The organism is Pseudonocardia aurantiaca (genome assembly GCF_039526725.1).
Lineage (GTDB): Bacteria > Actinomycetota > Actinomycetes > Mycobacteriales > Pseudonocardiaceae > Pseudonocardia > Pseudonocardia aurantiaca.
Map to the genome: position 1 here is coordinate 1 of NZ_BAAAJG010000029.1, position 56,436 is coordinate 56,436.

Annotated in this window: 54 protein-coding genes and 1 pseudogene (1 of these 55 only partly in view); 36 read left to right on the forward strand and 19 right to left on the reverse strand. The window is 72.3% G+C overall.

The features are described from left to right. On the forward strand, window positions 1-608 hold a 608-nt coding region (locus tag ABD143_RS35755), incomplete at its 5' end, for an HNH endonuclease signature motif containing protein (protein WP_343987463.1). A gap of 70 nt (window positions 609-678) precedes the next feature. Here the strand turns inward: ABD143_RS35755 and ABD143_RS35760 are convergent. Continuing rightward, a complete protein-coding gene (locus ABD143_RS35760) occupies window positions 679-1,296 on the reverse strand; it encodes a GDSL-type esterase/lipase family protein (RefSeq protein WP_343987466.1) in 618 nt (205 codons plus the stop codon). Window positions 1,297-1,421: 125 nt separating this feature from the next. Here ABD143_RS35760 and ABD143_RS35765 point away from each other — a divergent pair, with 125 nt between their 5' ends. Next, window positions 1,422-1,649, forward strand: coding sequence for a hypothetical protein (locus tag ABD143_RS35765; RefSeq protein WP_343987470.1), 228 nt, complete (start codon window positions 1,422-1,424; stop codon window positions 1,647-1,649). Between the two features lie 16 nt (window positions 1,650-1,665). Here the strand turns inward: ABD143_RS35765 and ABD143_RS35770 are convergent, their stop codons facing one another. Then, window positions 1,666-2,862 carry an MFS transporter gene (locus ABD143_RS35770; RefSeq protein ID WP_343987473.1) on the reverse strand — a complete coding sequence of 399 codons (1,197 nt, stop codon included), beginning with the start codon at window positions 2,860-2,862 and terminating at the stop codon, window positions 1,666-1,668. Window positions 2,863-3,067: 205 nt separating this feature from the next. On the opposite strand from ABD143_RS35770, the gene ABD143_RS35775 reads away from it, so the two are divergent. Beyond that, on the forward strand, window positions 3,068-3,877 hold the full coding sequence (locus ABD143_RS35775) for an NAD(P)H-binding protein (protein ID WP_343987476.1): 810 nt from the start codon (window positions 3,068-3,070) through the stop codon (window positions 3,875-3,877). Here ABD143_RS35775 and ABD143_RS35780 read toward each other — a convergent pair. Further along, entirely contained in the window at window positions 3,804-4,547 is a 744-nt protein-coding gene (locus ABD143_RS35780; protein WP_343987479.1) for a flavin-containing monooxygenase, read from the reverse strand. The genes ABD143_RS35775 and ABD143_RS35780 overlap by 74 nt on opposite strands. Window positions 4,548-4,593: 46 nt before the next feature. Next, a complete protein-coding gene (locus ABD143_RS35785) occupies window positions 4,594-5,436 on the reverse strand; it encodes a serine protease (protein WP_343987482.1) in 843 nt (280 codons plus the stop codon). Window positions 5,437-5,704: 268 nt separating this feature from the next. On the opposite strand from ABD143_RS35785, the gene ABD143_RS35790 reads away from it, so the two are divergent. The 3 genes from ABD143_RS35790 to ABD143_RS35800 all read left to right on the forward strand — a co-directional run bounded on the left by ABD143_RS35790 (window position 5,705) and on the right by ABD143_RS35800 (window position 7,167). Beyond that, on the forward strand, window positions 5,705-6,340 hold the full coding sequence (locus ABD143_RS35790; RefSeq protein ID WP_343987484.1) for a DedA family protein: 636 nt from the start codon (window positions 5,705-5,707) through the stop codon (window positions 6,338-6,340). 18 nt (window positions 6,341-6,358) lie between these two features. Further along, window positions 6,359-6,613: a hypothetical protein gene (locus ABD143_RS35795; RefSeq protein WP_343987487.1), complete on the forward strand. Its 255-nt coding sequence runs from the start codon at window positions 6,359-6,361 to the stop codon at window positions 6,611-6,613. 107 nt (window positions 6,614-6,720) lie between these two features. Then, window positions 6,721-7,167: a nitroreductase family deazaflavin-dependent oxidoreductase gene (locus ABD143_RS35800; RefSeq protein WP_343987489.1), complete on the forward strand. Its 447-nt coding sequence runs from the start codon at window positions 6,721-6,723 to the stop codon at window positions 7,165-7,167. Between the two features lie 172 nt (window positions 7,168-7,339). On the opposite strand, the gene ABD143_RS35805 is transcribed toward ABD143_RS35800, so the two are convergent. Next, window positions 7,340-8,308: an alpha/beta fold hydrolase gene (locus ABD143_RS35805; RefSeq protein ID WP_343987492.1), complete on the reverse strand. Its 969-nt coding sequence runs from the start codon at window positions 8,306-8,308 to the stop codon at window positions 7,340-7,342. Window positions 8,309-8,427: 119 nt separating this feature from the next. On the opposite strand from ABD143_RS35805, the gene ABD143_RS35810 reads away from it, so the two are divergent. From ABD143_RS35810 to ABD143_RS35840, 7 genes are all read left to right on the forward strand, one after another. Further along, a complete protein-coding gene (locus ABD143_RS35810; protein ID WP_343987495.1) occupies window positions 8,428-9,642 on the forward strand; it encodes a substrate-binding domain-containing protein in 1,215 nt (404 codons plus the stop codon). After that, entirely contained in the window at window positions 9,639-10,406 is a 768-nt protein-coding gene (locus tag ABD143_RS35815; RefSeq protein ID WP_343987497.1) for an ABC transporter ATP-binding protein, read from the forward strand. Before ABD143_RS35810 ends, ABD143_RS35815 begins: the two co-directional genes overlap by 4 nt. Beyond that, on the forward strand, window positions 10,403-11,110 hold the full coding sequence (locus ABD143_RS35820) for an ABC transporter ATP-binding protein (protein ID WP_343987500.1): 708 nt from the start codon (window positions 10,403-10,405) through the stop codon (window positions 11,108-11,110). Before ABD143_RS35815 ends, ABD143_RS35820 begins: the two co-directional genes overlap by 4 nt. Beyond that, window positions 11,107-11,994: a branched-chain amino acid ABC transporter permease gene (locus tag ABD143_RS35825; protein WP_343987502.1), complete on the forward strand. Its 888-nt coding sequence runs from the start codon at window positions 11,107-11,109 to the stop codon at window positions 11,992-11,994. The genes ABD143_RS35820 and ABD143_RS35825 overlap by 4 nt, the downstream gene beginning before the upstream one ends. Then, window positions 11,991-13,058, forward strand: a complete 1,068-nt coding sequence (locus tag ABD143_RS35830) for a branched-chain amino acid ABC transporter permease (RefSeq protein WP_343987504.1) — start codon at window positions 11,991-11,993, stop codon at window positions 13,056-13,058. Before ABD143_RS35825 ends, ABD143_RS35830 begins: the two co-directional genes overlap by 4 nt. Window positions 13,059-13,174: 116 nt before the next feature. Then, entirely contained in the window at window positions 13,175-14,371 is a 1,197-nt protein-coding gene (locus tag ABD143_RS35835; protein ID WP_343987507.1) for an MFS transporter, read from the forward strand. Between the two features lie 11 nt (window positions 14,372-14,382). After that, on the forward strand, window positions 14,383-15,150 hold the full coding sequence (locus ABD143_RS35840) for a PIG-L deacetylase family protein (RefSeq protein ID WP_343987510.1): 768 nt from the start codon (window positions 14,383-14,385) through the stop codon (window positions 15,148-15,150). Between the two features lie 18 nt (window positions 15,151-15,168). Here ABD143_RS35840 and ABD143_RS35845 read toward each other — a convergent pair whose 3' ends face one another. The 4 genes from ABD143_RS35845 to ABD143_RS35860 form a co-directional block, all read right to left on the reverse strand. Then, a complete protein-coding gene (locus tag ABD143_RS35845; protein ID WP_343987513.1) occupies window positions 15,169-17,004 on the reverse strand; it encodes a helix-turn-helix domain-containing protein in 1,836 nt (611 codons plus the stop codon). Window positions 17,005-17,066: 62 nt separating this feature from the next. Continuing rightward, entirely contained in the window at window positions 17,067-18,404 is a 1,338-nt protein-coding gene (locus ABD143_RS35850) for an MFS transporter (RefSeq protein WP_343987515.1), read from the reverse strand. Between the two features lie 18 nt (window positions 18,405-18,422). Further along, window positions 18,423-19,187: a 3-hydroxybutyrate dehydrogenase gene (locus tag ABD143_RS35855; protein ID WP_343987519.1), complete on the reverse strand. Its 765-nt coding sequence runs from the start codon at window positions 19,185-19,187 to the stop codon at window positions 18,423-18,425. Between the two features lie 93 nt (window positions 19,188-19,280). Beyond that, window positions 19,281-19,760, reverse strand: a complete 480-nt coding sequence (locus tag ABD143_RS35860) for a MarR family winged helix-turn-helix transcriptional regulator (RefSeq protein WP_343987522.1) — start codon at window positions 19,758-19,760, stop codon at window positions 19,281-19,283. 83 nt (window positions 19,761-19,843) lie between these two features. Between ABD143_RS35860 and ABD143_RS35865 the strand changes: the two genes are divergently transcribed. Both ABD143_RS35865 and ABD143_RS35870 read left to right on the forward strand, forming a co-directional pair. After that, window positions 19,844-20,668, forward strand: a complete 825-nt coding sequence (locus ABD143_RS35865; protein ID WP_343987524.1) for an LLM class flavin-dependent oxidoreductase — start codon at window positions 19,844-19,846, stop codon at window positions 20,666-20,668. A 35-nt stretch (window positions 20,669-20,703) separates the two neighbouring features. After that, window positions 20,704-21,717 (forward strand): cation diffusion facilitator family transporter, encoded by a 1,014-nt coding sequence (locus ABD143_RS35870; protein WP_343987527.1) that lies wholly within the window; start codon window positions 20,704-20,706, stop codon window positions 21,715-21,717. 11 nt (window positions 21,718-21,728) lie between these two features. Here ABD143_RS35870 and ABD143_RS35875 read toward each other — a convergent pair whose 3' ends face one another. Then, window positions 21,729-23,891: an AAA family ATPase gene (locus ABD143_RS35875; protein ID WP_343987529.1), complete on the reverse strand. Its 2,163-nt coding sequence runs from the start codon at window positions 23,889-23,891 to the stop codon at window positions 21,729-21,731. 208 nt (window positions 23,892-24,099) lie between these two features. Here ABD143_RS35875 and ABD143_RS35880 point away from each other — a divergent pair, with 208 nt between their 5' ends. Both ABD143_RS35880 and ABD143_RS35885 read left to right on the forward strand, forming a co-directional pair. Further along, window positions 24,100-24,546 (forward strand): hypothetical protein, encoded by a 447-nt coding sequence (locus ABD143_RS35880; RefSeq protein ID WP_343987531.1) that lies wholly within the window; start codon window positions 24,100-24,102, stop codon window positions 24,544-24,546. A 111-nt stretch (window positions 24,547-24,657) separates the two neighbouring features. Next, entirely contained in the window at window positions 24,658-25,272 is a 615-nt protein-coding gene (locus tag ABD143_RS35885) for a DedA family protein (RefSeq protein ID WP_343987534.1), read from the forward strand. Window positions 25,273-25,305: 33 nt separating this feature from the next. On the opposite strand, the gene ABD143_RS35890 is transcribed toward ABD143_RS35885, so the two are convergent. Genes ABD143_RS35890 through gltB form a run of 3 tightly spaced genes read right to left on the reverse strand, consistent with a single transcriptional unit; the run spans window position 25,306 to window position 31,446 of the window. Further along, window positions 25,306-26,760: a glutamate synthase subunit beta gene (locus ABD143_RS35890; RefSeq protein ID WP_343987537.1), complete on the reverse strand. Its 1,455-nt coding sequence runs from the start codon at window positions 26,758-26,760 to the stop codon at window positions 25,306-25,308. Continuing rightward, window positions 26,753-26,896: a hypothetical protein gene (locus ABD143_RS35895; protein WP_343987541.1), complete on the reverse strand. Its 144-nt coding sequence runs from the start codon at window positions 26,894-26,896 to the stop codon at window positions 26,753-26,755. The genes ABD143_RS35890 and ABD143_RS35895 overlap by 8 nt, the downstream gene beginning before the upstream one ends. Then, entirely contained in the window at window positions 26,893-31,446 is a 4,554-nt protein-coding gene (gene gltB / locus ABD143_RS35900) for a glutamate synthase large subunit (protein ID WP_379659773.1), read from the reverse strand. Before gltB ends, ABD143_RS35895 begins: the two co-directional genes overlap by 4 nt. A gap of 496 nt (window positions 31,447-31,942) precedes the next feature. On the opposite strand from gltB, the gene ABD143_RS35905 reads away from it, so the two are divergent. Continuing rightward, window positions 31,943-32,662 (forward strand): (2Fe-2S)-binding protein, encoded by a 720-nt coding sequence (locus ABD143_RS35905; protein WP_343987545.1) that lies wholly within the window; start codon window positions 31,943-31,945, stop codon window positions 32,660-32,662. 142 nt (window positions 32,663-32,804) lie between these two features. On the opposite strand, the gene ABD143_RS35910 is transcribed toward ABD143_RS35905, so the two are convergent. Further along, window positions 32,805-33,356, reverse strand: coding sequence for an RNA polymerase sigma factor (locus ABD143_RS35910; RefSeq protein ID WP_343987547.1), 552 nt, complete (start codon window positions 33,354-33,356; stop codon window positions 32,805-32,807). A gap of 337 nt (window positions 33,357-33,693) precedes the next feature. On the opposite strand from ABD143_RS35910, the gene tig reads away from it, so the two are divergent. The 7 genes from tig to ABD143_RS35945 all read left to right on the forward strand — a co-directional run bounded on the left by tig (window position 33,694) and on the right by ABD143_RS35945 (window position 40,078). Next, the gene (tig, locus tag ABD143_RS35915; protein ID WP_343987550.1) at window positions 33,694-35,166 is read left to right on the forward strand and encodes a trigger factor; all 1,473 of its coding nucleotides are present in this window, start codon (window positions 33,694-33,696) and stop codon (window positions 35,164-35,166) included. 176 nt (window positions 35,167-35,342) lie between these two features. Then, a complete protein-coding gene (locus tag ABD143_RS35920; protein ID WP_379659775.1) occupies window positions 35,343-35,960 on the forward strand; it encodes an ATP-dependent Clp protease proteolytic subunit in 618 nt (205 codons plus the stop codon). Beyond that, on the forward strand, window positions 35,957-36,583 hold the full coding sequence (locus tag ABD143_RS35925) for an ATP-dependent Clp protease proteolytic subunit (protein WP_343987556.1): 627 nt from the start codon (window positions 35,957-35,959) through the stop codon (window positions 36,581-36,583). The genes ABD143_RS35920 and ABD143_RS35925 overlap by 4 nt, the downstream gene beginning before the upstream one ends. Window positions 36,584-36,756: 173 nt before the next feature. Next, window positions 36,757-38,043: an ATP-dependent Clp protease ATP-binding subunit ClpX gene (gene clpX / locus ABD143_RS35930; protein ID WP_343987559.1), complete on the forward strand. Its 1,287-nt coding sequence runs from the start codon at window positions 36,757-36,759 to the stop codon at window positions 38,041-38,043. 199 nt (window positions 38,044-38,242) lie between these two features. Next, entirely contained in the window at window positions 38,243-39,625 is a 1,383-nt protein-coding gene (locus ABD143_RS35935) for an L-lactate MFS transporter (protein WP_343987562.1), read from the forward strand. Next, the gene (locus tag ABD143_RS35940; protein WP_343987565.1) at window positions 39,622-39,768 is read left to right on the forward strand and encodes an MFS transporter small subunit; all 147 of its coding nucleotides are present in this window, start codon (window positions 39,622-39,624) and stop codon (window positions 39,766-39,768) included. The genes ABD143_RS35935 and ABD143_RS35940 overlap by 4 nt, the downstream gene beginning before the upstream one ends. A 37-nt stretch (window positions 39,769-39,805) precedes the next feature. Continuing rightward, entirely contained in the window at window positions 39,806-40,078 is a 273-nt protein-coding gene (locus ABD143_RS35945) for a DUF6457 domain-containing protein (RefSeq protein ID WP_343987568.1), read from the forward strand. 10 nt (window positions 40,079-40,088) lie between these two features. On the opposite strand, the gene ABD143_RS35950 is transcribed toward ABD143_RS35945, so the two are convergent. Beyond that, window positions 40,089-40,517: a PPOX class F420-dependent oxidoreductase gene (locus tag ABD143_RS35950; protein ID WP_343987571.1), complete on the reverse strand. Its 429-nt coding sequence runs from the start codon at window positions 40,515-40,517 to the stop codon at window positions 40,089-40,091. Window positions 40,518-40,611: 94 nt separating this feature from the next. Between ABD143_RS35950 and ABD143_RS35955 the strand changes: the two genes are divergently transcribed. The 4 genes and pseudogenes from ABD143_RS35955 (at window position 40,612) to ABD143_RS35970 (ending at window position 46,071) form a co-directional block, all read left to right on the forward strand. Next, the gene (locus ABD143_RS35955; protein ID WP_343987574.1) at window positions 40,612-41,811 is read left to right on the forward strand and encodes a Cmx/CmrA family chloramphenicol efflux MFS transporter; all 1,200 of its coding nucleotides are present in this window, start codon (window positions 40,612-40,614) and stop codon (window positions 41,809-41,811) included. A gap of 235 nt (window positions 41,812-42,046) precedes the next feature. Further along, a pseudogene (locus tag ABD143_RS35960) lies at window positions 42,047-42,367 on the forward strand (alkaline phosphatase D family protein); the annotation flags it as partial. A gap of 166 nt (window positions 42,368-42,533) precedes the next feature. Then, window positions 42,534-43,298, forward strand: a complete 765-nt coding sequence (locus tag ABD143_RS35965) for a hypothetical protein (RefSeq protein WP_343987577.1) — start codon at window positions 42,534-42,536, stop codon at window positions 43,296-43,298. A 127-nt stretch (window positions 43,299-43,425) separates the two neighbouring features. Continuing rightward, entirely contained in the window at window positions 43,426-46,071 is a 2,646-nt protein-coding gene (locus ABD143_RS35970) for a valine--tRNA ligase (RefSeq protein WP_343987580.1), read from the forward strand. 173 nt (window positions 46,072-46,244) lie between these two features. Here ABD143_RS35970 and valS read toward each other — a convergent pair whose 3' ends face one another. After that, window positions 46,245-48,788, reverse strand: coding sequence for a valine--tRNA ligase (gene valS / locus ABD143_RS35975; RefSeq protein WP_343987583.1), 2,544 nt, complete (start codon window positions 48,786-48,788; stop codon window positions 46,245-46,247). Between valS and folC the strand changes: the two genes are divergently transcribed. The 3 genes from folC to ndk all read left to right on the forward strand — a co-directional run bounded on the left by folC (window position 48,787) and on the right by ndk (window position 51,252). Next, on the forward strand, window positions 48,787-50,322 hold the full coding sequence (gene folC / locus ABD143_RS35980; RefSeq protein WP_379659757.1) for a bifunctional tetrahydrofolate synthase/dihydrofolate synthase: 1,536 nt from the start codon (window positions 48,787-48,789) through the stop codon (window positions 50,320-50,322). The two genes, valS and folC, sit on opposite strands and share 2 nt — an antisense overlap. Then, window positions 50,319-50,696 (forward strand): DUF4233 domain-containing protein, encoded by a 378-nt coding sequence (locus tag ABD143_RS35985; RefSeq protein WP_343987586.1) that lies wholly within the window; start codon window positions 50,319-50,321, stop codon window positions 50,694-50,696. The genes folC and ABD143_RS35985 overlap by 4 nt, the downstream gene beginning before the upstream one ends. 142 nt (window positions 50,697-50,838) lie before the next feature. After that, window positions 50,839-51,252: a nucleoside-diphosphate kinase gene (gene ndk, locus ABD143_RS35990; RefSeq protein WP_343987589.1), complete on the forward strand. Its 414-nt coding sequence runs from the start codon at window positions 50,839-50,841 to the stop codon at window positions 51,250-51,252. Here ndk and ABD143_RS35995 read toward each other — a convergent pair. Both ABD143_RS35995 and ABD143_RS36000 read right to left on the reverse strand, forming a co-directional pair. Beyond that, window positions 51,224-52,096, reverse strand: coding sequence for an MBL fold metallo-hydrolase (locus tag ABD143_RS35995; protein ID WP_343987592.1), 873 nt, complete (start codon window positions 52,094-52,096; stop codon window positions 51,224-51,226). The two genes, ndk and ABD143_RS35995, sit on opposite strands and share 29 nt — an antisense overlap. Then, complete coding sequence (locus ABD143_RS36000) at window positions 52,093-52,671, reverse strand: TetR/AcrR family transcriptional regulator (protein ID WP_343987594.1); 579 nt, start codon at window positions 52,669-52,671, stop codon at window positions 52,093-52,095. The genes ABD143_RS35995 and ABD143_RS36000 overlap by 4 nt, the downstream gene beginning before the upstream one ends. 97 nt (window positions 52,672-52,768) lie before the next feature. Here ABD143_RS36000 and ABD143_RS36005 point away from each other — a divergent pair, with 97 nt between their 5' ends. From ABD143_RS36005 to ABD143_RS36020, 4 genes are read left to right on the forward strand one after another with little or no spacing between them, the layout of a single operon-like run. Next, window positions 52,769-53,710, forward strand: a complete 942-nt coding sequence (locus ABD143_RS36005) for an ABC transporter ATP-binding protein (protein ID WP_343987596.1) — start codon at window positions 52,769-52,771, stop codon at window positions 53,708-53,710. Continuing rightward, window positions 53,710-54,540 (forward strand): ABC transporter permease, encoded by an 831-nt coding sequence (locus ABD143_RS36010; protein WP_343987600.1) that lies wholly within the window; start codon window positions 53,710-53,712, stop codon window positions 54,538-54,540. Before ABD143_RS36005 ends, ABD143_RS36010 begins: the two co-directional genes overlap by 1 nt. Further along, on the forward strand, window positions 54,537-55,373 hold the full coding sequence (locus ABD143_RS36015; RefSeq protein WP_343987603.1) for an ABC transporter permease: 837 nt from the start codon (window positions 54,537-54,539) through the stop codon (window positions 55,371-55,373). Before ABD143_RS36010 ends, ABD143_RS36015 begins: the two co-directional genes overlap by 4 nt. A 57-nt stretch (window positions 55,374-55,430) precedes the next feature. Beyond that, window positions 55,431-56,225, forward strand: coding sequence for a hypothetical protein (locus tag ABD143_RS36020; RefSeq protein ID WP_343987606.1), 795 nt, complete (start codon window positions 55,431-55,433; stop codon window positions 56,223-56,225). 65 nt (window positions 56,226-56,290) lie between these two features. On the opposite strand, the gene ABD143_RS36025 is transcribed toward ABD143_RS36020, so the two are convergent. Beyond that, window positions 56,291-56,436, reverse strand: the end of a protein-coding gene (locus ABD143_RS36025; RefSeq protein ID WP_343987609.1) for a hypothetical protein. It continues 2,032 nt past the right edge of the window; 146 of the gene's 2,178 nt are visible here — the last part of the coding sequence; its start codon lies off the right edge, out of view; the stop codon is at window positions 56,291-56,293.

Consider the following 56,436-nt stretch of genomic DNA (forward strand, 5'->3'; position numbering starts at 1 on the left):
TCGACGCGAAGGCCAAGCCACTCACCGGTGAGGACGAGCGGAGTGCGGCGGAGCGGCAGGCCGAAGCGCTGGCCGAGGTTTGTGGGCACATGCTCGACCACGGCGACCTGCCCCACACCGGCGGCGGTCGCCCGCACCTGAATGTGTTGGTGCGGTTGGAGGATCTGGAGAACCGGTGCCGGGCCGCGGTGCTCGACTTTGGCGGCACCGTCACCCCGGAGTCTCTGCGGATGCTCGCTTGCGATGCCGCGGTGGTGCCGGTGGTGATGGGCGGGAAGGGTCAGCCGCTGGATGTCGGTCGGTTGACTCGCACGATCCCGGATGGGCTCCGGCGGGCGGTGGTCGCGCGCGGGGGTGGGTGTGAGTTCCCGGGTTGTGGGCGGCCGCCGTCGTGGTCGGAGGTGCACCACATTGTCGGGTGGCAGGAGGGCGGGCCGACGGCGCTGCACAACTTGGCGATGTTGTGCCGCCTGCATCATCGGTTGCTGCATCACTCGGAGTGGATCGTGCGGATCCGGGACGGGCTACCGGAGTTCATCCCACCTGCGTGGATCGACCCGGAGCGAAGACCCCGGCGAAAACCCCTCCCACACCTCGTCGTGGCTTGACCTCGAGTCGGGTTGAGTTCCTAGTGTCCCGAACAACTCGGCCCCTACGGTGGAGAGTGCCCGCGCGTGATCAGCCGCGCTCCACGGCGGCGATCCACGCCGTGAACCCCGAGCGCACCAGATCGGCCAGCCTGCGGTAACCCTCCCCGCCGGGGTGGCTGCCGTCGCCCGCCGCTACCTCGGCGCGCCAGCGCTCGTCCTCTGCGAGGGCGTGCGCGACATCGACGAAGGGGACGCCGTGGTCCTCGCAGACGGGGCGCATCGCATCGGTCAGACGCAGGACGCGCGCCACGTGCTCGTCGTCGGCGGGGACAGGCGGTCCGACCACGAGGGCGTGCCAGCCCGCCGCATGGGTTGTATCCAGGAGCGCCGCGAGCACGGCGACCGTGCGCTCCTGCGGCACTCGCAGGCGCCCGAGGTGGAGGTTCGTGTCGTTCACGCCGAACGAGAAGAGCACGCCGTACCCGTCGCCGTCCTGGAGCCGCGCCTGCGCCTCGGCCCACCAGCGCCGTTCCACGTCGAGGGAGGTGTTGCGGCGGATCCCGAGGTTGTAGACGGTGGGGCGGTGCGGTGACGCCTCCGCGAGCAGTCGCACCCAGCCTCCAAAGGCGGGGTCGCCGACGCCTTGGACGTACGAGTCGCCGAAGGCGCACACCCGCACGTCACCACCATGCGTTTCCGATGCCATGGCATCACGGTCCACGAACCCGGCACGCCGTCGTTCACCGCATCAGGTCTCGGCGGGACGCGCGTTAGGCGGCGACGCCTGGCAGGCTCGTCGGGGCACCTGTCGTCGAACCAACGGAGGTTGTGATGGCTGTCGAGGTCAACCTGGATGCCCTGCTCGTCAAGGAGTGGGAGAACAAGACGCTGACCGAGATCTTGGATGCCCCTGTCGCGGCGCTCGCCGGCGTGAGCGATGGCGACGCCGACCTGCTCAAACAGGCGTTCAACATCAAGACCGTCGGTGACCTGGGGCGCAACAAGTACTTCCGCGCCGCGGCGCTGCTCAGCCAGCTCAGGGAGGCCGGGGCGAAGTAGCGTGGCGCGCAGATCATCAGCGCGGGACGCTCCCGATGGCTAGCACCGCGGCCAGCGCCGCCACCCCGGCCAGCAGGACGAACACGGCGGGGTAGCCGCCGAGCAGCGCGGCGAGGGCGGCGCCGGCCCACGGTGCAAGCGCAGTGGCCAGCACGACCGGGGCGGAGAGGATGCCACCGAGTCGCCCGTAGTGCGCCGCGCCCCAGCGGTCGGTGACGGCGGTGGCCTGCAGCAGCGTCGCGACGCCGCGGGCCGCGCCAGCGAGCATCGCCGCCGCGATGAGCATCGCCGCAGGGCCGGGCACCGCGGCGAGCAGGGCGGTGGTCGCTGCCGTGCCCGAGATGATCAGCACGGTTCGTGTGCGGACGCTCGTGGCCGTGGCGAGGCGGGTGTAGCCGAGCCGGCCGAGCACCTGGCCGACGCCACCGAGCCCGAGCGCCCACGCCGCCGCGCTCGTGGAGAGGCCGCGTTCGATGAGCAGCGGCACCTGGTTGACGACAACCGCGAACGCAGTGAACGAGGTGAGCCCGATCGCGACCACGAGCAGCACGAACGGGCGGCTGCGCGCGATCGCGGCGGGGGAGTGGTCGGCGCGGTCGGCCGGATGTGGTTCGGGTGCGGGCCAGCGGCCGCGCAGCCCGATGAGGTGAGCCGGGATCGTGACGGCGGCAAGCACCGTGGCGAGCACGAGGTAGGTCTGCCGCCAGCCGACGTGTTCGAGCAGCGTGGCGGTCAGCGGGGCGAAGATGGTGCTCGACAGGCCCGCGAGCAGGGTCAGCGCCGTGAGCGCAGTGACGCGCCGTGGCCCCCACCAGCGCGTCAGCGCGGCGAATGCCGGCGGGTAGAGGACGCCGGACATCGCGACGCCCGCCAGCAGCCAGCCCGCCACGAACATTGGGAACGACTGTGCGAGCGCGATGGTCAGCACTGCGGGCACCGCGAGCACCGAGCCCGCCGTCATGACGGGACGCGGGCCGATCCGGTCGAGCCAGCGGCCGACCGGGATGCCGACGAGCGCGGAGACGACGAGCCCGGCGGAGAACGCAGCCGTCACTGCCGGGACCGACCAGCCCGTGTCGGCGGCGATGCTCGGCGCGAGGACGGGGAAGGCGTAGTAGAGGACACCCCAGCTGGTGATCTGGGTGACGCACAGGACGACCAGCACCCGGCGCAGCCCGGAGGCGCCGAGCGCTCCTGGCTCCGTCGCGATCATCTCGGCAGCGTGCATGAGAAAGCCGGACCGCGCATGTCGGTGGAGCCGCGTCGCCACGTCACCGTGTCGGACGAGGGAGGCCACCGCCCTGCTTGCCTCTCCGTGAGCTACGCAGGGTGACCGAATGACCTGCTCACGGCGGCGGACGTTGGATACGGACAGTTATCCCACCAGTAGAATCGGAATTATTGGGTACGCTGTACGCATGATTCTGGTGACGGGGGCGACGGGGAACATCGGCCGGCTGGTCGTCGACCACCTGCTGCGGGCGGGCGCGACGGACGTGCGGGCGCTGACCACCAATCCGGAGAAGGCGAAGCTGCCGCCGGAGGTGGAGGTGGTGGAGGGCTACCTCGGGCGGGTCGAGACGCTGCCCGCGGCGCTCGAGGGGGTCGAGCGGATGTATCTCGCTCCGCTGGAGAGCACGGTGCGCGAGGTCGTGGCGCTGGCGGCGAAGGCCGGCGTGCGGCACATCGTCGACGTGGCGGGGTCGAAGGACTCCTGGTGGGGCAGCGTCGAGGTCGCCGTCGAGGAGTCGGGCGTCCCGTGGACGCACCTGGAGCCCGGTGAGTTCATGGACAACTACCTCATGTGGGCCGAGCAGGTCAGGACCTCGGGAACGGTCCGCGACGGCTACCCGGACGCCGCCGTCGCGGCCATCGACCTGGACGACATCGCGGCTGTGGCAGCGGTGGCGCTGCTGGAAGACGGGCACCAGGGCAAGGCCTACCCGCTCACCGGTCCCGAGTCGCTCACGCGGGCGGAGATGGTGCGGCTGATCGGGGAGGCGCTGGGGCGCGAGGTGCCCTACGTGGAGCTGGCCCACGCCGACGCGGTCGAGGCGCTCCGGCCGTCGATGGGCGAGTTCGCTGAGACGTACGTCGACGGGATGGCGCAGCTGACGAAGCACCCGCAGCAGGCGGTGCCTGCGATCGCGGAGCTCACCGGCAAGCCGGGCACCACGTTCGCGCAGTGGGCGGCGCGCAACGTCGCCGCGTTCCGGCCGACGTCCTGAGCCCTAACGCTGGGACGTCGTGCGGCGGCTCCGTCGGATGCTCGCCAGCTTCCGCGCGACGTGCCGGGCGTCCCGGCCGACGCCGTGCATGGTGGCCGAGAGCATCGTGCGCTGGTACTCCAGGCCGGGCCAGCTCCACGGCGATCTGGACGGCGGAGTTGCCGGCCCCGACCACGACGACCCGCCGCCCGGCGAAGGGGGCCGGGCTGCGGTACTCCGCGGCGTGCAGCACCCGGCCGGTGTAGGCGGCCAGTCCGGGCAGGTCGGGGCAGTGCGGCCGGGCGAAGCTGCCGGTGGCGGCCACGACCATCGGCGCGGTGAGCTCGCTGCCGCCCTCCGTCAGCACCCGGTACTCCCCGCCCTCCTGGTTGACGGAGGTGACGCGGTGGCCGGTGCGGAACTCGCAGTCCAGCCGAGCCGCGCTCGTGCGGAGGTAGTCGGCGGCCTCGTCGCGGGTGGGGTAGCGGTGCGGTTCGCCGGGGAAGGGCAGGCCGGGCAGCGCGTTGAAGTGTGCGGGGGTGAACAGGACCAGGCTGTCGTAGTACCGCGGCCACGAGCCCGTCGGGTGCGGGTCCGCCTCGAGCACCACCGGCCGGAGCCCTTCGCGGAGCAGCGCTGCGGCCGCCGCGACGCCGGGCTGGCCCGCTCCGATCACGATCACCGGTTCCATACCGGGCATGATGGGCATATCGGACACATTCGCACAAGCGCATATGTCAGTCGCGCGGCGCGAAGGGTCGCTCGCCGAGTACCAGCGACACGGTGCCGATGCCGCCGTAGCGACTGGCGTAGGCGAGCGCGTGCGCCAGGTCGGTGACGCCGTTGGTGCGGCTCCCGTCCAGGAACAGCGTGCTGAGCACGCCGAACGCCCGCCCCTTGCCGTCGAGATAGCCGCTGCCGGAGTCGCCAGGGCGGCCGGGTGGCGAGGTCTGGACGCGGTGGGTCAACCCGGCCGTGCCGACGCCGAGGCTCTGCCCCGACTTCACGGCCCGCCCGGCGTTCTGCGGCTGGTAGCTGTACACGGGTTCGCCCGCGACCGTGCCGTCGCTGTCGAGGTCGGTGGGGCCGCCGAGTGCGGGAACGGTGGGGTCCACTCGTCCCACGTCCCCGGGACTCAGCGCCACCAACGCGAAGTCGTTGAGGGTGCAGAGCGCCGCGTCGGTCTCGCCCACGTCCTGCATCGTGCCCCACGACGTGTACGCGAGCCGCCCGGACGTGCGGAAACCGGCGGCACCCTCGATCTCGACGGTGGTGCCGACCGGGAGCGTGCGCTCGGCGCAGCCGCTGAGGCTCGTGGCCTCGCCGCGCGCCGCGCAATGCGCCGCGTACCCGAGGTAGGTGGTGTCCCGCCCGGTGAAGACGAACGCGGCGGTGCAGGCGCTGGTGGCGCCTGGCGCCACAGGGGTGAGCATGAGCACCCCCGGCGTGATTTCCGCGTTGCCGGATCGCAGGGTCGGGTGCGCGGCGGCGGCCGCGACCGGTGCGACCGGCGCGATCAGGCCCAGCGCCGCAGCCGTCAAGACGGCAACTGCCAGCAGCGCCGTACGGCGACGATCCACGGAATCCCCCGACGAGTGGTTACACAGAGGGTAAGCAGAGCGGGCCCGTTCCGGGTCCGAATCTAACCCGACGGAGTGACGACGAGTGGCCGATGCAGCGGCGAATGGACCGCTCGGCTGAGATGCGGTGCCGCCAATCGCACGTGGGCAGCCGACCGGAGGGCGGTGTGGGTACCGCGCCCAGGACGGCGCATCGCGTCTGCGAGGCTGGGGCGGCTCCCCCCGTGCCGGCCCCGACGTGCGGGCGACCGCAACCGAGAGGACCTGCGTGGACGTCTTCGCCGTGTGTGACGCGCTGCTGCACGGCCCATGGCTGCTTCCGCTGCTCGTCGTGCTGATCGCGGTCGATGGTCCCTTCCCGATGTTCCCCAGCGAGACCCTGCTGATGTCCGCGGCGGCGATGGCGTTCGGGAGCGGGGACGCCACGCTGGTGGTCGCGCTCTTCGTGGTGGCCGTCGCCGGATCGGTGCTGGGCGACCTACTCGTGTTCTGGCTCGGCCGATGCTCGCACCGCCTGCTGGGCCGGGCCGTCGACGCCGAGGTCGGGCTCTCGGCGTGGGTGCGCAGGCACCTGCTGCTACGCCCGGGGATCGCGTTGGTCGGCGCGCGGTTCGTCCCCGGCGGGCGGCTCGTCAGCACGGCGGCGGCCGGGCGCTACGGGCTTGCGCTGCACCGCTTCCTGCCGTGGACGGTCGCCAGCTCGGCGGCGTGGTCGGTCTACATGCTGCTGATCGGGCTCGCGCTGGGCCCGATCACAGGCGGTAGCCCGCTGCTCAGCCTGCTGGCCGGTGCGGTGATGGCCGTGCTCACCGGGCTCGGGTTCGCCGTGGTGGGGTGGGTGCGGAAGGCGCGGGCGGCCCGTGCCGCCGAGCAACCCGTCCGCGTTCTGGTCAGCACCAGGTGACCTACCCATACTCGCTTCGTGCGCAACCAAAGGTGGATAGCCGACGTCGGCGCCGACAATGCCAGGTGGCTCGCCGCGGAGAGCCGCACCGCGCGGCTCGCCGCGGAGTACCGGCCCCGCGACCTCGGTGAAGGGCGGGTCGAGTACAGCGCCCTCGCCCTTTCCGCGGCACGCGAGCTGGGCGAGGAGGAGGACGGTTACATCACCGACGACGGTGACGGGCTGCGCGTCTGGATCGAGGACGACGCCTACGAGATGCTCGCCGACGACTGAGACCGGGCATACAAAACGAGAGCACCGCTCTTGATTCTGCCTGGCTCTGGTGGTTCACTGCTCGTGAACGAGAGCACTGCTCTCGAATCTGTTCCGAGGAGACCGCCATGAGCAGCACCGATCGTTACGTCCACGCCGGCCGGGCCACCGGCGTCTTCAACGAGGTCGTCGCGTGGCTGACGCGCCGCGGCCTCAGCGTCTGGGGTTCGCGGGTCCTCGCGGTGCGCGGCCGCAAGAGCGGGCAGTGGCGCACCACGCCCGTCAACCTGCTGACGCACGACGGCGAGCGCTACCTCGTGGCGCCGCGCGGGCACACGCAGTGGGTGCGCAACCTGCGGGCCGCCGGCGGCACGGGTGAGCTGCGGGTCGGCCGTCGCGTCGAGGCGTTCGCCGCCGACGAGATCGCCGACGACGCCAAGCCCGCCGTCCTGCGGGCGTATCTGAAGCGCTGGAAGTTCGAGGTCGGGGTGTTCTTCGACGGGGTCGACGCGTCGGCGTCCGACGCCACGCTGCTGGCCATCGCCCCTGGCTACCCGGTCTTCCGGCTGCGCTGACGCGTCCCGCGCGCCGGGTGGTGGATCAACCGGTGCCGGCGGAGGCTCCCCGCTTCCGCCGGCCCCGGTCACCTCGCTCAACGGCCGACAGCCCTGCGGGTTTCGCTCGGTCCGCACACTCCGTCGAGCGGGTGAGTACGGACGGTGGTCGGTTGCGGATCGTGTGCGCGGCTCACGGAAGTGTCCGCGCGAACTCCACGATCGCTGCGCTCACTTCGTCCGGGCGTTCCTGCTGCGTCCAGTGCCCGCAGCCGGGGAGGGCGGTTGCGCCGCGCAGGTCCCGCACCGAGCTGCGAAGCGACTGGGTGACGGCGTCGAACGGCGCCCCCGCGATCACGAGGTCCTGCTCACCGGCCAGGTACAGCACGGGCGGCGTGATCTGCGCCCCGCGCCACGCCGCGGTGAGCTCCCAGTTGCGGTCGAGGTTCCGGTACCAGTTCAGCCCGCCGGTGAAGCCGCGTTCGCGGTACTCGGCGACGTAGACGTCCAGGTCGGCGTCGGTGAGCCAGTCCGGAAGGGCGGCGGGCTCGGGTAGCGCGTCGAGGAACCCCCCGCCCGGCGCGACGGTCAGCCGCGGCGGGGGCGCGCCGCCGCCGGTGCGGCTCAGAAGCCGCCGGAACGTGGTCCGCGGGTCGGCGGCGAGCTCCGCGTCGGCGACACCGGGTTCCTGGAAATGGAGCATGTAGTAGCCGGAGCCGAAGCGGCGCGCGAGCGCGTCGGTCGGCCGGGTTCCGGTGCGCGGCCGGAACGGTACCGACAGCCCGACGACCCCGCGCACGCGGTCGGGCCGCAGCAGCGCCGCGTGCCACGCGACGGGCGCTCCCCAGTCGTGTCCCACGACCACCGCGCGCTCAGCGCCGACGACGTCCAGCACGCCGAGCGCGTCACCGACGAGGTGCAGGAGCGTGTAGGCCTCGACGGCGGCGGGCGCGTCGCTGCGGGCGTAACCGCGCTGGTCGGGGGCCACCGCGCGGAACCCGGCCGCGGCGAGCGCGCCGAGCTGGTGCCGCCACGAGTACCAGCACTCGGGGAAGCCGTGCAGCAGCAGGACGACAGGCCCGTCGGGTGGGCCGGCCTCGGCCAGGTGCAGACGCAGGCCGTCGAGTTCGACGGTCCGGTGCGTGATCGCGGAGGTGTCCACGGCCGAACAACGGTGTGCTGCGCACACCTGTTCCGCACGCGCTGTGGCGCCCGGCCACATGGTCGCTCCGCTCCACGATTCGTAGCGTCGTCGCAGCCCTGAGTGCTCGAGGAGGAGCCATGCCCCGACGATCCGGCCATCCGCCGGCCATCGTGCTGACCGCCGTACTCGCCCTGGTCGGGTTGCTCGCCGCCTGCGGAGCACCCGGCTCGAGCGGCGCCCCGGCAGGCGGGGAGGGGCCGGGAGCCCCGTTCCGCGTCGGGCTCGTGCACTCCACGACGGGGCCGCTCGCGAGCTACGGCGCCCAGTACGCGGCGGGCTTCCGGGCCGGGCTCGACTACGCCACGCAGGGCACGGGGCAGGTGGACGGGCGGCGAGTCGAAGTGACCGAGGCCGACGACGCGGGCGACCCGGCCAAGGCGGTCGCCGCGGCGACCGACCTCATCGGGCAGGGCTACCGGGTGCTTGCGGGTGCGACGGCGTCGGGGGTGGCGCTGCAGGTGGCGCCGCTGGCCGAGCAGAACCGCGTCCTGTTCATCTCCGGCCCGGCCGCGACCGACGCGGTGACGGGCGCGAACCACTACACGTTCCGCTCCGGCCGCCAGACCTACCAGGACGTGCTCACCGCGGGCTCGATCATCGGCGACCCCGCAGGCCGCCGGGTGCTGGTGTTCGCGCAGGACAGCGCGTTCGGCCAGGCGAACGTAGCGGCGGTGACGGCCGTGCTGGGCGGGAAGGGCGCGCAGGTGACGCCGGTGCTCGTGCCCGCGGGCGCCACCGACCTCACCCCGTTCGCCCGCCAGGCTGTGGACGCCGCTCCCGACCTGCTGTTCGTCGCGTGGGCGGGCCAGAACGCCACGCAGATGTGGCAGTCGCTGCAGCAGCAGGGGGCGTTCGAGTCGACCACGGTGGTGACCGGGCTGGACATCAAGCCGACCTATCCGGTCTTCGGCGCGGCGGCGGGGCAGATCCATTTCCTGTCGCACTTCTTCCCCGGCGCCACGGACAACGAGGCGTACAAGGCGCTGGAGTCGGGTCTCGCGAAGCAGGGTGTCGAGGTCGACCTGTTCACCAATGACGGGTTCGTCGCCGCGCAGATGGTCGTGCACGCGCTGCAGGAGGGCGGGGACGACCCGGACGCGATGGCGAAGGCGCTGGAGGGCTGGACCTTCACCGGCCCGAAGGGGCAGTCGACGATCCGGCCCGAGGACCACGCCCTTCTGCAGCCGATGTTCACCGCGCGGCTCGTGCCGGCGGGTGAGGGCTTCACTCCGCAGCTCGTGGACACGTTGTCGCCGGACACGGTTGCGCCGCCCGTCGCTACGGCCAAGTGAGCGCGCCGACCGCGACCGCGGCGCCTGCGCTCGCCGCCCGCGGCCTCGGCTGGACCGTGGGCGGCGCGGTGATCCTCAGCGACGTCGACCTGGACGTCCGTGCAGGTGAGCTGCTCGCCGTGATCGGGCCGAACGGGGCAGGCAAGTCCACGCTGCTGCACCTCCTGTCCGGGGTGCGGCGGCCCACCAGCGGCACGGTCGAGCTGGGCGGCCGGGACGTCACGCGCGCATCCGCGGCCGTCCGTGCCCGGCACGGGTTGGGCCGGACGTTCCAGACCTCCAGCCTGTTCGGCGGGCTCCCGGCCCGGGAGAACGTCCGGCTGGCGGTGCAGAGCCGCCGCCCGGGACCGCTGTCGGTGCTGCGCGGCGCGCAGGGCCGGGCCGAGCTGGCCGAGGCCGACGCGCTGCTGGAGCAGGTGCGCATGGCGCACCGCGCAGGCGTCGCGGCGGGGGAGCTCTCGCACGGGGACAAACGCAAGCTGGAGATCGCCATCGCGCTGGCGCGGGAGCCGACCGTGCTCCTGCTCGACGAGCCGATGGCCGGGGTGTCGGTCGAGGACGTGCCGCCGCTCGTCGAGCTGGTCGGTGGGCTGCGCGAGGCCGGGGTGAGCGTGGTGATGGTGGAGCACCACATGGACGTCGTGCTGGGGCTCGCCGACCGGGTGGCCGTGCTGCACCACGGGCGGCTCTTGGCCGTCGGCTCGCCTGCCGACGTCACGTCGGACGAGACCGTGCAGCAGGCGTACCTGGGGGAGGAGCTGTGACCGCGCCGGTGCTCGAACTGGACGACGTGCACGTCCGGATCGGCGGTTCGCACGTGCTTCAGGGTGTCTCGCTCGCCGTCGCGCCGAGCGGAGTGACGGCGTTGCTGGGCCGCAACGGCGTCGGTAAGACGAGCACCCTGCGAGCGGTGATGGGGCTGGTGCCGCGCACCGGCTCGATCCGGCTGGCCGAGGCGGAGATCAGCCGTGGCCGCACGCCATGGGTGGTGCGCCAGGGCGTCGGGTACGTGCCGGAGGACCGTGAGGTGTTCGCGACGCTGACGGTGGAGGAGAACCTCCGGCTCGCCTGCCCCGACCCGGAGCCGGAGCGGGCGGCGCTGGTGCACGAGCTGTTCCCGGAGCTGGCCGAGCGCCGCCGCCAGCGCGCGGGCACGCTCTCGGGCGGGCAGCAGCAGATGGTGGCGCTCGCCCGCGCGCTGCTGCCGCCGCGGCGACTGCTGCTGGTCGACGAGCCGACGAAGGGCCTCGCGCCGCGGCTGGTGGGCGAGGTGGCGGCCGTGCTGGAGCGGGTGGCGCAGGTGACGCCGGTGCTGCTCGTGGAACAGAACCTGCCGGTGGTGCGGCGGGTCGCAGGGGACGTGGTGGTGCTGGACGCCGGGCGGGTGGTGCACACGGGCCGCGCCGACGACCTGCTCGCCGATGCGGGCCGGACCCGGGAGCTGCTCGGGGTGGGGAGCCGGTCATGAGTTCGTTGTTGCTCCTGCTGGCGACGGGCCTGGGGCTCGGCGCGCTGTACTTCCTCGTCGCGTCCGGGCTGAGCCTGATCTACGGGCTCATGGGCGTGCTGAACTTCGCCCACGGCGCGTTCCTCGCGGCCGGGGCGTACGCGGCCTGGTGGGCGGCGTCCGGCGGGCTCCCCGGCGCGGGCGGCGACGGGTGGGGGTTCGCGCTCGCCACCGCGTTCGGCGTGCTCGTCGGCGCCGGGCTCGGGGCTGCGGTGGAACTGGTGCTGATCCGGCCGCTCTACCGGCGCCACATCCAGCAGGTGCTGGTGACCGTCGGGCTCGGGCTCGTCGGTGTGGCTCTGCTGCGTGGGATATGGGGCGCCGACCCGCTGCCGTTCCCGCGCCCCGCGCTCGCCGCGGGCGTCACGACGCTCGGCGGCGCTGCGATCCCGAACGACCGGTTCCTGCTGCTGGTGGCCGCTGTCGCGGTGCTGCTCGGGCTGCTCGCGATGCTCCGGTTCACCCGCATCGGGCTCGTGATCAGGGCTGGGGTGGAGAACCGGGCCATGGTGGAGGCGCTGGGGATCGACGTGCGCCGCACGTTCACGCTGGTCTTCGCGGTGGGTGGCGCGGTCGCCGCGCTCGGGGGCGTGCTCGGGTCGGTGTACCTGGGGAGCGTCGCGCCGGGGCAGGGGACGTCGCTGCTGATCTTCGCGTTCATCGTCGTGGTGATCGGCGGGCTCGGCTCCCTGACCGGGTCGGCGGTCGCCGCCGTCGCGGTGGGGTTGGTGCAGCAGCTCGCCAACTACTACGCGGCCGCCGGAGTCGGCGACCTCTCGGTGGTGCTGCTGCTCGCGTTCGTGCTGCTCGTCCGGCCGGGCGGGCTCTCGGGGAGGACGGCATGACGATCGTCGAGCAGCTGCAGGAGCGAGCGACCGCGGGGGAGGCGCCGCGGCGGGCGCCGGGACGGCGTTCGGCCGTCGCACCCGTCGTCGTCCTGGTGGTGCTCGCCTGTCTCCCGTATGTCTCCCTGCCGCTGCCCGGGGTGCTGCCCGGCCTGGTCAACAGCCCGGGCTCGATGCAGCTGCTCGCGCTGTGCCTGGTGTTCGGCGGGATCGCGCTCTCCTACGACCTGCTCTTCGGCCGCACCGGGCTGCTCTCGTTCGGGCACGCGCTGTTCGTCGCCGCGGGCTCGTACACGGCGGCGCTCGCCCTGGCGCAGCCGGGCGCCGGGCTCGCCGGTGCCGTCGGGCTCGCAGTGGTGGTGGGGATCGTGCTGCCGCTCGTCGTGGGCGCGGTCGCGCTGCGCGTCACCGGGATCGCCTTCGCGATGGTGACGCTGGCGTTCGCCCAGGCCGGCTCGATCCTCGTGCTGCGCAACCCCGGCGGCGCCACCGGCGGCGAGGAGGGTCTTCCGCTGCACCCCGACGGGCTTCCCGGCCTGCTGGTCGGGGTCGTGAACGCGCCGTACCGCTACTGGCTCGCACTGGCCTACCTGGCGCTGTGCTGGGCGGTGGTGGCGTGGCTCGTGCGCTCGCGTGCGGGGCACGTGTGGGCGGCCGCTCGGGAGAACCCCGAGCGGGTCGCCGTGCTCGGCCTGTCGGTCTACCGGGCCCAGTTGCTCGCCGTGCTCGTGGGCGGCTTCCTCGGCACCCTCGGCGGGGTCGCGCACCTGCTGGTGGTGGGCGGGGCGACCCCCTCGCTCACCACCAGCGACCTGACGCTCGGGCTGCTCGTGATGGTGGTGCTCGGCGGCGCAGGCAGCCGGTGGGGCGCGGTGCTCGGCGGCGTCCTCTACACCTACCTGGACAACCGGCTGCTGGAGCTGGCCGGCTCCGACGCGGTGGCCGGGCTGCCCGCCGTGCTGCGGGTGCCGCTGTCGGAGCCGACGTTCGTGCTCGGGGCGCTGTTCGTCGTGGTGGTGTTCTTCGCGCCGGGCGGGCTGGTGGGGCTCGTGCGCCGCCGATAGGAGGGTCCTGTTCAGGGCGCTCCTAGAACGTGAGAGACCGCCGCGACAGCGGTATGTCAGCAGGGTGAAAGCTCCACCTCCCATCCTCGGGTCCTGACGAGGACAGGAGGACCGCCATGGACGGGCAGGCAGGCGCCACCGCTTTGGCGCCCCGCCCGAGCGGGGTGGGAGCGGCGACCTGGGTCCCGGTCGGGATGCTCGGGCTCGGGTCGTTCGCGATCGGCACGGCCACGTTCGTCGTGGCCGGTGTGCTCGGCGGGCTCGCCGCCGACCTCGGGGTGTCGGTCGGGGCGGCCGGGCTGACGGTGACTGCGTTCGCGGTCTCGTGCGGGATCGGGGGCCCGGTACTCAGCGCGCTGCTCGGGGTGCGGCCACCGCGCCCGGTGCTGGTCGGCGCGCTCGTGGTGTTCGGGGCGGCCAACGTCGTCGCGGCTGTCGCCCCGTCGCTGCCGGTGCTGGTCGGCGCCCGCGTGCTGAGCGCCCTCGCCGCGGGTGTCTACGTGCCGGCGGCGGGCGCCGCGGCCGTGGCCGCGATGCCGGCGGAGCAACGCGGGCGGGCATTGGCCGTCGTGCTGGGCGGGGCCTCGGCCTCGATGGTGCTCGGCGCACCGATCGGCGTGCTGCTGGCCGCCGCGTCGTCGTGGCGGATGGCGTTCGGGTTCGTCGTGGTGCTCTGCGCGGTCGCGGTGGCCGGGCTCCTCGCCGTGCGGGTCCACGCGGGCCCGATTCCGCGCACGTCACTGCGCGCGCGGCTGCGTCCGCTGCGGTCCCGCGCGCTGGCCGGTTCGCTGGCGGTGACGCTGCTGCTCATGGCCGGGTCGAACACCGCCTACACCTACCTCGGCCCGCTGCTCGGTCCTGTAGCGGGACCGGTCGGGATCGGGCTCCTGATCGGGATGTTCGGGTTCGGCGGGCTCCTCGGCACGTGGTACGGCGGGGCCGCCGCCGACCGGTGGGGGAGCGCGCGCACCGCCGCCGCCGCGGTGAGCGTGCTGACCACGGCGCTCGTGCTCCTGCCCCTCGCGGTTTCCGCACTGGGGACGGCGCTCGCCGTCGTCCTCGTCTGGGGGCTGGCGGCCTTCGCGTTCGTGCCGGCCCAGCAGCACCGGCTGCTCGGGCTGGGGGACGCATCCGCGCCGCTCGTGCTCGCCCTCAACAGCTCCGCGATCAACCTGGGTTTCGCGGCCGGTGCGCTGCTGGGCGGCGTCGTCGTCGACGCCGGCGGGGTCGGAAAGCTGTGGGTCGTCGCAGCGGCGTGCTGCGGGGGCGCCCTCGTCCTGCATCAGGCACTCACCTACTGGAGACGGTCATGAAAACGGCAGCCATGAGCTCTGCAGACATCGCCCGCCTCGGCACCGTGCTCGGCGTCTGGGCGCACCCTGACGACGAGGCCTACCTGTCCGGTGGCCTCATGGCGCTCGAGCGGGACGCCGGCTCGCGGGTGGTGTGCGTGACGGCCACCCGCGGCGAGGGCGGCACTCCCGACCCCCTGGTGTGGCCGCCGGAGCGGCTGGCCGCCGAACGGACCGTCGAGCTGGCCCGCTGCCTCAAGGTGCTCGGGGTGACCGAGCACCACTGGCTCGGCCACAGCGACGGCGGGTGCGCGGACGCCGACCCGGAGGCGGCGGTCGGGCGGCTCTGCGAGCTGATCACCGAGGTCCGCCCGCAGACCGTGCTGACGTTCGGTCCGGACGGGATCACCGGCCACACCGACCACCAGGCCGTGTCGCGGTGGACGACCGCGGCCTTCGAACGGGCCGCCCCGCCGGGAGCGCGGTTGCTGTACGCGGCGGTGAGCGATCGGCACGCGCGCCGGTGGGAGGCCTTCCACCGCGACGCCGACGTCTACCTGGACGGCTATCCGGTCACGGTGCCGGTCGACGACCTCGACGTCGATCTGGTGCTCGACGGGGCGATCCTGGCGCGCAAGGTGGCCGCGCTGCGCGAGCAGCGCACGCAGACCGACGGCCTCGTGGCTGCGATGGGGCTCGAGCGGTACAGCGCGTGGGTGGACGAGGAGACCTTCGTCGAGGTGTGGCCCTCAGCCCTGGTCGGCGCCGACGACGGCTACGACTGGGCGTCCGGCTGCTGACGCGGGCGCGCGGGGTCGTCACGTGTGGGTCCCGCTCCGCAGCCGCTGCAGCCGCAGGGCGAGTTGGATCTCCAGGGCGCGGTCGGGGTGGTCCCAGTCGTCCCCGAGGAGCGACGCCACGCGCTCCAGCCGCTGCGCGACGGTGTTGACGTGCACGTGCAGCGCCCCGGCCGCACGGCTGGGGCTCCCGCCCGCAGCGAAGTAGGCCACGAGTGTGCCGAGCAGGTCGCTGCCGCGGCGTGCGTCGTACTCGCTGACGGGCCCGAGCACCCGTTGCAGGTACCCGTCGACGTCGGCAGGCCCGCCCGCGACGAGCCCGGCGAAACCCAGATCGCGCGCAGAGCCCGCCGCCATGCCCATCGCGGCCAGCGCGTCGGTGGTGCGCACCGCCTCGGCGTGGGCCTCCCGCAGGCCCGCCGCCGGGACGACCGGCCCGGCCGCGCCCACCGTGACCCCGTCGCCGAGCCGCCGCGCCAGCTCCGCGGCGACGGCGGAGGCGTCCCGGCCGGGGACGACGGCGACGACCGCGCCCTGGTGGTCACCGGCGAGGCCGCGCCCGTTGCCCGCGGCGGCAGCCCCCAGGTGCAGCCCCCGCCGCGCGCCCCGGCACACGGCGACGACGTGCGGCGTCTGCAGCCGGAGGCCGAGCAGCCTGCCGCGCTCGACCAGCCCACCGTCGTTCTGGCCGGCCGGGCGGGCGAGAAGGTCGGCGAGTAGGTCCGTGCGCACACGCTGGTCGGCCTCCGCCGCGCGCATCCGGAAGAGCAGCACCAGCGCCGTCACCATCGCGGCCCGCTCGACCGTCCGGCCCTGGCCGCTGTCGAGGTCGCGGCAGCCGCCGAGGACGAGGGCGCCCAGCCGCTGCCCGGCCGCGTTCACGGCGACCGCCCACATCCCGTCCGCCTCCGCGAGCCGCCCGGACGCGACAGACAGGCGCACGGCCTCCGTGTCGGCGAGCGGGTCGTGCTCCGGCCCCGGTTCCGGGGCCTGCCCGTACGAGGCAAGCCGGTGGTCGTCGACGTCGAGCACGGCAACCCAGCAGCCCAGCAGCTCGCCCAGAGCCGCCGCGATGTCGTCCACCCCGCCGCCGGAGAGCACCACGCCTGCGAAGCGGTCGTGGGCGGCCGCCGCCTGCTCGATCCCGGCGTGCGCCGCCGAGAGCGCGGCAAGCGCGTCGGCCGTCTCGGCCGCCCGGCGGGCCTGCACGAGGGAGACGGCCGCGAGTGCCGCCAGCGAGCCGAGCAGCGCCACCTCGCCCCTGGCGAACGGGCGCCGCGTGCGGTTGGCGGCGAACAGCACCCCGACGAAGTCGCCGTCCACCAGCAGCGGCGTGCCGCAGATCGCGACGAGCCCCTCCTCGCCCACCGCGGCGTCGATCTCGGAGGTGTGCTCGTAGCGCGCGTCGCCGGGGTACTCGGGCGTCCAGTACGGCCTCCGGGTCTGGGCGACGAGCCCGCCGAGACCGGCGCCCTGCGGCAGCCGCAGCGCCTGGAAACGCGCCGACACCGAGCCGGCCGTCGCGCGCATGAACGTGTCGCCGCGCTCGGCGTCGGCCAGCGTCAGGTACGCGACGTCCGCGCCGACCAGTCTGCGCGCGCGGCGGACGATCGTGTCGAGCACGCCGCCCGGCTCGGGTAGTGACGCGAGGTCCCTGGCGATGTCGACCAGCGCCGACAGCTCGGCCTCGCGGCGGCGGTGCCCGTCGATCCCGGCCCGCACCCGCAACGCGAGCTCGCGGGCGACCGCCCCGGACTCCGGGTCGGCCGCCGCGAGCGCCCGCGCCTGCTCCTCGATCCGCTCCGCGGGGGCGTCGTGCGCCAGCAGGCGCAGCAGCTCCAGTGCGGTGCGGGACACGGCGGCGATGATGCCACCGCCGTCCCCGTTCTCCGTGGCAGCGCTCAGCGGACGGTCAGCGCTCAGCGGACGGCGCTGCGGCTCGATGCGTCGACGTCGGACAGGTCGCGGTGCCGGGTTTCGCCGTAGGTCGCGACGGCGAAGATCGTCACCAGCGCGCACACCGCCACGTACACGGAGACCGCGTAACCCGTGCCGAAGCTCGTGTAGAGCGCGACGGCGACGATCGGCGCCAGCCCGCCCGCGACGACAGACGCGAGCTGGTAACCGATCGACACACCCGAGTAGCGGACGTCGGTGCCGAAGAGCTCGGACAGGAACGCCGCCTGCGGCCCGTACATCGCCCCGTGGAAGAGGAGCCCGACCACGATCGCGACCACGACGAGCGGGAAGCTGCGGGTGTCGAGCAGCGCGATGAACACGAACGCCCACACTCCCACGCCGGCGGCGCCGATCAGGTAGAGCGGCTTACGGCCGTACCGGTCCGACAGCGCGCCCCAGATCGGGATCGTCACCAGGTGCACGGCCGCGCCGATCAGCACCGCCCCGAGCACGAACGAGCTGGACAGGCCCAGCCGCTGCGTGGCGTAGGTCGTGACGACGATCGTGAAGATGTAGTACGAGACGTTCTCGGCGAACCGCGCGCCCATCGCCGTGAACACCTCACGGGGGTAGCGGCGGAACACCTCGATGATCGGCATCTGCTCCTTCGTGCCGGCGGCGGCCTGCTCGGCGGCCTTGGCCTGCGCCGCCTGGAACACCGGCGACTCCTCCACCGACAGCCGGACATATAGGCCGATCAGCACGAGCACCGCGGAGAGCAGGAACGGGATGCGCCAGCCCCACGCCGCGAACGCGGCCTCGTCCTGCACCGCCGCGAGCATGAAGAGCAGCCCGTTCGCGAGGAGCTGGCCGAACGGCACACCCGCCTGCGGCCAGCTCGCCCAGTAGCCGCGGTGGGCCGGCTCGCCGTGCTCGGAAACGATGAGCACGGCTCCGCCCCACTCGCCGCCGAGGGCGAAGCCCTGCACCAGCCGCAGGATGATCAGGAGCACGGGAGCCGCGATCCCGATCGAGTCGTACCCGGGGAGCAGGCCGATGGCGAACGTCGCGGCGCCCATCATCACCAGGCTCATGACGAGCAGCGTCTTGCGGCCGATCTTGTCGCCGTAGTGGCCGAAGACGAGCCCGCCCACCGGCCGCGCGACGAACCCGATCGCGTACGTGCCGAGTGCGAGCAGCACCCCGACCGCCGGGTCGCTGGACGGGAAGAAGACGGCCGGAAAGACCAGGGCGGCGGCGACCCCGTAGAGGAAGAAGTCGTACCACTCGACGGTGGTGCCGGCCATGCTGGCCGCGACCACTTTGACGATGTTGCTGCGGGGCTGCCTGTCGACCACGTTGTCTCCCGGTTTTTACTAGTGGGCGGTCCAGCCGCCGTCCATGGACAGCGACGATCCAGAGATGGAGGCCGACGCCGGGCCGTAGAGCACGGCGGCGAGCGCGGCCACCTCGTCCGGCTCCACGAGGCGCTTCACCGCCACTGGGCCGAGCATGATCTCCTCGACCACGGCGTCCTCGTCGATGCCGTGCGTGCGGGCCTGGTCCGCGATCTGCCGCTCCACCAGCGGCGTCCGGACGTAGGCGGGGTCGATGCAGTTGCTGGTGACCCCGTGCTCGGCGCCCTCCAGCGCGATCACCTTCGAGAGCCCTTCGAGACCATGCTTCGCGCTGACGTACGCGGACTTGAACGGGCTCGCGCGCAGGCCGTGCACGCTGGAGATGTTGATCACCCGGCCCCAGCCGGCGGCGTACATGTGCGGCAGCGTGAGCCGGGCCAGCCGGAACGGGGCCTCCAGCATCACGCGCAGGATCAGCGAGAAGCGGTCCGGGTCGAACTCGTGGACAGGTGCGACGTGCTGCAGCCCGGCGTTGTTGACCAGCACGTCGACGGCGGCGGGCAGCGCGTCCACGGCGGCGAGGTGGGAGAGGTCGCACGGGACCGGCCGCACGCCGGGCACCTCGTCGGCCAGGGCCTTGAGCCCCGCCTCGTCGCGGTCGACGGCCACCACGTCCGCGCCGTCGGCGACCAGCCGCCGCGCCATCGCGGCTCCGATGCCCGACGCCGCCCCCGTGACCAGGGCCGTACGCCCGGCGAGCAGCGGCCCCGTTGCAGCACTCATGACGCAGGACGGTACGTCCGACGCGCCCGATTCGCTCTGTGCCGTGCAACCACTGATCGGCCGGGTCCTGTGTGACCCGGGCACATAACTGTGTCAGCAGTCCCGTCGGTAGCCGGGATGGACGCCGGGCGTGAGGTTCTGGTCCTCGGCGATGCGGATCAGCATGGCACGTAGCCGGGCGCGCTCCTCGGTGTCGAGGGCGCCGCAGATGTCGTTGTCGTGCTCTTGGCCGAGGTTCTCCAGCCTGCCGAGGGTGGCACGCCCGGCGTCGGTCAGGTGGAGGGCGTGCAGCCGCCGGTCGGTGGGGTTGCGGTGGCGTTCGACGAGCCCGCGGTCGGCGAGCCCGTCGACCAGCGCGACGAGCCGGCTCGGCGGGGTGCCGAGCAGCTGCGCCACCGCCTGCTGGCTCTGGCCGGGGGTGGCTGCGATCGCGCGCAGCAGGCCCACCTGCGGGGGAGCGAGGTCGAGTGCGGCGACCCGCTCGGCGAACCGGGCGGCGGCGAGTGAGCCGAGGGCGCTGAGCAGGAACGCCGCTCCTGGCGGGGGCTCGAAGGGCTGGGGGCTGGCGGCCACGGCCCAGACCGTATCAGTTGACAAACCATATACGCAGTAGAACGATTCTGCCTCGTAATGATTATGTCGGGGAAGGGAAGAGTATGAGCGACCGGACGTTCCGCTTCGGGGTTGTGGCCATGCCGACCGCCGGGCCCGGGGAGTGGGCCACCACCACCCGCCGGATCGAGGAGCTCGGCTACTCGACCGTGCTGATGCCCGACGGACTGCAGCTCCTCGCCCCGTTCTCGTCGCTGGCGCTGGCGGCGAGCGCGACCAAGGAGCTTCGCGTCGGCACGTTCGTACTGGCCAGCTCGTTGCGGCCACCGCTGTCGGCGGCGTGGGAGGGGCACAGCCTCTCGGTGCTCACCGACGGCCGCTTCGAGTTCGGCATCGGCACAGGGCGTCCCGACGCGAAGACGTTCGCCGAGCGCCTCGGCCTGCCGTTCGGCACCGGCGGGGAGCGCCTGCGGCAGATGGGCGAGGCGATCGACCACCTGCGTGAGCTGGACGGCGACCAGCGCACCCCTGTGCTGGTGGCCGCGGCCGGCCCGAAGGCGCTCGACCTGGCCGCGGAGAAGGCCGACATCGTCACGCTCGCCGCCCGGCCGCTGGCCACTCGCGACGAGGTCGCGGGCATGGCCGGGCGGCTGCGGTCCGCGGCGGGTGAGCGCGCCGACGACATCGAGATCGCCATGAACCTGTTCGTCGTCGGCGACGACGTCCCACCGTGGGTCCGCGCCTTCACCGGCACCGACGCCGCTACGCTGGTGGCCCACGACTCACTGGCGATGCTCCGCGGCAGCGTCACGGAGATGGCCGACGAGCTGCAGCGCCGCCGCGACGCGCTGGGCGTGTCCTACGTCAGCGTCAACTCGGCCTTCGTCGAGGCGTTCGCCCCGGTTGTGGAGCGGCTCGCCGGACGCTGATCCCGGCGGGCCCTTCTCGCCGTAGCCTCGGCGCTGTGGCAGCAGAGGAAGGGCCAGGCGCCGAGGGGCAGGGCGAGAGCACACTCACCGTTCTCGTCGCGACGGCCGTGAACGCCCTGATCGCCGTGCTGAAGTTCGTGGCCGGGGCGCTCACCGGCTCGGCGGCCATGCTCGCCGAGGCCGCACACAGCGTCGCCGACACCGCCACCGAGTTGCTGCTCCTGACCGCGCTGCGGCAGTCGGCACGGCGGCCCGACCGCCGACACCCCTTCGGCTACGGCAAGGCCCGGTTCTTCTGGGCGCTCATCGCGGCAGTGAGCATCTTCGTCTCCGGCGCGGTGTTCGCCTTCGTCGAGGGCGTGCGGACCATGCTCGGCGGCGAGGCCGAACAGACGCTGGCGTGGGTGGCCTACGCGGTGCTCGGGGCGTCGTTCCTACTCGAAGGTGCCTCCTGGGTGCAGGCGGTGCGGCAGGTGCGCACCGAGTCCGCCCGTGAGGGCGTCGGGTTCCGGGAGTGGCTGCGCCGCACCGACGACCCGACGGTCAAGAGCGTGTTCTTCGAGGACAGCGCCGCGCTCATCGGACTGGTGCTGGCCTTCGGCGGGGTGGGCCTGCACCAGCTCTCCGGCTCGGGGTTCTGGGACGGGCTCGCGTCCGTGCTGATCGGTGTGCTCCTCACCGGGGTGGCGTTTGTGCTCGGCCGCACCAACGCGGGCCTGCTCATCGGTCGTCAGGCGGACCGCCGCACCGTCTACGCGCTGCGCGATGCCCTCGCCGCGCGCTCGGAGGTGGACCAGGTCGTCGACCTGCTCACCATGACTATCGGCACCGACCAGATCCTGCTCTGCGCCCGGCTCGACTTCGACGACTCGCTCAGCGTCGCTGAACTCGAGCGGGCGTGCGTCGACATAGACGCCGACCTGCACGCCCGCTTCCCCGACCTGGCGGACGTCTTCCTGGAGCCCGTCCCGCGGGCCGACCCCACGATGCGCAGGCGCGTGCTCGACCGCTACGGCGGCGCCGGTGCGCAGCGGCTGCGTGGCGTCTGAGTGCTGCGCGGTCAGATCTCCAGGCCCGCCGGCAGCGGGCCGCTGTGCAGCACGCCCAGGCGCTGCGTCGCTCTCGTCAGCGCGACGTAAAGATCGCCAGGCCCGGTCGTCACCATCGCCGCCGGCTCGACGACCAGAACGGTGTCGAACTCGAGACCCTTCACCTCCCGTGGCGAGAGCACCGTGGCACCCTCCACCGGCGGCAGCGGCACCCCCGTGACAACCGCGACGGAGCCGCCGTTCCTCGCCTCGGCGTGCACGGCCTCAGCGACGGCGGCGGCGAGCTCATCCGGGCCCACCTTCCGCGCCCAGGGCCGCACCCCGGTCGAGCGCACCGGCTCGGGCGCCTGGTGGCCGGGGTCGTGCGCGGCGAGAACGGCGGCGGCCACCGCCATGATCTCGGCGGGTGTGCGGTAGCAGACCGACAGCAGCCGGTGGGTCCAACGGCCCGGAGCGTACCGCTCGACGGCTGCTGCCCAGGAGCGCGAGCCCGCGGCCGAGCGCCGCTGCGCGAGGTCGCCGACCACCGTGAAGGAGCGCGTCGGGCAGCGGCGCACCAGCACCCGCCAGTCCATCTCCGACAGCTCCTGCGCCTCATCGACGACCACGTGCCCGTAGATCCACTCGCGGTCCGCGGCGGCGCGCTCCGCGACGGTGCGGTCGTCGCGTTCCGCGTGCCGCTCCACCAGCGCCTCGGCGTCGAGGACGTCGGTTGCGCGCAGGAGGGCGTCGTCGTGCTCGTCGGGGTCGGTGGGGTCGCCGTCGAGAATCTGCAGCACGCCCTCGGCGTACTCGGCGGCGTCCGCGGTGCGCCGGCCCCGGACCGGGAGCTGACCCAGCAGCTCCGCGGCCTCGTCGAGCATCGGCACGTCGGACACGGTCCAGGCCGCCCCGTCCGCCCGCAGCAGCGCCGCCCGGTCGGCCGGAGGCAGCACCGCGCCTGCCGCGTCGAGCCGTTCGGACGAGCCGAAGAGCTCCTCGAGCAGCCGTTGTTGGGTGAGCTCTGGCCACAGCGCGTCGACGGCGGCGCGCAGCGCCGGGCTCGCCCGCAGCTCCGCGTGGGCGTCCGCGCGCAGCTCGGCCGCCAGGTCCGGCGTGTCGCGCGGCGCCAGCCAGCCCGCGCCGATGCGGTCGACGGCCTGTTCGGTGAGCGCGTCCACCACGCCCTCGACGAAGACGGGGCGCGCCTGGTTGTGCGGCTTGCCGGTCGCGCGGGCCCCTTCGCGGGCGGCGGCCGCGATGTCCGCGGTCAACTCGACGGTGACGTCGTCGAGCGGCACCGCGATCGGGGCGTCCGCGGGCGGCACCGCCTGCCGGTCACGCACCGCGGCGGCGAGAACGTCGACCATCACGAGGGAGCCTTTCACCCGCGCCGTGCACGGGTTGTCCTCGACCGTGGTGGCGAGTCCGGGGAGCAGCGCTCCTGGCGTCGCGAACACGACGTCGGTCTCGCCGAGCGAGGGCAGCACCGCCGAGATGTGCTCGAGGAACCTCGGATGTGGGCCGACAACGAGCACGCCGCGTCGGGCGAGCTGCGGGTGCGTGTAGAGCAGGTAGGCCACGCGGTGCAGTGCCACTGCGGTCTTGCCGGTACCCGGGCCACCCTCGATCACGACAATTCCTGTGCTGCCGAGCCGGATCACCTCGTCCTGCTCGGCCTGGATCGTCGCGACGATGTCCCGCATGGAACCGGTGCGGGGTGCGTCCAGCGCCGTGAACAGGGCGGCATCGGAGCCGACGCCGTCCGCGCCCGCGTCCAGCACGTCGTCGTGGGCGGCGACGACCTGGCGCCGGCGCGTTACGTAGTGCCGCCTGCGGACCAACCCCTCCGGACGCGCCGCCGTTGCACAGTAGAAAGGACGGGCCGCCGGTGCCCGCCAATCGACGAGCAGCGGTTCGTACTCCTCGTCGAGCAGCCCGAGCCGCCCGACGAATGTGCGTGTCCCGTCGGCCGCGTCGAGCCGTCCGAAGCACAGCCCGTCGGTCCCGCCGCGCAGCCGGGCCAGCCGCGTGACCAGCGATCGCACTGCGGCCTCGCGCAGCGACATCTCGCCGGGCGAGCTGCCCGTCGCCCGCTGCGCCGCCACCAGCCCGGCCTCGTTGGCGGCTCGCTCAGCGTCGAGCCGTTCGTACAGTTTCTCGATGTAGCGGCGATCCTCAGCCAAGCTCGACAATTGCTGGAACCTCCTGGTAGAATGGTTACAGAATCGCGTTAGCCGAATTCTCGGCAATTGCAACCCTCCTGTTTACCAGAGGATTCCGAGGACTGTCGACAAGGGCTTTCGACGGGGGTTGTCCCCCGTCCGATCCGGAGGACTGCCCACCTGTCCCTGCGGAGCCCGGCGCGAACACTCGGCGGCATCGTCCACCGAGGAGGCCGCCATGAGCGCCGCACCTGTCCCGGTCAGCCCATCTGTCGCACCGCCGCCCGTCCACGCCTCGGTGCGGCTCTGGCTCGCAGCCATCGCCGCCGGAGCGGTGGAGGCGCTGGTGTGGCTCCTGCTGCCCGAGCCGCCCACCCTCGCGCAGCTCGGCGTCCGCTTCGCGATCTACACCGGTCTCACCGTGCTGGTGCTGGCCCTCTACACCGGCCGCAACGCCGTGCGGTGGGCCGTGGCGGCCCTGCTGGGCGGGATCGGCACCCTGTCGCTCGTCGTGGAACCGGTGTCGTGGCTCGCGGCAGGCGGCGACCCCGTCGCGTTCCTGACGGCGGCCGACGGCCCGACCCTGGTCGTGAGCGCGCTGCGCGTGCTGCACATCGCGGCGGTGCTGACGGCCCTGACCCTGATGTTCCGGCCGGAGTCCGCGCGGTTCTTCCGTCGCCGCTGAGAGGGTGGGGACAGCCCCCACTCGGATCGGGGTGCCTGCCGGGCAGAGCACGGGCCGCGTAACGGCCAGGCTGGTGCCGAGCGAGAACTGCAATGGACCCAGGGGGCCCTCATGGACGTCGTGCTGCTGCTACACAGCGGCTGGCTCCTGCCGTTGCTCGCCCTGCTCGTGACGCTCGACGGGCCGTTCCCCGTGGTCCCCAGCGAGCCGCTGCTGATGACCGCGTCGGCCGTCGCCATCGGGTCGAACGACGTGCCCATGGCCTTCGGCCTGCTCGCCGCAGCCCTGGTCGGATCCATCGTCGGCGACCACCTGCTGTTCGCGCTCGGGCGCACCTCACGGCGGGTGGCGGTGCCCGGTGACGGCGGGATCGCGCGGTGGGTGCGGCGCAATGTCGTGGGCCGGCCCGCGGTGACGATCGTCGGCGCGCGGTTCGTGCCCGGCGGACGGCTGGTCAGCACCACGGCGGCCGGGCGCTACGGTCTCGGGCTGCGCCGGTTCGTGCCCTGCTCGCTCGTGAGCTCCGCGCTGTGGGCCTGCTACATGATGTCCGTCGGGCTGCTGCTCGGCCCGCTGACCGGCGGTGACCCCTTGCGCGGGCTGGTGGCCGGGATGGTGATGGGCGGGCTGTCGGCAGGCGCGTTCGCGCTGGTGACCCGGCTGCGCGCGCGCCGGCGGGCCAAGGCCGAGCGCCGCGAGAGCCGCCCTCTCGTGCAGGTCGGGTAGCTCTCGCGGCGGTCAGCCCAGCGCGCTCCTGGCCTAGGTGAGCGGGCGGTCCGTCGGGTTGATCGGGCGCGGGAGGACGTCCCGGCCGGTCAGGTAGGCGTCCACACCGGCGGCTGCGGCGCGGCCCTCCGCGATCGCCCACACGATCAGCGACTGGCCGCGGCCCATGTCGCCTGCGGAGAAGACGCCGTCGACGTTGGTCATGAAGCTGCCGTCGCGGGCGACGTTGCCGCGCTCGTCCAGCTCGACGCCCAGGTCGGCGAGGAGCTTGCCCTTCTCGGGGCCGACGAAGCCCATGGCGAGCAGCACGAGCTGGGCTGGGAGCTCCTGCTCGGTGCCCTCCACCGGCACGAAGCGCCCGCTCTCATCTCGCCGGACCTCGACCAGGCGCAGCGCCGCGAGCTTGCCGTCGGAGTCGGCCACGAACTCGGTGGTGTTGACCGAGAACAGCCGCTCGCCGCCCTCCTCGTGGGCCGAGGACACGCGGTAGACCATCGGGTAGGTCGGCCACGGCATGCCCTCGGTGCGCTTCTCCGGGGGCGTCGGCATGATCTCCAGCTGCGTGATGGACGCGGCGCCCTGGCGGTGGGCGGTGCCGAGGCAGTCGGCGCCGGTGTCGCCGCCGCCGATGATCACCACGTGCTTGCCCTCAGCGGTGATCGGCGGGGAGTCGATGTCGCCCTGCTGCACGTGGTTGGCCCACGGCAGGTACTCCATCGCCTGGTACACGCCCTCGACCTCGCGGCCCGGCACCGGGATGTCCCGCCAAGCGGTGGCCCCGCCCGCGAGCACCACCGCGTCGAACTCGGCGCGCAGCTGCTCGACGGTGATGTCGGTGCCGACGTCGACGGACGCGCGGAAGTGCGTGCCCTCGTCGCGCATCTGCTTGAGGCGCCGGTCCAGCCGGTGCTTCTCCATCTTGAACTCGGGGATGCCGTAGCGCAGCAGGCCGCCGATGCGGTCGGCGCGCTCGTAGACCACGACGTCGTGCCCGACGCGCGTGAGCTGCTGGGCGGCCGCGAGGCCCGCGGGGCCCGAGCCGACCACGGCGACCTTCTTGCCCGTCTTCGTGATGGACGGCTGCGCGGTGACCCAGCCCTCCTGCCACGCGTGGTCGATGATCTGCAGCTCGATCTGCTTGATCGTCACGGCGTCGCTGTTGATCGCCAGGACGCACGCCGCCTCGCACGGGGCCGGGCACAGGGTGCCGGTGAACTCCGGGAAGTTGTTCGTGGCGTGCAGCCGCTCGATCCCCTCCCGCCAGTCCTCCCGGTAGACGAGGTTGTTCCACTCCGGGATGAGGTTGCCCAGCGGGCAGCCCTGGTGGCAGAACGGGATGCCGCAGTCCATGCACCGGCTGGCCTGGCGCTCCAGGTGGTGGTCCGGGAACTCCTGGTAGACCTCGCGCCAGTCCATCAGGCGCAGGTCGACGGGACGGCGGGTGGGGGTCTCCCGAGGGACCTTGAGGAATCCCTTGGGGTCAGCCATGTGCGGCCTCCCCAAGAATCGTCCCAAGAATCGTCATTGTGGCTTCGTTCACGTTGCCGCTCATCGCAACCTCGCTGCGCTCGGCCTGCGCTTCGCGAAGGCGCTGAGACATTGATTCGCTCGCAAGTTCGCTCATCCGTGTGCCGCTTCCATGATGGCTTCGTTCACATCGCGGCCGTCGCGCTCGGCCGCCGCGCGGGCCTGCAGGACCCGCTTGTAGTCCTTGGGCATGACCTTGCCGAACCGGTCGACGGCCGTGTCCCAGTCGGTGAGCAGCGCGAGCGCGACCGCCGAGCCGGTCTCGGCGTGGTGGCGCTCGACCGAGTCACGCAGGAACACGCGGTCGTCGTCGTCGAGCGGGTCGATGTCGACCATCTCGCCGTTGACGCGCCCGCGCAGTCGCCGGTCCTGGACGAGATCGAGGACGTAGGCGACGCCGCCCGACATGCCGGCCGCGAAGTTGCGCCCGACGCCGCCGAGCACGACCACCCGGCCGCCGGTCATGTACTCACAGCCGTGGTCGCCGACACCCTCGACGACGGCCAGCGCGCCCGAGTTGCGCACGCAGAACCGCTCGCCGACGACCCCGCGGATGAACATCTCGCCCGACGTGGCCCCGTAGCCGATGACGTTGCCGGCGATGACGTTCTCCTCGGCGGTGAACGGCGCCGCCGGGTCGGGCCGCAGCGTCAGCCGCCCGCCGGAGAGGCCCTTGCCGAAGTAGTCGTTCGTGTCGCCGACCAGCCGCAGCGTGATGCCCCTCGGCACGAACGCGCCGAAGCTCTGCCCGGCCGAGCCGCTGAGCGTGACGTCGATGGTGTCGTCGGGTAGGCCCTCGCCGCCCCAGCGCCGCGTGAGCTCGTAGCCCAGCATCGTGCCGACGGTGCGGTTGACGTTGCGCACCGGCAGTTCCAGCTTGACCTTGTCCCCGGAGGACAGCGCGCCCTCCGAGAGCTGGATCAGCGTGTTGTCCAGCGCCTTCTCCAGCCCGTGGTCCTGCGCCTTGACCTGGTGGCGCACGGCGCCGGGCGGGAGATCGGGCATGTGGAAGATCGGGCGCAGGTCCAGACCCAGGGTCTTCCAGTGCCGTACGGCGTCGTCGGTGTCGAGCGCCTCCGCGTGCCCGACGGCCTCGGCCACCGTGCGGAAGCCCAGCTGCGCCAGGTACTCGCGCACCTCCTGGGCGATGAACCGCATGAAGTTGACGACGTACTCGGGGCGCCCGTCGAACCGCTTGCGCAGCTCGGGGTTCTGCGTGGCGACGCCGACCGGACAGGTGTCGAGGTGGCAGACCCGCATCATGATGCAGCCCGACACCACGAGCGGCGCCGTGGCGAAGCCGAACTCCTCGGCGCCCAGCAGCGCCGCGATGACGACGTCCCGGCCGGTCTTGAGCTGCCCGTCGGTCTGCACGACGATCCGGTCGCGCAGCCCGTTGGCCAACAGCGTCTGCTGCGTCTCGGCCAGCCCGAGCTCCCACGGGGCACCGGCGTGCTTGATCGAGGACAGCGGCGAGGCGCCCGTGCCGCCGTCGTGGCCGGAGATGAGCACGACGTCGGAGTAGGCCTTCGCCACACCCGCCGCGACCGTGCCGACGCCGACCTGGCTCACCAGCTTCACGTGCACGCGGGCAAGCGGGTTGGCGTTCTTGAGGTCGTGGATGAGCTGCTTGATGTCCTCGATCGAGTAGATGTCGTGGTGCGGTGGCGGCGAGATGAGCCCGACGCCCGGCGTGGAGTACCGCGTCTTCGCGATCCACGGGTAGACCTTGCTGCCCGGCAGCTGCCCGCCCTCGCCCGGCTTGGCGCCCTGTGCGATCTTGATCTGCAGGTCGCTCGCGTTGACGAGGTACTCGCTGGTGACGCCGAACCGCCCGGACGCCACCTGCTTCACGGCGCTGCGCCGCGAGTCGCCGTTGGCGTCGGGGGTGAACCGCTCCGAATCCTCGCCGCCCTCGCCCGTGTTGGACCGGCCGCCGAGCCGGTTCATGGCGATGGCCAGCGTCTCGTGCATCTCCTGGGAGATGGACCCGTAGGAGATGGCGCCGGTGCCGAACCGCTTGACGATCTCCTCGACCGGCTCGACCTCCTCGATCGGCACCGGCGGGCGGACGCCCTCCTTGAACCGGAAGAGCCCGCGCAGGGTCATCAGCCGGTTCGCCTGGTCGTCGACGGACCTCGTGTACTCCTTGAAGACCTCGTAGCGGCCCTGGCGCGTGGAGTGCTGCAGCTTGAACACCGTCTGCGGGTTGAACAGGTGCAACTCGCCCTCGCGCCGCCACTGGTACTCACCGCCCACGGTGAGCGACCGGTGGTTGGCGCGCACCTCGTCGGCGGGGAAGGCCAGGCGGTGCTGGCGCAGCACCTCCTCGGCGAGCACGTCGAAACCGACGCCGCCGAGGCGCGAGGTGGTGCCTGTGAAGCAGGAGTCGATGACCTCGTGGCCGAGCCCGATCGCCTCGAAGATCTGCGCGCCCGTGTACGACGCCACGGTGGACACGCCGATCTTGGACATCGTCTTGCGCACGCCCTTGCCGAGCGCCTTGACCAGGTTCTTCGCCGCGGTGGCCGGGTCGATGCCGGGAATGTCGCCCCGCTCGGCGAGGTCCTCGACGGTGGCCATCGCCAGGAACGGGTTGACCGCCGCCGCGCCGTAGCCGATGAGCAGCGCGACGTGGTGCACTTCGCGGGCGTCGCCGGACTCGACGACCAGCCCCACCCGGGTACGGCTGCGTTCCCGCACCAGGTGGTGGTGCACGGCCCCGGTGAGCAGCAGCGACGGGATCGGCGCGAGGTCCTTGTCGAGCCCTCGGTTGGACAGCACGATCAGCCGCGCGCCGTCCTCGATGGCCCGCGACACCTCGGCCTTGATCTCCTCCAGCCGCGCGATGAGCCCCTCCCCGCCGTCGGCGGCGCGGAACAGCCCGCGGACGGTGTGCGAGGCGAAGCCGGGGAACTCCCCGTCGTCGTTGATGTGCACGATCCGCGCGAGGTCGTCGTTGCCGAGCACCGGGAACGGCAGCGCGATCGTGCGGCAGTTGGCCGGGCCGGCGCCGAGCAGGTTCTGCTCGGGGCCTAGCAGCGACCCGAGCGAGGTGACCAGCTCCTCGCGGATCGCGTCCAGCGGCGGGTTCGTGACCTGCGCGAACAGCTGGGTGAAGTAGTCGTAGAGCTGGCGCGGCCGCTGCGAGAACGGGGCGAGCGGGGCGTCGTTACCCATCGAGCCGATCGGCTCGGCGCCGGTGCACGCCATCGGCTTCAGCAGGACGTTGAGCTCTTCCTCGGTGTAGCCGAACGACTGCTGCCGGTAGGTCAGCGCCGCGTGCGTCGGCACCTCCCGCTCGCGCTTCGCCAGGTCCTCCAGCCGGATCAGGCCGGCGTGCAGCCAGTCGGCATACGGGTGCTCTGCCGCCAGCGCGCCCTTGATCTCGGCGTCGTCGACGATGCGACCGGCCTCGGTGTCGACCAGGAACATGCGGCCGGGCTCGAGCCGGCCCTTCTTGACGACCGCGGACGGCTCGACGTCGAGCACGCCGACCTCGCTGGCCAGCACGACGGTGCCGTCCTCGGTGACCCAGTAGCGGGCCGGGCGCAGCCCGTTACGGTCGAGCACCGCGCCGATCTGCGTGCCGTCGGTGAAGGTGACGAGCGCAGGCCCGTCCCACGGCTCCATGAGGGTGGAGTGGAACTCGTAGAAGGCCCGGCGCGCCGGGTCCATCTCGTCGTGGTTCTCCCACGCCTCCGGGATCATCATCAGCACCGAGTGCGCCATGCTGCGCCCGCCCAGGTGCAGCAGTTCGAGCACCTCGTCGAAGGTGGCCGAGTCGCTCGCGTCCGGCGTGACGATGGGGGAGAGGCGGGTAAGGTCGCCCGGGATGACGTCCGACTCCAGAAGGGCCTCGCGCGCGGCCATCCAGTTGCGGTTGCCACGCAGCGTGTTGATCTCGCCGTTGTGCGCCACGTAGCGGTACGGGTGCGCGAGCGGCCACGCCGGGAACGTGTTGGTCGAGAACCGGGAGTGCACGACGGCCAGCGCGCTCGTCACGCGCTCGTCGGCGAGGTCCGGGTAGAACGCCTCGACCTGCGGCTCGGCGAGCATCCCCTTGTAGACGATGGTGCGGGGCGACAGGCTGGGGAAGTACGTGCCGGTGCTGTGCTCGGCGCGCTTGCGCAGGCAGAAGGTGCGGCGCTCCAGCTCGACGCCGGTCTCGCCGGCGAGGCCGGCCACGAACAGCTGGCGGAAACCCGGCATGGCGGCGCGGGCCGAGGGGCCGATGCCGGCGGCGTCGGGGTCGACGGGCAGCTCGCGCCAGCCGATGACCCGCAGGCCCTCCTCGGCGGCGAGCCGGTCGATCTCCGCGACGTCCGCTTCCGCCTTCTCCGCGTCGAGCGGGAGGAAGGCCGTGCCCACGGCGTACGCGCCTGCAGCGGGCAGCTCGAAGTCGACGACTGCGCGGAAGAACTCGTCCGGGACCTGGATCAGGATGCCCGCGCCGTCGCCGGTGTTCGCCTCGCTACCGCGAGCACCGCGATGCTCCATTCGGAGCAGCGCTGTGAGCGCCTTACGGACTATTCCGTGATCGCGGCGACCGGCGAGATCGGCGACGAATGCGACGCCGCACGCGTCATGCTCGAACTCAGGGGCGTAGAGCCCCGCCGAGGTACCCGCTGTGTTCGCAGCCAAGATGCCTCCAGTCGTCTCGGTGCACCCCGATATCGGCCATCGGGACGACGTGATCGTTTGGGACGAAGTATCAGGCCGATGCGCGGGCGCCGCTGGTTGTGGCTGACGGACGCACGCAGCGCATCTCCGTACGCCTGGGCTGCGCCGCGCGTCCTGGAGTGGTGCTCTCCGGACGCCGGCACGACTACCGGACGCCGTTGTGGGGCGTCGGCTGGCTGTTCGCACGGTTAACGAGCGCGCACGCGTCAGCGGGTGCGGTATCGCAAGGACAATGTCGCACGTCGGAGCGGCGATTCGCCAGGCGGAGTTGTAGTGACGATCTCAACCGTTCCGTGCACGGCGCTCCGGGCGGCTGGGACGGTAATGTGTACGGCCCGTTTCGTCCGGATGTCGCCTCCCGCGGGTTCGGGGCGGTCGGAGGGCGTCAGAAATGATCATGAGAAGCGCCCAGAGCGAGGACCGGGATCGTCGCGGAGAGCGGCCCAGGGAGACTGGTGGGGTGGACGTGCGCGCCGTGCTGGCCGACGTGGCAGGGCTCGGGCCGTTCTTCGCGGTCGGCACCGACCCGGCAGAGGTGGCCGACCCCACGTGGCGCCCGCTGCGCGACCTCTGGGCGGATCCGCAACCACTTCGCGACCGCATCGCCCAGGTTCGCCGCGCGCTCGGCGGCGAGGGCGCTGTGGACGACCGGGTGGCCGCGTCCATCGCGTTCCAGGGGCTGGCTGCCGGGCTGCTCTCGGCGCCGTTCGCCGCCGCGGTGCTGCACGACGTGGTGCCCGCGCTGACCCCGGACGCCCTGCACTGGCGGCCGGCCGCGAGCGGGCCGCTGCGGCTCTGGTGCGCGGAGCCCGCCGTCCTGCCCGCGACCGAGCTGGCCTCGACGGTGCTCGACGGGCACCTCGTACCGCTGGTAGCGGCCGTGCATGCGCAGGTGGCGGTGTCGGAGCGGGTGCTGTGGGGCAACGCGGCGTCCGCGCTCGCCGGGGCGAAGCGGGTGCTGGGCACGGCGCGCCCGGAGGCCGCGGCGCCCGCGGCGAAGGTGGCGGAGCGGCTGCTCGCCACGGGGCCGCTCGCGGGTACGGGGGAGCTGCTCGCCCCGTCCGCCCCGGACGTGGCGTGGACCTTCCGAAGGCGCAGCTGCTGCCTCTACTACCGGGTGCCCGCCGGCGGGCTGTGCGGCGACTGCGTACTGCAGGGCCGGCCTGGCCGCAGCCGCTGACCGACGGCTGTCCCGCGACCGGCGGGGCGTGGTCGACGCCTATCAAAACGTGTGGAGACTGGGATCGCACTGGAACCAGGGGAGACGGTGGCCGAGGCCTCCGGCCTCGACGGGGCGGAGGCCGCCGAGCTGGGCGCGGGGCTCACCGCCACGGTCGCATCACCACCGCCAGCTGCACCCGGGCGCGGTGGATGCGGCCGCGCACCGCGTCCTCGCTCGCCCCGGTGATCTGGACGATGTCGGCGTACCCGAGGCCCTCCAGCTCCCGCAGCGCCCAGCAGATCCGCAGGTCCGGGCGCAACCCGGCGACGGCCCGCCCGAGCGCGGCCAGCCCGGCGTCGAGCTCGGCCGCTCGCTCGGGGGAGTCCGGCGCGGGTGTCTCTGCTGGCTCCTCGACGGGCACGGGTGTGCGGCGGCGGAGCATGCCGGCGCACCGGTTGACGACGATGCGGTACATCCAGGTGGCGAACGCCGAGTCGCCGCGGAACGACCGGATGCGCCGCCACGCGTCGAACATCGCTTCCTGGAGGGCGTCCTCGGCCTCGGTCGGGTCGCCCAGCACCCGCGCCGCGAGCCGGTACAGCGCAGCACGGTGGCGGCCGGCGAGCAGCTCGAACGACCGGACGTCGCCCTCCTGGGCGCGCACCAGGAGCGTCGGCTCGTCGAGCGGCTGCTCGACCATCGACCCCGTCACCGAACTCCGCTCGGGAGACTTCCGCGCCCAGAGCGCATTTGACGCCCGCCACCGTAGCCGGGCGACTACGCTTCGCCCATGATCCCCCCCGACGACCAGGCCGGGCCGATCGCGGTGGACGTCATGTGATCGGGCGTCGAGTTCTCCGCGTCAGAGTTCTCCGACGTCGGCGCCCCGGAGCCCGCCGAGGTGGCCGGACGGCGCGTACCTCGCCCGGTCACCTAGACTCGCGAGGACGACCGGCCGGGCGCCCTCCGGCGCCGTGGCCGGGCATGCTTGCGGGCTCCACGTCGTTGCGGCCCGCACCGCCGTTCCCAGTACCGAGGAGTACCCCACCGTGAAGAGCACCGTCGAGCGGCTGAGCCCGACGCGGGTCCGGATCAACGTCGAGGTGCCGTTCGACGAGCTGAAGCCGGACTTCGACCGCGCGTACAAGAAGATCGCGCAGCAGGTCCGGGTTCCCGGCTTCCGCCCGGGCAAGGTCCCCGCGCGCATCATCGAGGCCCGGCTGGGTCGTGGCGTGGTGCTGGAGGAGGTCGTCAACGGGGCCGTCCCGGCCAAGTACAGCGAGGTCGTGACCGCCTCCGACGACGTCTCGCCGATCGGGCGCCCGGAAATCGAGGTCACCGAGATCGCGGACGGCGACAAGCTCGCGTTCACCGCCGAGGTCGATGTCCGCCCGGAGCTCACGCTGCCCGACCTGGACTCGCTGGCCGTCTCCGTCGACGACGTCGACGTGAGCGACGACGACGTCGACGAGCAGCTGGAGAGCCTCCGCGCTCGCTTCGGCACGCTTACCGGCGTCGAGCGCCCGGCCGCGAAAGACGACTTCGTCCTCATCGACCTGTCGGCCGCCGTCGACGGCAAGCCCGTCGAGGAGGCCACCACCACCGGGTTCTCGTACCAGGTGGGGCAGGGCGGGCTGATCGAGGGCATCGACGAGGCCATCGAGGGCCTGTCCGACGGCGAGTCGGCCACCTTCACCTCCAAGCTGGTCGCGGGCGAGTTCGCCGACCAGGACGCCGAGGTCACGGTCACGGTCACCGCCGTCAAGGAGCGCCAGCTTCCCGACGCCGACGACGAGTTCGCGCAGCTCGCCAGCGAGTTCGACACCCTGGACGAGCTCACGGCCGACCTGCGCGAGCGGCTCGGCCGCGTGCGGCGCATGGAGCAGGTCACGCAGGCCCGCGACAAGGTGCTCGACGCGCTGGTCGACGGCACCGAGGTGCCGCTGCCGGAGAGCGTGGTGCAGGCCGAGGTCGACTCCGCCCTCCACGACGCCGTGCACCCGTTCGAGCACGACGAGAGCAAGTTCGAGGAGTTCCTGGGCGCCCAGGGCCGCACCCGCGAGCAGTTCGACGCCGACACCAAGGAGGCGGCGGAGCGGTCCGTGCGCACCCGGCTCGTGCTCGACGCGCTGGCCGACGCCGAGCAGGTCTCGGTGAACGATCAGGAGCTCACCGAGCGCATCGTCTTCCAGGCGCAGCAGTACCAGATGCCGCCGGAGGAGTTCGTGCGGCGCATTCAGGAAGCGGGCCAGCTCGGCGCCATCTACTCCGACGTGCGGCGCAGCAAGGCCCTCATCGCCGCCGTCCGGGCCGCCACCGTCACCGACGCGTCCGGCGCGCCGGTCGACATGTCCGACCTGCTCGGCGAGGACGACGAGCCCGAGCCGCAGGTGCTCGAGGTGCCCGCTCCCGAGGACACGGCTGCGGACACGGCTGCGGATACGGCTGCGGATACGGCTGCCGAGGAGAGCCCGGCGGCAGCCGAGAAGCAGGCGGACGAGAAGGCTCGCGCCGACTCCTGAGCCGTCGCCGGGGCCCGCGCCACGCCCACAGCGAACAACCAGGCCTTACGCGGCGTTCGCGGCGTCCGTCCGCGTAGGGTCGAATCTGAACAAGACGCGAGCTGACCAGCAGAAGGCAGGGTGAAGTGACGACCCAGGACACCGGTTCGCGTGTGGCGGACCGATTCGGCGCAGCGATGCGGCGAGGCGCCGGACCGACATCGATGACGCTGTCCGACTCGGTGTACGAGCGGCTGCTCCAGCAGCGGATCATCGTGCTCGGCCAGCAGGTCGACGACGACATCGCCAACCGGATCGCCGCGCAGATGCTCCTGCTGTCGGCAGAGGACCCGGCGGCGGACATCTCGCTCTACATCAACTCGCCCGGTGGCTCGGTCACCGCCGGCATGGCCATCTTCGACACGATGGAGTTCATCGAGTGCGACGTGGCCACCTACGCGATGGGGCTGGCTGCCTCGATGGGGCAGTTCCTGCTCTCGGCGGGCACGCCCGGCAAGCGGTACGCGCTGCCGCACTGCCAGATCCTGATGCACCAGCCGTCGGCGGGCGTCGGGGGCACGGAGTCGGACATCGCCATCCAGGCGGAGCTGTTCAAGCGCCACAAGCGTGAGATGGCGGAGCTGATCGCCGGGCACACCGGCCAGCCGGTCGAGAAGATCACCGCGGACTTCGACCGCGACCGCTGGTTCTCCGCGCAGGAGGCGCTGGAGTACGGCTTCGTCGACCACGTGATCTCCCGCGCCGGGCAGCTTCCGGACGCGGTCAGCGAGAACGGGAACGGGAGCAGCAGGTGAGCAACTTCCAGATGCCGCAGTCGCGGTACGTGCTGCCGTCCTTCGTCGAGCGCACGAGCTACGGGGTCAAGGAGTCCAACCCGTACAACAAGCTCTTCGAGGAGCGCATCATCTTCCTCGGGGTGCAGATCGACGACGCGTCGGCCAACGACGTCATGGCGCAGCTGCTGTGCCTGGAGTCGGCGGACCCGGACCGCGAGATCAGCATGTACATCAACTCGCCCGGCGGGTCGTTCACGTCCCTGATGGCGATCTACGACACGATGCAGTTCATCCGCCCCGACATCCAGACGGTCTGCCTCGGGCAGGCCGCGTCGGCGGCCGCCGTGCTGCTGGCGGCCGGTACGCCGGGCCGTCGCCTCGCGGTGCAGAACGCGCGCATCCTGATCCACCAGCCGGCCACCGAGGGCTTCTACGGCCAGGTGTCCGACCTGGAGATCCAGGCGGCCGAGATCACCCGCATGCGGCGGCTGCTCGAGGCCACGCTGGCCAAGCACAGCGGCCGCACGCCGGAGCAGGTGCACGAGGACATCGAGCGGGACCGGATTCTCACGGCCGATGAGGCCAAGGAGTACGGGATCGTCGACGAGATCATCCAGAGCCGCAAGCTCTCCGCAGTCTGACCGGGGGTGCCGGGGCCAGCACAGGCCCCGGCATCGACCGCCGGCCGACCCGTTGATGAATCTCCGGTGAGCTGATGCTGCCCGGAGGCGGGTCGGGCGGGTACCGTCACGAGAACGCTCCTACCGGGCCCGCCGGACGGGGTAGCGCAGAAAAGGATTTGGGGTCTGCACTCATGGCACGCATCGGCGACGGCGGTGACCTGCTCAAGTGCTCGTTCTGCGGGAAGAGCCAGAAACAGGTCAAGAAACTGATCGCCGGGCCTGGCGTCTACATCTGCGACGAGTGCATCGATCTCTGCAACGAGATCATCGAGGAAGAGCTGGCGGAGGCCGGTGAGGTCAAGCTCGACGAGCTGCCCAAGCCCGCCGAGATCCACGACTTCCTCGACCAGTACGTCGTCGGACAGAGCCAGACGAAGCGCACCTTGTCAGTGGCTGTCTACAACCACTACAAGCGCATCCAGGCAGGTGAGCGCCGCGGTAGCGGCAACGACGGCAACGACGGCATCGAGATCGCCAAGTCGAACATCCTCATGCTGGGACCCACCGGCTGCGGCAAGACCTACCTCGCGCAGACGCTCGCGAAGCTGCTGAACGTGCCGTTCGCGATCGCGGACGCCACGGCGCTCACCGAGGCGGGCTACGTCGGCGAGGACGTCGAGAACATTCTGCTGAAGCTGATCCAGGCTGCAGACTACGACGTCAAGCGGGCCGAGACCGGCATCATCTACATCGACGAGGTCGACAAGATCGCCCGCAAGTCGGAGAACCCGTCGATCACACGGGACGTCTCCGGCGAGGGTGTGCAGCAGGCGCTGCTGAAGATCCTGGAGGGCACCACCGCGAGCGTGCCGCCGCAGGGTGGCCGCAAGCACCCCCACCAGGAGTTCATCCAGATCGACACCACCAACGTGCTGTTCATCGTGGCGGGCGCCTTCGCCGGTCTCGAGAAGATCATCGGTGACCGGGTGGGGCGGCGCGGGCTGGGCTTCGGGGCGGAGATCCGCTCGAAGAACGACCTGGAGTCGGCGGAGAGCTTCTCCGACACCTTGCCCGAGGACCTCATCAAGTTCGGCCTGATCCCAGAGTTCATCGGCCGCCTACCGATCGTGGCCTCGGTGACGTCGCTGGACAAGGACGCCCTCGTCAAGATCCTCACGGAGCCGCGCAACGCGCTGGTGAAGCAGTACCGCAAGCTGTTCGAGATGGACGGCGTGGAGCTGGAGTTCACCGACGACGCGCTGGAGGCCGTGGCCGACCAGGCCATCCTCCGTGGCACCGGCGCCCGCGGCCTGCGGGCGATCATGGAGGAGGTGCTGCTGCCTGTGATGTACGACATCCCGAGCCGCGACGACGTGGCGAAGGTGGTCGTCACCGAGCAGACGGTCCGCAGCAACGTGAACCCCACGATCGTGCCGCGCACCCCGGCCCGCCGGGAGCGCCGCGAACGCTCTGCCTGAGGTTCTCCGCCACCGGAACGCCGGTCCGCACACGCGGACCGGCGTTCCGTTTTTGGTGGGATGGGCAGCCGATGACCGGCGGTCGACCGTTCGTCAGCCGTCGGACGATTGCATAGTTCGTCGGAAGTGCGACGGTTGCAGATGCATCCATCGCGACCTAGGTTCACGCGGACTTTGTCGTTACGCCTGAGGAGCAGCCATGGCAGCCGGGTTCCTGCAACGCGAGCGCATCATCGCGCCGCCTGGCTGGAGCAGGTGGTTGATCCCACCGGCCGCGCTGTCGATCCACCTGGCGATCGGGCAGGCGTACGCGTGGAGCGTGTTCAAAGCGCCGTTGGAGAAGGGTCTCGGCATCTCCGGCGTCGAGAGCGCACTGCCCTTCACCCTCGGCATCATCATGCTGGGCATCTCGGCGGCGGTGTTCGGCACGAGGGTGGACGCGAACGGCCCGCGCTGGGCGATGTTCGTGTCGTCGTGCTGCTTCGTTTCCGGCTTCCTGATCTCCGCGCTCGGGCTCTGGCTGGGGCAGTACTGGCTCGTGGTCGTCGGCTACGGGTTCGTGGGCGGGATCGGGCTCGGCATCGGCTACATCTCGCCGGTGTCCACCCTGATCAAGTGGTTCCCCGACCGCCCGGGTCTCGCCACGGGCATCGCGATCATGGGCTTCGGTGGTGGCGCACTGATCGCGTCGCCGCTCACGTCGCAGTTGCTCGCGGCGTTCGGCGGGACGGGCGACAGCCCCGACGTCCACGGAATCGCGCAGACGTTCCTCGTCATGGGGTTGATCTACGCGGTCTTCATGTCCGTGGGCTGGCTGCTCATCCGCGTGCCGGCGGAGGGCTGGCGGCCGGCCGGGTGGGACCCGTCGATGGGCCGGCAGAGCGCGATGATCACCCGCAGCCATGTCTCGGCGCGCAACGCGATCAAGACGCCGCAGTTCTGGCTGCTCTGGGTGGTGCTCTGCTTCAACGTGACGGCGGGTATCGGCATCCTCGAGCGTGCCAACCCGATCTTCATCGACTTCTTCCGCAACAGCACGCCTGCGGAGGTGCTCGCGGCGGCGGCCGTCGGCTTCGTGTCGATCCTGTCGCTCGCGAACTCGCTCGGCCGGCTCCTCTGGTCGTCGGTGTCGGACTACCTCGGCCGCAAGAACATGTACCGGATCTACCTCGGTGTGGGCGCGCTGCTGTACCTGACGCTGACGCTGACGACCAACTCCAACCGCGTCGTGTTCCTGCTGTGCTCGATCCTCATCCTGTCCTTCTACGGGGCGGGCTTCGCGACGGTGCCGGCCTACCTGCGCGACCTCTTCGGCACCTACCAGGTGGGCGCCATCCACGGACGGCTGCTCACCGCGTGGTCGACCGCGGGTGTGCTGGGTCCGCTGATCGTCAACGCGGTCGCCGACGCGCAGATCGCGGCGGGCGTGCAGGGGCCCGGCCGCTACACCCCCGCGTTCATGGTCATGATCGTGCTGCTGGTGATCGGCTTCATCAGCAACGAGCTGATCCGTCCGGTGAACGAGAAGTACCACGAGCCGGCCGCGGCCGAGGCGGGCGCCAAGACGGGAGTGCAGGCATGAGCACCGAGACCGCGACCACCGACGTCGAACAGTGGGGGCCGCAGCAATGGGCTCTGGCCGTCGTCGCCTGGCTGTGGGTGCTGGTGCCCTTCGGCTACGGGCTCTACCAGCTCATCATCAAGATCCCGGCGCTGTTCGGCTGATCACGCCCGCTGCACCCGGGACGGGTAGGGTCGGCCCGTGAGTGGAAGCAGCGATGCACAGGCCCTGTCCGAGTGGGTCACCGCGGTGGCGCGGGAACTGGGCCTGGAAGACGCGCTGGCCGGCGGCGGCACCACGGACATGGTGCTCGACCTGACCTCCGACGTGGCCCACGGCGTGAGCCGCCCCGGCGCCCCGGTCACGGCCTTCCTCGTAGGGCTGGCAGCCGGCCGCGCCGCCGACCCGGCGGTGGCGGCCCGCGACTACGCGCAGAAGATCAGCGCCCTGGCCGACGGCTGGGGCAGCGCCTGACGCCGCCGGCTCAGCCGGACACGTCCAGGTTGGCCAGCACCTTGGTGGCGCGCAGCCGCACCACCAGCTCACCGGGCACGCCGTTGCGCTTGCCGAACTCCTCGGCCCGGTCCTCGCCCATGTAGCGGGCGCCGATGGCGGTGGCCGTGCGGATCAGCTCGTCGGGGTCCTCCGAGACCGTCGCGACGCCCTGCACCTGGACGTAGGCGTACGGCGGCTCGTCGAGGTCGACGCAGAGCACCAGACGGGGATCCCGGGCGACCGCCCGGCCCTTCGCCGTGGTCTTGCCGGTGTTGAACACGAGCTCGGGGGCGTCGTCGGGGCCCTCGATCACGAACCACACCGGGGCCACGAGCGGGCGTCCGTCGGCGGCGACGAACCCGAGCTTGCCGGTGCGGGTGCCGGCGGTGAGGAAGTCACGGACAGCGGAGTCAAGCATGACTCCACCGTAGGCGGGGTGACGGCCGGCTCCGGCGGAATGCCGCCGCAACATCGGGCGGTTGAGCCGTCTGTCGTCGACGAGGGGAAACACCGTGCCGGTCGCCACCGCAGCGCAGCCCGCGACCGCCCGCATCCCACGGGTCGTCCCGGTGCTCGCGCTGAGCATATTCGCGCTCGGCACCAGCGAGTTCATGATCGCCGGGCTGCTGCCGGAGCTGGCCCGCGACCTGCGCGTCGGCATCCCGGAGGCGGGCTACCTGATCTCCGCGTTCGCCGTCGGGATGATCATCGGCGCGCCCACGATGGCGGTGCTGACGCTCCGGCTCCCACGCCGCACGACGCTCCTCGCGGCGCTCGCCGTGTTCATCGTCGGGCACGTGGTGGGCGCGCTGGCGCAGGACTACGCGGTGCTCGTGGTGGCGCGGGTCGTCACGGCGGTGGCGACGGGAGCGTTCTGGGCGGTCGCCGCCGTCGTCACGGTGACGGTGGTGGGGCCGCAGATGCGGGCGATGGCGCTGTCGGTGCTGCTCGGCGGCCTGACGGTGGCGAACGTGGCTGGGGTGCCGCTGGGCACGCTGCTCGGGCAGGAGTACGGCTGGCGCTCGGCGTTCTGGGCCGTCGCCGGGCTTGCCGCCCTCGGCGCAGTCGGGGTGCTCGTGAGCGTGCCGGAACGCACGGCGGACACGCCCGTCCCGCGCCTGGCTGCCGAGCTCGCAGTCTTCCGCCGGGGCCGGCTGTGGCTCGCGTTCGGCACGATCGCGCTCTACCAGTCGGCGATGATCGGGGCGTTCAGCTACATCGCGCCGCTGCTCACCGAGGTCACGGGGCTGGACGGGAGCTGGGTGCCGGGAGTGCTGCTCGGCTTCGGCATCGGGAGCCTCGTCGGGGTCGTCGTGGGCGGCAGGCTGGCCGACCCGTACCCGTGGCCGACGCTCTTCTGCGGGCTCGCCGCGGCGGGCACGCTGCTCGGGCTGGTCGCGCTCTTCGCGCGGGTCCCGGTGGTGGTCGTTGGTCTGGTGGTGCTCCTCGGCGCCGTCGCGTTCATCGCAGGCGCGCCCCTCAACGCCCGCGTGTTCGCGCTCGCCGGCGCGGCCCCGACGCTCGCCAGCGCCACCAACACCTCGGCGTTCAACGTCGGCAACTCGCTCGGCCCCGCCCTCGGTGGCCTCGCGATCGCGGGCGGCTACGGCTTCACCGCGCCCGCATGGCTCGGTGTGCTGCTCGCCGCCGGGGCGATCGTCGTCGGCCTGGTGTCGTGGCGGCTCGACCGGGCCGAGGGCCTCGCCAGCTGATCGAGAGTTCATCGATCCGTCGCCTGCGCGGTCCGGTGCTCATTCACCTGATCGGGTTACACCTTGCGCATGCTCTCCCCCCATCGTGCCGTCGACCGGCGCACCGTGCTCCGCTCCACCGCCATCGGCGGGCTCGTCGCCGCGATCCCCCTGGGTACGGCCACGTCCGCGATCGCAGCCCCAGCCGTCGTCCCCTCCGGACGTCCCGTGCTGACCCACGGCGTGCAGTCCGGTGCTGACCGCCGACGTGCACTACACCGCGGCGCACCACTACTCGCCCGACCGCGCGGCCTTCACCGAGTTCGACCCGTTCTGGGAGTTCGTGTCCGGCCCGCTGCACGCCAGGGCGTTCGGGCCGAACCCGCTTGACCCGACGTTCGGGCCGGAGGCCGTGTTCGTCCAGGCTCCACCCGCCGCGAACACCTCCCCGCTCGACGGGTTCCAGCACTTCGGCGAGGTGGAGGTGGCACCCGGCGGCGGCGAGCTGCGGGTGGCACTGTGCGGCCACACCGGGGGCGAGCTCTGGTCGACGACGCTGCAGCCCCAGAGTCGCTGAAGGACCCGCTGAAGGACCAGAGCCGCTGAAGGACCAGGGTCGCTGAACGTCAGCGGAGTGGCCTTGCTGACACTCAACGTCAGCGGGGCCACCCCGCTGGACGTCGGTCGCCTCCGCTCGGCAGGCGACATGGCGAGACGGCCCGGCCGCGGGGGAGGATTGCGACATGCGGACGGTGTTCGGGGTGGTGCGGCAGATCCAGTCGCTCGTCGGGCGCCTGCCGATCGTGGGCGGGTCCGAGGCGGCGAGCGGGGCGCAGGTTCGGCCGCTGGCGGCGGGCCGGCGTCCACTGCTCGGTGACGGCCTCGGCGAGCAGCGCCGGGGCGGCGCGCGGCTCGACCAGGTGGACGGCACCACCTGCGGGAGCGCGGTCCTGATCGCGCTGACGGCGTGGGCCGACCCGGCCGAGACGCTGCGCCTCGACGGCGAGCAGCGCGGCGGGAGCGCGGCGGGATCCGGCGGGGCAGGCACCGCCGTCACGTCCGGGGCGCGAGCGGGCGTGGCCGCCGGGTTCGGCGCCCGTTACAACGCGCGGCAGCGGGAGGTGCACCGCGAGTCCACGCGGTTCTGGCCGCAGGCGCTGGGCACCACGCCGTGGGGGATGGTGCGCTGGCTGCGCCGGAACGCCCCGGCGGCCGGGCCGTACCGCGTGCGTTTCGTCGACGACGTCTCCGCGGCCGACCTCGAACCCGCGCTGGACGCCGCCCGTGCCGCGCTCACCGCGGGCCGGCCGGTGCCGATGCTCGTCGGGCAGCCGCTGGCGCCGCGGCACTACGTGATGGCGCTCGGCGTGCTCGACGACGGGCAGTGGCGCGTCTACGAGCCGACGAGCGGCCACGTCAAGGCGCTGGACCTGCGGCTGGTGCGCGAGCGCCGCCTCGCCCGCGTGCTGGGCTTCGACCGGCTGCACGCGCTGTTCCTGCCCATCTGAGCCGCCCGGACGTCAGGAAGGTGACACTCCAGACGTTCAACGTCAGGAGTGTCGCCTTCCAAACCCTGAGACAGGAGCCGCAGCGGGGCCCGGCAGGCCAGCCGTTTCCGGTCCGTAAACTGGAGCGGTGACCGACACCCTCCCACCGCGCACTGCCGACCTGCCCGCCCAGTGGAACCCGGGCGAGGTAGAGGGCGTGCTCTACGAGCGGTGGGTGGAGCGCGGGTACTTCGAGGCCGACCCGGAGTCGGGCAAGCCGCCGTTCTGCATCGTCATCCCGCCGCCCAACGTCACCGGCAGCCTGCACCTCGGGCACGCCATGGACCACACGCTGATCGACATCCTGACCCGGCGCCGCCGGATGCAGGGTTACGACGCGCTGTGGCTGCCCGGCATGGACCACGCCGGCATCGCCACCCAGAACGTCGTGGAGCGCCGGCTCGCCGCGGCCGGGAAGTCCCGCCACGACCTGGGCCGTGAGGAGTTCGTCGACAAGGTCTGGGAGTGGAAAGCCGAGTCCGGCGGGTCGATCCTCGGTCAGATGCGCCGCCTCGGCGACGGCGTCGACTGGACGCGCGAGCGCTTCACGCTGGACGAGGGCCTCTCGCGCGCGGTCCAGACGATGTTCAAGCGCTTCTTCGACGACGGCCTCGTCTACCGGGCCGAGCGGATCATCAACTGGTGCCCGCGGTGCCACACGGCGCTCTCGGACATCGAGGTCGACCACCACGACGACGAGGGCGAGCTCGTCTCCATCCGCTACGGGGACGGCGAGGACGCCGTCGTCGTCGCCACCACCCGCGTGGAGACGATGCTCGGCGACACGGGCGTGGCCGTGCACCCCGACGACGAGCGCTACGCGCACCTCGTCGGGCGGGAGATCGAGCTGCCGATCGTCGGGCGCAAGATCCCGGTGGTCGCCGACGAGCACGTCGACCCGACGTTCGGTACCGGCGCGGTGAAGGTGACCCCGGCGCACGACCCCAACGACTTCGAGATCGGCCGCCGGCACGACCTGGCGATGCCCTCGATCATGGACGAGGGCGCCGTTATCTCCGGCACGGGCACCCGCTTCGACGGGATGGACCGGTTCTCCGCGCGCGAGGCCGTGCGCGAGGAGCTGCGCGCGCAGGGCCGGATCGTGGCCGAGAAGCGCCCGTACGTCCACGCCGTCGGCCACTGTTCGCGGTGCGACACGGTGGTGGAGCCGCGGCTGTCGCTGCAGTGGTTCGTCAAGGTCGAGCCGCTGGCGAAGGCAGCGGGCGACGCCGTGCGCGACGGCCGCACCACGATTCACCCGAAGGAGCTGGAGAAGCGCTTCTTCGACTGGGTCGACAACATGCACGACTGGACGATCAGCCGGCAGCTGTGGTGGGGCCACCGCATCCCGGTGTGGTACGGGCCGGACGGCGAGGTCGTGTGCGTCGGCCCCGACGAGCAGCCGCCGTCAGGCCCGGGCTGGCACCAGGACGAGGACGTCCTCGACACCTGGTTCTCCTCGGGCCAGTGGCCGATCTCCACGCTCGGCTGGCCGGACCAGACGGCCGACCTCGACCGCTACTACCCGACGTCCGTGCTGGTCACCGGCTACGACATCCTGTTCTTCTGGGTCGTTCGGATGATGATGTTCGGGCTGTACGCGATGGACGGGAAGCCGCCGTTCGAGCACGTGTTCCTGCACGGGCTGATCCGCGACCAGCACGGCAAGAAGATGTCGAAGTCCAAGGGCAACACGATCGACCCGCTGGAGCTCATCGACACCTATGGCGCCGACGCGCTGCGCTTCACGATCGCGCGCGGGGCGAACCCGGGCGCGGACATGGCGCTGTCGGAGGAGTGGGTCGCCGGCTCGCGCAACTTCGGCACGAAGCTGTGGAACGCCACGCGGCTCGCGCTCACCAACGGCGCCTCCGCCGACCTGCCGCTGCCCGCCGAGTACGAGCGCACCGACGCCGACCGGTGGATCCTGGGCCGGCTCGCCGAGGTCACCGAGGAGACCGACGCGCTGCTGGAGGACTTCCAGTTCGCCAAGGCCACCGAGGGCCTCTACCACTTCACGTGGGACGAGCTGTGCGACTGGTACCTGGAGCTGGCCAAGGTCCAGCTCCGCGACGAGAGCACCGCCGACGGCACCCGCGCGGTGCTCGGGCACGTCCTCGACGCCCTGCTGCGGCTACTGCACCCGATCAGCCCGTTCGTGACCGAGGCGTTGTGGACGGCGCTGACCGGCCGTGAGTCGGTGGTGGTCGCGCCGTGGCCCACCGGATCCGGCGCCCCGGTCGACAGCGCCGCCAACGTGCGGCTCGCCGATGTGCAGAAGCTGGTCACCGAGGTCCGCCGGTTCCGCACGGAGCAGGGCCTGCCGGACAGCCGCCGTGTCGCCGCCCGCGTCGAGGGCCTTGCGGGCGTGGGGCTCGGCGAGCCAGGGCCGGGCGGGGCCGCCGCCGCGCTGCGCTCGTTGGCCCGCCTCGACGACCCGGGCGACGGCTTCGCGCCCACCGCCACGCTGGACGTCCTGCTGGCGGGCGGCCCGGTCCACGTCGAGATCGACACCTCCGGCGCCATCGACGTCGCGGCGGAGCGGGCCCGGCTGGGCCGCGACCTCGCCGCGGCGCAGAAGGAGCTGGACCAGGCTGACAAGAAGCTGGCCAACCCGAAGTTCGTGGAGAAGGCGCCCGCCGACGTCGTGACGGGCATCCGAGCCCGCCGCGAGGCAGCGGTGGCGGAGATCGCCCGGGTGACCGGACGGCTGGCCGCGCTGCCGGAGGCCTGAGCAGCGCCGCACAGGCTCTGCACACACATACGCGTCCACATTGGGTGCGGGTGGGTCGTGAGGTTCGCACCAGGGCAGTTTGATCTTGCCCCGGGCGCGCTGGTGTTCATCTCACGGGTGTGCGGTGCGTATCTGTGTGCAGAGCCTGGGGAAGGCGGGCGGCCTGGGGGCCGTCAGAAGGTGACGGCCACCTCCACCGCTTCGCCGTCCTGCTCCCGCACGTCGATGTCCTGGATCCGCCCAGCCGAGCGGATGTCGGCCTCCGCGAGCGCGAGCCGGTCCAGCACCGCGCGCGGCGCGGCGATCACCGCCCGCCGCACCTCTGCCCGCATGGAGAGCTTCGCCTCCGACTTGGCCCGGCGCACCACCGTGATGACGTCGGTGGCCGAGGTGAGGACGTCCGGGTCCGCGGCGCCGGCCTGGCCGCGCAGGTCGGCGGCCTTCGGCCATGGCGCGCGGTGCACCGAGCCCTCCTGCCACCACGACCAGACCTCCTCCGTGACGAACGGGAGGAACGGCGCGAACAGCCGCAGCAGCACCGACAGCGCCGTGCCCAGCCCGGCCCGTGCCGACGCCGCGGCCTCGTCGCCGTGCTCGCCGTACGCGCGAGCCTTGACCAGCTCCAGGTAGTCGTCGCAGAAGTGCCAGAAGAACCGCTCGGTCACCTCCAGCGCGCGGGCGTAGTCGAAGTCGTCGAGGGCGGCGGTGGCGGCGTCGACAGTGGTGGCCAGCTCGGCGAGCAGGGCCTGGTCGAGCGCGGCGGTGACGTTGCCAGGGGCGGCGCCGGCGGAAAGCGCGAAGCGGCTCGCGTTGAGGATCTTGATCGCGAGGCGGCGGCCGATCTTCATCTGGCCGGGGTCGAAGGCGGTGTCGGTGCCGGGCCGGGCGCTCGCCGCCCAGTAGCGCACCGCGTCGGAGCCGAACTCCTCCAGCAGCGCCATCGGCGTCACGACGTTGCCCTTGGACTTCGACATCTTCTTGCGGTCCGGGTCGAGGATCCACCCTGACAGCGCCGCGTGCCGCCAGGGCAGCACCTCGTGCTCCAGGTGTGAGCGCACGATCGTGGAGAAGAGCCAGGTGCGGATGATGTCGTGGGCCTGCGGGCGCAGGTCCATCGGGAACACACGCGCGAAGAGGTCGTCGTCGCGTTCCCAGCGGCCCGCGATCTGCGGGGTGAGCGACGAGGTCGCCCAGGTGTCCATGACGTCGGGGTCGCCGGTGAAGCCGCCCGGCACCCCGCGCTGCGCCTCCGAGTAGCCCGGTGGGACGTCGGTGCTCGGGTCGACCGGCAGCGCCGACTCGTCCGCCGTGATCGGCGCGTCCGTGACGGTCTCGCCGCGCTCGTCGAGCCGGTACCAGACGGGGAACGGCACACCGAAGAACCGCTGCCTGCTGATCAGCCAATCGCCATTGAGCCCCTCGACCCAGCTCTCGTACCGGGCGCGCATGTACTCCGGGTGCCACTGCAGCTCGCGTCCGCGTTTCAGCAGGGCCGCGCGCAGCTCGGGGTCGCGGCCGCCGTTGCGCAGGTACCACTGGCGGGTGGTGACGATCTCGAGCGGCTTGTCGCCCTTCTCGTAGAACTTCACCGCGTGGACGATCGGCTGCGGGTCACCGGCCGTGCGGCCCTGCTCGCGCAGCATCGCGACCATCCGCTCCCGGGCCGTGTGTGCCGTGGCGCCCGCGAGCTCCGCGTACGCCGCGCGCGCCGGTTCCGTATCGAGGCCCGCGGGCGGGTCGGCGACGAACCGGCCGTCCCAGCCGATCACCGCGCGCGTCGGAAGCTGCAGCTCGCGCCACCACATGACATCGGTGGTGTCGCCGAACGTGCACACCATCGCGATGCCGGAGCCCTTCTCCGGGTCGGCGGTGCGGTGCGCGAGCACCGGCACCTCGACGCCGAACACCGGCGTGCGCGCGGTTGTGCCGAACAGCGGGCGGTGTCGCTCGTCGTCGGGGTGCGCGACCAGGGCGACGCACGCCGGGAGCAGCTCGGGACGGGTGGTGGCGATCTCCAGGTCGGTACCGTCGGCCCGCTCGAACAGGAGACGGTGGTACGCGGCCGGGCGCTCCCGGTCCTCCAGCTCGGCCTGCGCCACGGCCGTGCGGAACGTGACGTCCCAGAGCGTCGGCGCCTCGCTGAGGTAGGCCTCCCCGCGGGCGAGGTTGCGCAGGAACGCGCGTTGCGCGGTGGCCCGGGCGTCGGCGTCGATCGTCTGGTAGGTCATCGACCAGTCGACCGAGAGCCCGAGCCGCCGCCACAGCGCCTCGAACGCGGCCTCGTCCTCCCTGGCCAGCCGCTCGCACAGCTCGATGAAGGTGCGCCGCGACACCGGGATCTGGCGGTCGCCTGGTCGCTCAGGCGGCTCGAAGTCCGGGTCGTAGGGCAGCGACGGGTCGCAGCGCACGCCGTAGTGGTTCTGCACGCGCCGCTCGGTGGGCAGGCCGTTGTCGTCCCAGCCCATCGGGTAGAACACCGTGCGCCCGCGCATCCGCTGGTAGCGGGCCACGGCGTCGGTGTGGGTGTAGGAGAAGACGTGCCCCACGTGCAGCGACCCGCTGACCGTGGGCGGCGGGGTGTCGATGGCGAACACCTCGGCGCGCGGCCGGCTGCGGTCGAAGTCGTATACGCCCATCGCGTCCCAGCGCCCGGCCCACTTCGGCTCGAGGCCGTCGATCGTGGGCCGTTCCGGCAGGGCAGGAACGGGACGCGTCATGCGCCCACGGTATCGGCCGGTCCCGGCTCGTAGACTCGGACACGTGACGCGCGAGCACGACGAGCTACCCGAAGGTGAGGGCGAGGTCCGCTCGCCCGAAGAGACCGCCGAGGACGCTGTCGTCTCGCACGTCCTCGACGCCATCCGCGGCGGCGAGACCCCCGACGTCGTGCCCGCGCAGTCGTCCACCCTCGGCTACGCGGAGTTCCTCGCGGTCGAGCAGGAGCTGGACCGCCGCTGGCCGGAGACGGTGATGGAGCCGTCGCTCGACCGGATCTCGGCACTCGTCGACGTGCTGGGCGACCCGCACCGCGGCTACCCCGTCGTCCACCTGACCGGCACCAACGGCAAGACCTCGACGGCCAGGATGATCGACGCGCTGCTCAGCGAGATCGGGCTGCGCACCGGTCGCTACACCAGCCCCCACCTGCAGCGGGCCACCGAGCGGATCAACATCGACAACCGGCCGATCACCCCCGAACGCTACGTCGAGGTCTACCGCGACGTGAAGCCGTTCGTGGAGCTGATCGACGCCAAGGAAGGCACTGCGCTCTCGAAATTCGAGGTGCTCACGGCGATGGGCTTCTCCGCGTTCGCCGACGCGCCGGTCGAGGCCGCCGTGGTCGAGGTCGGGCTGGGCGGGCGCTGGGACGCCACCAACGTCGCCGACGCCACCGTCGCGGTCGTGACGCCGATCGGGCTGGACCACGTCGAGTACCTCGGCAGCGACGTCCTCGCCATCGCGCGCGAGAAGGCCGGGATCATCAAACCCGGTTCCGTCGCGGTGCTTGCGGCGCAGGACAAGGCGGTGGCGGAGATCCTGCTCGAACGCGCCGTGGAGGTGGACGCGCAGGTGGCGCGGGAGGGTGCCGAGTTCGGGGTGCGCGAGCGGGAGCTGGCAGTCGGCGGGCAGCGGCTCACGCTGCAGGGCCTGTCCGGCACCTACGACGACATCTTCCTGCCGCTGCACGGCGAGCACCAGGCGAGCAACGCGGCGCTGGCCCTCGCCGCGACCGAGGCGCTGGTCGGCGCCGGGCCGCGGCAACCGCTCGACCCCGACGTCGTGCGCGCGGCTTTCGCCTCCGTGCAGTCGCCGGGACGGCTGGAGCGGCTCGCCGCCGGCCAGGGCGTGCCGACGGTCCTCACCGACGCCGCCCACAACCCGCACGGCGCTCGCGCGCTGGCTGCGGCGCTCACCACGGAGTTCCGGTTCACGCGGCTCGTCGGCGTGCTGGGGGTGATGCGCGAGAAGGACGCCCGCGGGATTCTCGAGGAGTTGGAGCCGGTCCTGAACGAGGTGATCGTCACCGCGAACTCCTCGCCCCGCGCGATGGACCCCGACGAGCTGGGCGCGCTCGCCGCGGAGGTGTTCGGCTCCGACCGCGTGAGCGTGGAGCCGGTGCTGGGCGCGGCCGTCGAACAGGCCGGTGAGCTGGCCGAGGAAGCAGGCGAGTCCGGCGTCGGCGTGATCATCACGGGCTCGGTCGTCACGGCGGGCGAGGCCCGGGCGCTGTTCGGGAAGGAACCCGCATGACGGCTCCTGACCCGATGAAGGGCGTGCGGGGCGTCTTCGCCGCCACGCTCACGCTCGAGGCGATCGTGGTGGCGCTCGCCCTGCTGGTGCTGCCGAAGTTCGGCGAGGGCGCCACCCCGCTCGGAGTGGCGGCGATCGCCGCGGTGGCCGTGCTGATGATCGTCGCGGCCGGGCTGCAGCGACGGCCGTGGGGGCTCGGGTTCGCACTCGGCCTGCAGGTCGCGGTGATCGCGTGCGGGTTGTTCGTGCCTGCGCTGATCGTCATAGGTGTGTTGTTCGCCCTCGTCTGGGCCGGGCTCCTGGTCCTGCGCCATGACGTGGCGCAGAAGATGGCCCGCGGCGAGCTGCCGAGCCAGCAGGTCCGCGACTCCTGACCCGACCGCAGGTCCTGCTCGAGCAGTCCGCCATGGTCCTAGGAGCGCGCTGAAATGCTCGGGCCTACTGCGCGCTACGGCCGGAGCTTTTCAGCACCCGCCCAGGCGGAAGCCGTCAAGGGACCGCCGATACCCTTCGCGGGTGACTGAACGCACCCTGGTCCTCGTCAAGCCCGACGGTGTCGAGCGCAAGCTGGTCGGCGAGGTCCTCGCCCGCATCGAGCGCAAGGGCCTCGACATCGTCGCCCTCGAGCTGCGCACGGTGGAGCGCGACATCGCCGAGCAGCACTACGCCGAGCACGACGGCAAGCCGTTCTTCGGCGACCTGCTCGAGTTCATCACCTCCGGCCCGGTGCTCGCGGCCGTTGTCGAGGGACCGCGCGCGATCGCCGCGTTCCGGCAGCTGGCCGGCGGCACCGACCCGGTGGCCAAGGCCACCCCCGGCACCATCCGCGGCGACTTCGGCCTCGAGACCCAGTACAACCTCGTGCACGGCTCCGACTCGCCGGAGAGCGCCGAGCGCGAGATCAAGCTCTGGTTCCCGAACCTGGGCTGAGCCCCTGCCCGGCGGGGTGGCGCTGTTGCATCGCCCGCAGCTCCACCGCGTCGTGCGCGCTGAACACCGCCACCTCGTCGCCGTGCGAGCGCACCAGCTCGCGAAGCCGCTCCTGGTTCTCCAGCCGGAGCCCGCGCGCCACCTCGACCCGGCGCTGCATCATCCGCAGCGCCGGCGGGCAGGTGGGGGCGTCGGGACGCATCTCGCCATGGAAGAAGTACGCGTCTCCGGCGTGCAGGAGCCACCGGTCGCCGTCGCGCACCGCGACGCCGGTGTGCCCGACGGTGTGCCCGGCCAGTGGCACCAGAAGGATCTCCGGCGGCAGGCCGCGTACCTCGCGGACGGCCCGGAATCCGAACCAGTCCGAACCCGCGGCGTCGTACGGGCGCCACTGGGGGCCGTGCTCCCACTGGCGCCGCGGGTAGCGCTGGCGTTCATTGTCGGACCGGGCCGCCAGGGCCGCGTCGAGCTCGGCGCGCAGGACGTGCACCTGCGCGCCGGGGAAGTCCCGGAGGCCGCCGCCGTGGTCGAGGTCGAGGTGGGTCAGCACCACGTGCCGGACGTCGGCGGCCGTGTATCCCAGCCGCTCGACCTGCCGCAGCGCCGTCTCCTCCGGGTCGAGCACGGGGCGGCACATCCGCCGCCACCGGCGGGTCAGCGTCGCGTCCGGATTGGTGACGTCGCCGGTGCCGAGACCGGTGTCGACGAGGACGAGCCCGTCGGGCGCCTCGAGGAGCAGGCAGTGGCAGACCATCTCGGCCGTGGCGAGGAGCGATCCCGTGCCGCTCACCAGCCGCCCGCCGAAGGGCCGCATCGTGGCGCAGTTGAGATGGTGGACCTTCATGACGTGCTCCGTTCCGATCGCAGGAGTCCGCGCAGGCGTGCGCCGACGGCGTGCAGCGGGGCGAGGTCGCGACGGGTGCGGGAGAGCACGAGTGCCCCCTCGATCGCGGCGAGCACGACCACGGCCAGGTCTTCGGGATCTGGGAGTCCGGTCGCGCGCAGGTGCCCCGCGATGACCGACTCCCAGGAGTCGTAGGCGCCCACGCAGGCCGTGCGGATCGGCTCGCTCGTGGCGGCAGCGTCCAGTGCCACAGTCGAGACCGGGCACCCCTCCCGGAAGTCCGACGCGGCGAGATGCTCGCCGAGCAGGGTCACGACCCGCTCGAGCGCCTCCACGGGGTCCGGCGTGCCCGCGAGCGCCGCTTCGAGGGCGCCGCAGAGCTCGTCGCCCATGAGCTGCACCGACTCGACGGCGAGCTGCTCCTTCCCGCCGGGGAAGTGGAAGTACAGCGAGCCCTTCGGCAGGGAGCCCTCGCTGAGCACCTGGTTCAGCCCCGTCGCGTGGTAGCCCTGCGCCCGGAACAGGCCGGCGGCCGTGCGAAGGGCTCGTCCGCGTGTCTCTCCTCGATCGCCCACGCCGCTGACTATAGAGACCGGTCTACTGAGTTGGGAAGTCCTCCAGCGACCGAAACGTACGCGCGTTCTGTCGGGGTGCGCGGTTAACGTGCATTACGTGGCTGACGGACTGGTCCAGGCGCGGGGCCTACGCAAGCGCTTCGGCGAGTTCGAGGCGGTGCGCGGGATCGACGTCGATGTTGCGCGCGGCGAGGTGTTCGGTTTCCTCGGCCCCAACGGCGCCGGCAAATCGTCCACGATGCGGATGATCGCATGCGTCTCACCGCGCACCGACGGCTCGCTGCAGGTGCTGGGTATGGACCCTGGCACCGACGGCCCGCGCATCCGGGCGCGCATCGGGGTCGTCCCGCAGCTCGACAACCTCGACCAGGAGCTCACGGTCCGGCAGAACCTGGAGGTCTACGGCCGCTACTTCGGGCTCTCCAAGGCCCACGTGCGCGCCAAGACCACGGAGCTGCTGGAGTTCGCGCAGCTCAGTGAGCGCGCCGACGCCGAGGTCGAGCCGCTCTCGGGCGGCATGAAGCGCCGCCTCACGATCGCCCGCGCGCTGGTCAACGAGCCCGAGCTGCTGCTGCTCGACGAGCCCACCACCGGCCTCGACCCGCAGGCCCGCCACCTGCTGTGGGAGCGGCTCTACCGGCTCAAACGCGAAGGCGTCACCCAGATCATCACCACCCACTACATGGACGAGGCCGAGCAGCTGTGCGACCGGCTGGTCGTGATGGACCGCGGGGTGATCGTGGCGGAGGGCTCCCCGGCCGAGCTGATCGAGCGCTACGCCACCCGCGAGGTGCTGGAGCTGCGGTTCGCGCCGGAGGCCGCGCCCGCGCCCGGCGAGCCGGCGGCGTTCGTCGAGCGGCTGGCGTTCGTCGAGCGCGTGGAGGAGCTGCCGGACCGGCTGCTGCTCTACACCTCCGACGGCGAGCAGGCGCAGGCCGAGGTGGCGCTGGCGGGCTACAAGCCGCTGTCGGCGCTCGTGCGCCGCTCGTCGCTGGAGGACGTCTTCCTCCGCCTCACCGGCCGCACGCTGGTCGACTGATGACAGGCCCCGCGCTCGCCCACCCGTCCACCGGCGCCGCTCCCGGCCCGGTGTGCGGCGTGCTGCTCGTCGTGGAGCACAACTGGGTCTGGTACCGCAAGAACTGGCGGGCCTCCGTCGTGTCGTCGGTGCTGCAGCCGCTGCTGTTCCTGCTGGCGTTCGGGGTCGGCTTCGGGGCGCTCGTCGACGGCGGCGGCAACGCCGCGGCCGCCACCGGCTGCGTCGACTACCTCGTGTGGCTCGCGCCGGCGCTGCTGGCTGTGTCCGCCGTGCAGACCGCGGCGTTCGAGTCCACCTATCCGGTGCTGTCCGGGTTCAAGTGGCAGCGGGTCTTCCACGCGATCGCCGCGGGTCCCATCTCACCGGCACAGGTGGCGCTCGGCCACCTGTTGTGGCTCGCGATCAGGATGGCCGGCGCCGGTGCCATCTACGTCGGCGTCATCGCGATCTTCGGAGGCGTTTCGGGCCCGGGCATCGTGGTGTCCCTGCTCGCCGCGGTGCTGGCCGGGTCGGCGGTCGCGGCGCTCGTCACTGCGTTCGCCGCCACGCTCGAGAACGAGGGCACGGCGTTCACCGCCCTGTTCCGGTTCGTCGTCATCCCGATGACACTCTTCTCCGGCACGTTCTTCCCCGTCGACCGGCTGCCCGCCTGGGTCCAGCCCCTCGCGTGGATCTCGCCGCTGTGGCACGGCACCGAGCTCGCCAGGGCCGCCGCGCTGGACCGCTGGCACCCGCTGGCCGCGCTCGGCCACACCGCCTACCTGCTCGCCCTGCTCGCGCTCGGCGGCGTACTGGCTGTGCGGCTGTTCACCAGGAGGCTCGAGCCGTGAGCACACGAGTGCCCGCCGCGCCCGCCCCGTCGTTGCCGCTCCTGGTCCGGCTCCTGCCGGCCGGTAGCTACGCCGGGCGGTCCCACACGCTGCTGCTGCGCTCGGCCACCGCGTCGCGCCGCACGTGGCTCGCGTTCGGCTCCGGGTTCTTCGAACCGGTCTTCTACCTGATCGCGATGGGGCAGGGGCTGGGGTCGCTCGTCGGCGCGCTCCCCGGCCCCGACGGCGCTCCCATCAGCTACGCGGCCTTCATCGCCCCGGGCCTTCTTGCCGCGTCGGCCATGAACGGTGCCGTCTTCGACTCCACGTACAACGTGTTCTTCAAGCTCAAGTACGGCCGCCTCTACGACGCGATGCTCGCCACCCCGCTCGGCCCCGTCGACATCGCGCTCGGCGAGATCAGCTGGGCGCTGATCCGCGGCGGCCTCTACGCGCTGGGCTTCCTGTCGGTGATGGGCGCGTTCGGGCTCCTGGTCTCCCCGTGGGCGCTGCTCGCGCTCCCAGCGGCGCTGGTGGTGGCGTTCGCGTTCGCGGCGGTCGGCATGGCGGCCACGTCGTACATGCGGTCGTGGCAGGACTTCGACCTGGTCACTCTCGTGATCCTGCCGATGTTCCTGTTCTCCACCACCTTCTACCCGCTGTCGGTCTACCCCCGGTGGCTGCAGATCGTGGTGGAGTGCATGCCGCTCTTCCACGCCGTGGAGCTGATGCGCGGTCTCACCACCGGCGCCATGCACCTCGGGATGCTCGGCCACGCTGCGTACTTCCTGGTGATGATCGTGGTGGGGGTGGTGATGGCGACCCGCAGGCTCGACGCGCTGTTGCTGCGTTAGTGCCCCGCGCCGTCGGCCGGGTGGCCGCCTCGAGTCGGCCGGGTCGACAATGACCGCATGACGGTCGCGTCGTCCCACCGTTCCGCGCTCACCGATCTCGTCCGCAGTGCCGTCGTCGTGCTGTTCGCGGTGATCCAGACCGTGGTGGCGGGCATCGCCGGGATCGGTGCCGTTGGCGAGCCGATCGGCGACGTGGCGCACCGATACGCCACCCCGCTGCTGGCCGCCGACTGGGCGTTCGCCATCTGGGTGCCGATCTACCTCGGGTTCCTCGCCTACGCGGGCTACCAGCTACTCCCGCGCCAGCGAGCGCGTCAGGTCCACCGTGAGACGGGCTGGTGGCTGCTGGCGTCGGCGGTGTTCAACACCGGCTGGCTGCTCTCGTTCGGTGCCGAGCTGCTACCGCTGGCGGAGCTCCTGCTCATCGGGCTTCTGGTGAGCCTCGCGGTCGCGTTCGGGCGGCTGAGCCGCGTGCCTGCCGAGACCGTCACCGAGCGGGTGGTGCTGCGCGGCATCGTGGCCGTCTACACGGGCTGGGTGTCGCTCGCCTTCGTGCTCGGCACCGCGGCCACCGGCGCGTGGGTCGGGCTGCCCGGCACGGGCGCGCTCGCGGCGATCGCCGCGGTGGTCGTGCTGCTCGCGGTCACGGCCATCATCTGCTGGGTGATCCTGTCCGGCACCGCGGTCGTCGGCTACGCCGCCGCCACCGCGTGGGCGATCATGGGCATCGCACTGAACGACCCACCCGCCGCGGTGGTGGTGGCGGGTGCGATGGCGATCGTCGCCGTGCTCGCCGCGACCACCCGCCGCCTTACCACGGCGGGCAACCCGCGCCGGGCTGCCTGGGGCTGAGCCGAACGGTTCACCGCCCATTCGTGCCACATGTGAGCATCCAGGCTTCGACTGGGGCGCACCGGCTACCGCGGCAGGTCCACGCGGAGCAGGTCGCCGCGGTCGTGCGCGACCAGCCCGCCCTCGGCGGCGAACACCGGGAGCGCGGCCAGGCGCCGGTCCTGCGCGACCACGCTCACGGAGCCGTCGTCGCGGACGGCGAGCACGACGT

Excerpts from the sequence above, each read along its gene's own strand:
- ABD143_RS35760 (WP_343987466.1), bottom strand. The coding sequence starts at position 1,296 with ATGGCATCGGAAACGCATGGTGGTGACGTGCGGGTGTGCGCCTTCGGC.
- ABD143_RS35765 (WP_343987470.1), top strand. The coding sequence starts at position 1,422 with ATGGCTGTCGAGGTCAACCTGGATGCCCTGCTCGTCAAGGAGTGGGAG.
- ABD143_RS35770 (WP_343987473.1), bottom strand. The coding sequence starts at position 2,862 with ATGATCGCGACGGAGCCAGGAGCGCTCGGCGCCTCCGGGCTGCGCCGG.
- ABD143_RS35775 (WP_343987476.1), top strand. The coding sequence starts at position 3,068 with ATGATTCTGGTGACGGGGGCGACGGGGAACATCGGCCGGCTGGTCGTC.
- ABD143_RS35780 (WP_343987479.1), bottom strand. The coding sequence starts at position 4,547 with ATGGAACCGGTGATCGTGATCGGAGCGGGCCAGCCCGGCGTCGCGGCG.
- ABD143_RS35800 (WP_343987489.1), top strand. The coding sequence starts at position 6,721 with ATGAGCAGCACCGATCGTTACGTCCACGCCGGCCGGGCCACCGGCGTC.
- ABD143_RS35810 (WP_343987495.1), top strand. The coding sequence starts at position 8,428 with ATGCCCCGACGATCCGGCCATCCGCCGGCCATCGTGCTGACCGCCGTA.
- ABD143_RS35825 (WP_343987502.1), top strand. The coding sequence starts at position 11,107 with ATGAGTTCGTTGTTGCTCCTGCTGGCGACGGGCCTGGGGCTCGGCGCG.
- ABD143_RS35830 (WP_343987504.1), top strand. The coding sequence starts at position 11,991 with ATGACGATCGTCGAGCAGCTGCAGGAGCGAGCGACCGCGGGGGAGGCG.
- ABD143_RS35835 (WP_343987507.1), top strand. The coding sequence starts at position 13,175 with ATGGACGGGCAGGCAGGCGCCACCGCTTTGGCGCCCCGCCCGAGCGGG.
- ABD143_RS35840 (WP_343987510.1), top strand. The coding sequence starts at position 14,383 with ATGAGCTCTGCAGACATCGCCCGCCTCGGCACCGTGCTCGGCGTCTGG.
- ABD143_RS35855 (WP_343987519.1), bottom strand. The coding sequence starts at position 19,187 with ATGAGTGCTGCAACGGGGCCGCTGCTCGCCGGGCGTACGGCCCTGGTC.
- ABD143_RS35865 (WP_343987524.1), top strand. The coding sequence starts at position 19,844 with ATGAGCGACCGGACGTTCCGCTTCGGGGTTGTGGCCATGCCGACCGCC.
- ABD143_RS35880 (WP_343987531.1), top strand. The coding sequence starts at position 24,100 with ATGAGCGCCGCACCTGTCCCGGTCAGCCCATCTGTCGCACCGCCGCCC.
- ABD143_RS35885 (WP_343987534.1), top strand. The coding sequence starts at position 24,658 with ATGGACGTCGTGCTGCTGCTACACAGCGGCTGGCTCCTGCCGTTGCTC.
- ABD143_RS35890 (WP_343987537.1), bottom strand. The coding sequence starts at position 26,760 with ATGGCTGACCCCAAGGGATTCCTCAAGGTCCCTCGGGAGACCCCCACC.
- ABD143_RS35895 (WP_343987541.1), bottom strand. The coding sequence starts at position 26,896 with ATGAGCGAACTTGCGAGCGAATCAATGTCTCAGCGCCTTCGCGAAGCG.
- ABD143_RS35920 (WP_379659775.1), top strand. The coding sequence starts at position 35,343 with ATGCGGCGAGGCGCCGGACCGACATCGATGACGCTGTCCGACTCGGTG.
- clpX (WP_343987559.1), top strand. The coding sequence starts at position 36,757 with ATGGCACGCATCGGCGACGGCGGTGACCTGCTCAAGTGCTCGTTCTGC.
- ABD143_RS35935 (WP_343987562.1), top strand. The coding sequence starts at position 38,243 with ATGGCAGCCGGGTTCCTGCAACGCGAGCGCATCATCGCGCCGCCTGGC.
- ABD143_RS35940 (WP_343987565.1), top strand. The coding sequence starts at position 39,622 with ATGAGCACCGAGACCGCGACCACCGACGTCGAACAGTGGGGGCCGCAG.
- ABD143_RS35950 (WP_343987571.1), bottom strand. The coding sequence starts at position 40,517 with ATGCTTGACTCCGCTGTCCGTGACTTCCTCACCGCCGGCACCCGCACC.
- ABD143_RS35965 (WP_343987577.1), top strand. The coding sequence starts at position 42,534 with ATGCGGACGGTGTTCGGGGTGGTGCGGCAGATCCAGTCGCTCGTCGGG.
- folC (WP_379659757.1), top strand. The coding sequence starts at position 48,787 with ATGCGCCCACGGTATCGGCCGGTCCCGGCTCGTAGACTCGGACACGTG.
- valS (WP_343987583.1), bottom strand. The coding sequence starts at position 48,788 with ATGACGCGTCCCGTTCCTGCCCTGCCGGAACGGCCCACGATCGACGGC.
- ABD143_RS35985 (WP_343987586.1), top strand. The coding sequence starts at position 50,319 with ATGACGGCTCCTGACCCGATGAAGGGCGTGCGGGGCGTCTTCGCCGCC.
- ABD143_RS35995 (WP_343987592.1), bottom strand. The coding sequence starts at position 52,096 with ATGAAGGTCCACCATCTCAACTGCGCCACGATGCGGCCCTTCGGCGGG.
- ABD143_RS36010 (WP_343987600.1), top strand. The coding sequence starts at position 53,710 with ATGACAGGCCCCGCGCTCGCCCACCCGTCCACCGGCGCCGCTCCCGGC.
- ABD143_RS36020 (WP_343987606.1), top strand. The coding sequence starts at position 55,431 with ATGACGGTCGCGTCGTCCCACCGTTCCGCGCTCACCGATCTCGTCCGC.